Below are 43,640 nucleotides of genomic sequence, written 5' to 3'. Positions count from 1 at the left end.
GAAAAACCTCAACAAAAGCGGACCTCACAGGGCAAACCATTGATGCGACAAGCAATATCCGAAAAGGGTATTTGCCAGCACCCCCCCTACCCCGCCGAAGCATGAAAAACGGGCCGGCGAAGCGCCGGCCCGTCATGGCTTGCTATACCTATTTATATAGAAGCGCTCCGGAGAGGTCAGTCCTCGCTACGGCGCTTGCTATTACTCCTGCGCGCCGCCGGCCTGCGTTGACGCGAGGCGGGAGACGCCTCTCCCACCGGCGACTTGCCGGCAAGCGATTGACCCGCTGGAGGCGTGGCAGCCTCGGACGCAGGCGTCGCTGTCGTAGGTGCCGGCTTGGCCGCCGCAGGCGTAGCACTTACAGTTTTGGGAGCCGCCGGTTTGCTTGCTGCCGGTTTGCTCGCTGCTGGCTTGCTCGCTGCTGGCTTGCTTGCTACTGGCTTGCTTGCTACTGGCTTGCTTGCTACTGGCTTGCTCGCTACTGGCTTGCTCTCCGCCGGCGCGCTCGCGGCGGACGGACTCGCCACAGGCTTGTTGACCGCAGGCTTCGACACCGGCGATTGAGCCCCCCCTCTGCTTCGCCCCTTGGGCGCCGCTGGCAATGCCGGCGGCTTTGCCTCTACAGGCTTAGGCTCGGCAGCCCGGCGCGAACCGCCCTGGCGCGCGCCGGCGCTGCGCGCGGGCACTGGCCTGGCGGTTTGCAGGTCGCCTTCCTTGACCAGAGCGAAGTCGACTTGAGCGCTTTCCAGATTGGCGCTCATCACCTTCACGGTCAGCGTATCGCCCAAGCGGTATTGCATGCCGCTCTTCTCTCCGACAATCGCCTGGACGTCCTTTTTGAAGTGGAAGTAGTCCTTGCCCAGTTCGGAGATATGCACCAGGCCTTCGACATACACCTCATCCAGCAATACGAATACGCCGAAGCTGGTCACCGCGCAGATCTTGCCCTTGAAGATCTCGCCTACCTTGTCCCGCATATAGTAGGTTTTCAGCCAGGACTCGACGTCGCGGCTGGCGTCGTCCGCCCGGCGCTCGGTCATAGAGCAGTGCACGCCCAGTTGCGCCCATTTGCCCGGCTTGTATTTGCCGCCTTTGAGCACCGCCTTGATCGAACGGTGCACCAGCAAGTCCGGGTAACGGCGAATCGGCGAAGTGAAGTGCGCGTAAGCCTCGTAAGCCAAGCCGAAGTGGCCGTTATTGTCCGGGGTATAAACCGCTTGCTGCATGGAACGCAGCAACATGGTCTGCAACACCGGCGCATCGGGCCGCCCATGAATCTGTTCCGCCAGTTTGGCGTAGTCCTTGGCCGTGGGCTTTTCCCCGCCGCCCAGACTCAAGCCGACCAGGCGCAGGTAGTTGCGCAGATTCTCCAGCTTCTCCTCGGTCGGGCCTTCATGCACCCGATACAAAGCCTTGTGCCCGTTCTGCTCCAGGAAATCTGCCGCGCAGACGTTGGCCGCCAGCATGCATTCCTCAATCAGGCGATGGGCATCGTTGCGCACCACCGGCACGATGCGCTCGATCTTGCCCGCGTCGTTGAAGATCATCTGAGTCTCCACCGAGTCGAACTCGATCGCCCCGCGCTGACTACGCGCGGCCAGCAGCACTTTGAACAAGGAATACAGGGTATGGATCTGCGGCAACAGCGGGCTGTCGCTGCCTTTCTGGATCCAGTCCCAAACCTGGGTATAGGTCAGCCTGGCCTTGGACAGCATCACCGCCGGATAGAACTGGTAGCGCTTGACCACGCCCTTGGCGTTGATCTGCATATCGCAGACCATGCACATACGCTCCACATCCGGGTTCAAAGAGCAAATGCCGTTGGACAAGGCTTCCGGCAGCATGGGAATGACACGGCGCGGGAAGTAGACCGAAGTGCCCCGATTGAGCGCCTCCTGATCCAAGGCGTCGCCCGGCTCCACATAGAAGCTGACGTCGGCAATCGCCACCACCAAGCGGAAGCCCTTGCCCTGCTTCTCCGCATACACGGCGTCATCGAAGTCGCGCGCGGTTTCGCCGTCTATCGTCACCAGGGGCAAATCGCGCAGGTCGACGCGATCCTTGGTCCAGTCTTTCTTGCGAACCTTCTTCGGCGTCGCCTTGGCCTGAGCCAGCACCGCCTCCGGGAATTGGTGAGGCAGGTCGTGCTTGCGCAGCGCGATCTCGATCTCCATGCCGGGGTCGGCATAGTTGCCCAGCACTTCCACCACCTGGCCGACAGGCTGACGATAGGCGTCCGGGTGTTGGAGGATTTCCACCATCACCACCTGACCATCCTTGGCTCCCGCCTCGCCGCCCGGCTCAATCAGTATGTCGTGATTGATGCGACGGTCTTCCGCCGTCACCACCCACACGCCCCGGACCCGGTTGATGCGGCCAACCAGCCGCGTCACCACATGGTCCAGCACCTCAACGATCTTGCCTTCCTGGCGGCCTCGACGATCGACGCCGGACGGACGGACCATCACCCGATCGCCATGCATCGCTTTTTTCATTTCCCGCTCAGGCAGGAAAATATCGCCGCCCTGGCCTTCGCCTTCATCCGGAATGGCAAAACCGTAGCCATCGCGATGACCGGATACTTTGCACTTGATCAGATCCAGCTTTTGGGCAACGCAAACCGCGCCTTTGCGATTGATGATGATTTCGCCGTCACGTTCCATTGCCCGCAATCGACGCTCGAAATAAATAGATTCGGCCCGCGCAATCGACAACATGCGCGCTAATTCGTCAGGAAACAGCGGCACCCCCTGCTCGGCCAGAATTTTTAAAACGAACTCACGGCTCGGCAAGGGATTGGAATATTTAAGTTTTTCCCGTTCCAGGAAGGGGTCCTGTTCGCGGAGGGACAGGGTCTTTTGTTTTTTTTGTGTTCTAGCCATTGACACCCTCAAGAATATGTCTATAATTCGCATCTCGTTGCAGAGATGCAGCGAAATAATACAGCAAAGCGAAGCCCAGGTGGCGGAATTGGTAGACGCACTAGGTTCAGGTCCTAGCGCCCGCAAGGGTGTGGAAGTTCGAGTCTTCTCTTGGGCACCACTGATTTACTCTATTGTAATCGTGTTGTTCGCTCTGTATAGTAACAATCTGGTTGGCCCAGGTGGCGGAATTGGTAGACGCACTAGGTTCAGGTCCTAGCGCCCGCAAGGGTGTGGAAGTTCGAGTCTTCTCTTGGGCACCAACAGTTTCAACGGTTCCGATGATGTTTATATCGTAGTCGAGCAGCAAAACAATTTAAGTTTTATGCCCAGGTGGCGGAATTGGTAGACGCACTAGGTTCAGGTCCTAGCGCCCGCAAGGGTGTGGAAGTTCGAGTCTTCTCTTGGGCACCAATAAACCCCCGTTGATTTATGATCAACGGGGGTTTTGCATTTCCTCCCCTTCTCAGCGCGAAGCCATCTCTTCGCCAGCGCGCGGATCCAGCGAGGCGAACATCAGGCTGGACAACATGGTCAAGGCGCCCATGATGGCGAAAGCCCAGGCGAAATCGACCACGGTCAAGCGCGCATGTCCCTGCAACAGACTCACCCCCTGCACGACGAAGGCCCCAACCGTCACCCCCAAACCCGCCGCCAGTTGCTGCGCCACCCCGGAAAGACTTGTGGCATGACTCATGCCGGCCGGCTCAACCTCGGCAAAAGAGATCGCGTTCAGGCTGGTGAACTGCAAGGAGCGAAGACAGCCGCCCAGCACGAAGACCAGCAACATCCAGACATAGCTCGGCGCCTCGTAGAACAACGCGTATGCGGCGATGGAAAGACCCGCGAGCACGCTATTGGCCATCAAGACCCGGCGAAAACCGTAGCGCCGCAAGATGCGCATCACCAAGGTCTTCATGAAGATGGCGCCCACCGCGGTGGAACAGGTCAACAAGCCGGAGACAAAGGGATTGAGGCCCAGACCCAATTGCAGCATCAGCGGCAGCAAAAAAGGCGTGGCGCCAATGCCGACGCGGAACACGAAACCGCCCACCACGCCGGCATGAAAGGTCGACAGCCGCAGCAAGGACAAATCCAGCAAGGGATGAGCCGTGCGACGGTAATGCAGCAGATAAAGCCACAGCAAGCCCACGCCTGTCGCCGCTAGCACGACGGACCATTGCGCCGAGACCAAATGCTTGCCCTCGGAGGCCAGGCCAAGCATCAGCAAGGACAGGCCCACGCCGCTCAGGGCAAAGCCCAGCCAGTCCAGCGGCGGCACCTGCTCATCCTTCAAGTCTTCGATATGACGCCTTGCCAGCACCCAGCCGAGCACACCGATCGGGATATTGATCAAGAATATCCAGCGCCAATGCAGATAGGTGCTGATGAAACCGCCCAAGGGCGGTCCAATCACCGGCCCCAGCAAGGCGGGCACCGTCAGATAGCTTAGCGCCCGCACCAAGTCCGCTTTCGCGGTGGTCCGCAGAATCACCAAGCGCCCCACCGGCACCATCATCGCTCCGCCTATGCCCTGCACAAAGCGCGCCAACACAAAGCCGCCCAATGTATTGCTGAGCGCGCACAATACGGAACCCGCGACGAAAACGGCGATGGCGGCGCGAAAAATACGCCGCGAGCCGAAACGGTCCGCCATCCAACCGCTGATAGGAATGAACACGGCCAGACTGACCAGATAAGACGTCAGCGCCAATTTCAAGCCAATTGGATCCACCAATAGATCGCGCGCGATCTCCGGCAAAGAGGTGGAAATCACGGTGGCGTCCATGTTCTCCATGAACAAGGCGGTGGCCACGATCAACGGGGTCACCATGCCGGCGGCGAGCTTGAGCTGCATGACGATCAAACTTCTGGAAATGGAAACAGCAGTGTAGCACCCGCCGCCGCCGGAACGACGGACCTGGGCCGCGCAAATGATGTCGAAAGGTGAAGCGGACTCGCTCAAGCCTCCGGCAGGCAAAACAGACGCCGTCCCTCCCGCGCGCTCTTCTCCCCCAACTCCAGCAAGGCCATCACCTGACACGCCTCCCGCGCCGTCACCGGGTTGGCGCCCAAGCCCCGCGCGGCAAGCGCCACCGCCCGGTAATAATCTCGATAATCACCCGAAGGGGACGGCCGAGTTTCGTTGAGGGCTTCATCGTCCCGCTGGCGGCACAAGACGCCGGGCGCAAGGTCCGCGCCCCAGCCCGCCTCGCCGGGGCGGCCGCCCCGCTTCAAGCACTCCTCCTGGCCGTCCAGGCCGAACTTGACGTAGCTGGCGAGCCCGCCGTGCAGACTAAAGCGCGGAGCGCCGCCGCTGACCAGGCAAGAGGCATGCAAGACCGCCTGACACTCTCCATATCCCAGCTGAACGTGAAAGTAATCCGTCGCCTGCGCGCCGACCCTTTGTTTGGACAAGCTCGCATAAATCGTCTGCGGCCAGCCCAGCAACTGCAGAACCTGATCCAGCAGATGCGGCCCCAGGTCGTACCACAGCCCCGCACCCGGCTGGTCCTGTTCGCGCCAGCGCGCGCGCACCTGCGGCCGGTAACGATCGAAGTGGGACTCGAAATGGCTGAGCGGCCCCAACTCGCCGCTGGCCAGCAAGGCCTTGAGCGCCAGAAAGTCCGCGTCCCAGCGCCGATTGTGGAATACCGACAACAGCGGGCCGCCCGGCCGCTCCGCCATCAGGCACAACTCCCTCGCCTCCGCCTGCGTCACCGTGAACGGCTTGTCCACCACCACGTGCTTGCCGGCCTTCAAGCTCGCGCGCGCCTGCGGATAATGCAATTGGTTGGGACTGGCGATAACGAGCATATCGATAGCCGGATCGGCCAAAGCCCGCTCCAAATCGGCCAGTACCGGCACTTGCGGCCAATCGGCCCGCACCGCGTCCGGCCGGCTGCTGACCACGGCCGCCAGCCGCAACTCGGGCACCGCGGCGATCAAGGGCGCGTGAAAAGTCTTGCCGGCGTAGCCGTAGCCCACCAAGGCGACATTCAATGGCTGCATTTATATTGCCTTCGGAAACTAGAATCCAAACAGTCTACGCCCGCCGCGGGCATGAAAAAACCCGCCTTGCAGGCGGGTTTCCGTCGATGGGTCGAATCGGGCTTACAGACCGAAAGGATGACGCATCACGATGGTTTCTTCGCGGTCCGGACCGGTGGAGATAATGTCCACCGGCGCGCCGCACACTTCGGCGATACGGGTCAGATAAGCCTGAGCGTTGGCCGGCAGGTCTTCCCAGCGCTTGGCGCCGAACGTGCTTTCGGTCCAGCCCGGCATGGTTTCATAAACCGGCACGCACTGGCTGACCGCGTCGGAACCAAACGGCAGAATGTCCACTTTCTCGCCGTCCAGGGTATAGCCCACGCACAGCTTGATCTCTTCCAGGCCGTCCATCACGTCCAGTTTAGTCACGCACAGACCGGACACGCCGTTGATCTGGATAGAGCGCTTGAGCGCGGCGGCGTCGAACCAGCCACAGCGACGCGGACGGCCGGTCACCGAGCCGAACTCGTTGCCGCGCTTGGCCAGGAACATGCCGATCTCGTTTTCCTGCTCGGTCGGGAACGGACCGGAACCCACGCGGGTGGTGTAGCCCTTAACGATGCCCAGCACATAGTTGAGCATTTGCGGAGCCACGCCGGCGCCCGGCGCCGCGGCGCCGGCCACGCAGTTGGACGACGTCACGTACGGATAAGTGCCGTGGTCGATGTCCAGCAGCGTGCCTTGCGCGCCTTCGAACAGCAGCGGAATGCCCGCCTGGTTCATGTCGTACAGGGTGCGGGACACATCGGCCACCATGGGCTTGATGCGCTCGGCCAGTTTCAGGGTGTCGGCCAGGATGACGTCGAAACTCACCGGCTCGGCCTGGAACAGCTGGGTCAGCATGAAGTTGTAGTATTCGACGTTTTCCTTCAGCTTCTCGGCAAAGCGGGCGGTATCGAACAAGTCGATCACCTTCAAGGCGCGGCGCGCCACCTTGTCTTCATAGCAGGGGCCGATGCCGCGGCCGGTGGTGCCGATCTTGCCTGCGCCCTTGGCGGCTTCGCGCGCCTGGTCCAGAGCGACGTGGTAAGGCAGGATCAGCGGGCAGCCTTCGGAAATCTTCAGGCGGGCGGCGACATTCACGCCGGCGGTTTCCAGCTCGTCGATCTCTTTGAGCAAGGCTTCCGGAGACAACACCACGCCATTGCCGATGAAGCACTCGACATCGTCGCGCAGAATGCCGGACGGAATCAGGCGCAGCACGGTTTTCTTGCCGCCCACCACCAGAGTGTGGCCCGCGTTGTGGCCGCCCTGGAAGCGAACCACGGCACGCGCGTGGTCGGTCAGCCAGTCAACGATCTTGCCCTTGCCTTCATCACCCCACTGGGTACCGATCACGACAACATTCTTGGACATTGGAAAAAACCTCTTCTTCAGTCAGATTCAAAAATCAGTTAAATGAAACCACATGCCAATCCGAGCCGTCCGAAGTCAGCTCGCGATCGCAATTCAAGGCCTGGGCGGACTCGCCCAGGTAATCAATCACCACCATTTCGCCCGCTGCGCGCAGACGGGCCACTTCAGCCCGCGCCTGCGGCCAGTGCCTGGCGGCCAGGCGGATGCCCCTGACCGAGCCTTGCTCCGGCAGGATGCGGATCAGGTCGCGCAAATCCAGGCTGAAGCCGGTGGCCGGCCGGGCGCGGCCGAAACGACGACCCACATTGTCGTAGCGGCCGCCGCGCGCCAGCTCTTCGGCCCAGCCCTCAGCATAGGCGGCGAACAGCAGGCCGTTGTGATACTGCGTGCCGCGCAGTTCGGTCAGGTCGAAGCTCAGGGCCACCCTGCCCTCCAGCGCCTTGGCCACAGCGGACAGCTGCATCAGGCCCAGCTCCACCTCGGGCAAGGACGGCAGACGGGAACGCGCCCGGTCCAGCTCCTCGATCGGACCATAGAGCTCCGGCAAAGCCAGAAAAGCGCTGCGGTACGGTTCGGCCACATCGCGGACCAACTCGTGGATGCTGGCCACGTCCTTGCTCTGCAACTTGGCGAACAACGCCCGGCTGGCCTCCGCCGACAAACCGGCGGCGGAAGCGATACCGCGATAAATCGCCATATGGCCGATGTCCAGCCGCAGACCGGACACTCCGGCGCGCTCCAAGGCGCCCAGCATCAACTCAATGATTTCCAGGTCGGCCTCGATGCCGGCGTAGCCGTACAGCTCCGCCCCCACTTGCAGCGGCTCGCGGGAGCCGGCCAGGCCGTCCGGCCGGGTATGCACCACGCTGCCGGCGTAGCACAGCCGGGTCACGCCGGTGCGCTCGCCGAGCAAGTGCGCGTCTATGCGCGACACTTGGGGCGTGATGTCGGCGCGCAAGCCCATTTGCCGGCCGGACAACTGATCGTCCAGCTTGAAGGTCTTGAGCTCGAGCGAAGCGTCTTCCTCGCTGACCAGCGAATCGATGTACTCGATCAGCGGCGGCAGCACCAACTCGTAGCCCGCCACGCGAAAGCCTTCCAGCATCGCCGCCTTGGCGGACTCTACCTGGCGCGCGGTGGCGGGCAGAATATCCGCGATGTATTCCGGTAACAGCCAATTACGCATGATTCTTTTCAACAGAATAAAAGGCGGGAAGCGTCCCGCCTTGTTATCAGCAAACTGGCCAGGTCGCCCCGGCCAGTGTTCCATACTCGATTGTCTTGCGCGGCGTCTTCCGCCTGCCTTGGCCGCTTACTTGGCCTTGGCCGCTCCCGACTGCGGGTTCTTGAAGTACTTGAAGAACTCGCTGCTCGGCTCCAGCACCAGGACGTCGCTCTTGTTCTTGAACGACTCCTTGTACGCGTCCATGCTGCGCCAGAAAGCGTAGAAGTCCGGGTTCTTGCCGTAAGCCTCGGCGTAAATTGCCGCCGCCTTCGCGTCGCCCTTGCCCTTCAGCTCCTGAGCCTGACGATACGCTTCGGCCAGCACCACTTCGCGCTGCTTGTCCGCTTCGGCGCGGATGCGTTCAGCGTCCGCGGCGCCCTCGCTGCGCAACTGGCTGGCGACGGTGCGGCGCTCGGACTGCATGCGATCGAAGACCGAACTGCTTATTTTATCCGGAAAATCGACTCGTTTTAAGCGCACGTCGAGAATTTGTACGCCTATTTTACGCGCATCCGCGTCCGCGCGCTTGCGAACCGTATCCATCACCTGATCGCGCTTGCCGGAAATGACGTCGGCAACCATCTTTTGGCCGAATTCCGCGCGCAACCCGTCATTGATGGTCTGTTTCAAACGCGCCACAGCGGCGGCCTCGGAACCCACGCTCTTGTAAAACTGCTCAACGTCCACCACGCGCCATTTGACGAAGCTGTCCACCAACACGTTCTTTTTCTCGCGGGTGTTGAACAGTTCCGGCGCCTCGGCGTCGATGGTCTGCACGCGGCGGTCGAAGTAACGCACGTTCTGCAGCAGCGGCACCTTGAACTGAATGCCCGGCTCCTTAATGATGCGCACCACTTCGCCAAACTGGAAAACCAGCGCGTATTGGCGCTGATCCACGGTGAACAGCGACAGGCTGGCAACAAATAGCACACCGGCTATGGCAACTACAGTCGGAATCAGTCTATCCATTGCTTATCGCTCCGCCCCAAAAAAATCACGCCCGCGGGTCACGTCCCGCCCCCCTTTGGCATTGCCGGCCTGAGCGGCCGGCGCAGCCGGCTCCGGAACCGCGCTGGCGGCGGGCGCCGCCGCGCCGGAAGCGCCCGGATTACTCTGCTGGATCAGCTTGTCCAAAGGCAGGTACAAGAGATTGTTGCCGCCCTTCTGGTCCACCACCACCTTGGTGGTGCTGCTCATGATCTGCTGCATCATGTCCAGATACAGACGATCGCGCATGACCTTGGGCGCTTTGTTGTATTCAGACAACACTTGCTTGAAGCGCGAAGCGTCGCCTTCCGCGCGGGAAACGACTTTCTGCTCGTAGGCTTCGGCCTCCTGCTGCAGGCGCGCGGCCAGGCCCTGGGCCTTGGGCAGCACCTCGTTGGCGTAAGCCAGGCCTTCGTTGCGCAGCTTGTCCTTGTCCTGACCGGCCTTCACCGCGTCGTCGAAGGCCGCCAGCACTTGCTCGGGCGGCTGCACCGCGTTGATGTTGACCTTGGCGATGCGCACGCCCAGTGAATAACGATCCAGCACTTCCTGAATCAGTTTCTGGGTTTCCACCGCGATCTGCGTCCGCCCTTCGTTCAACACGAAGTCGACCTTGTTGCGGCCCACCACTTCGCGAATCGCGGTTTCGGTCGCCTGCTTGACGATGTCCTTGGCGTCCCGCTCGCGCGAGGCGTTGTTGAACAGGAAGGCGCGCGCGTCCTTGATGTCGTATTGCACCGACAATTGGACGTCGATGATGTTCTGGTCCGAAGTCAGCATCAGCGACTCTTCCGCCACTCGCGTCTGGGCGGTGTTGCGGTAGCCCACTTCCACGCTGCGCACTTCGGTCAGGTTGACGATCTCCACCTTTTCAATCGGGAACGGCGCGTGCCATTGCAGGCCCGGCTCGGTCACCCGGTTGAAGCTGCCCAGGCGCAGCACCACGCCTTGCTCGCGCGCGTCCACCACGTAGAAACCGCTGGCCAGCCACAAGGCCGCCAATACGCCCACCACGGCGATGGCGCCGCCCTTGAACGGCGGTTTGACGCCGGACGCGGGACTGCCGCCGGCGCCGCTGCCTTTGGCGCCCAGCAGCCGCGACAGCTTCTGATTTAGGTTGCGGAATACTTCATCGAGGTCCGGCGGCCCTTCATTGCCTCGGCGGCCTCGGTTAGGGTCATTCTGCGACATGCTCGTAATAGTCTTTATGGTTGTTTTGGGAAGGATGCACGCATTCGGCAATCGCCGCGCGCAAGAGTTCCAGGCCGGCCCCGGTCAGGGCCGAAACCCGCACCGAAACCGGACGGCCCGCCGCGTCGCGCTCGATCTCCGGCTCCATCTCGCGCAGATCGCATTTGTTCCAGACCAGCAGCTGCGGAATGCCGTCCGCGCCGATCTCGGCCAACACCTTGTTGACCTCCTCGATCTGCACATCGCGCATATCGCTGGAGCCATCCACCACGTGCAGCAGGAGATCCGCGCGCACGGTTTCCTCCAGTGTGGCGCGGAACGCCGCCACCAGGGTGTGCGGCAGATCGCGGATAAAGCCCACAGTATCCGAAATCACGATGGATGTCTGGTGATTGAGGAACAGCTTGCGGCTGGTGGTGTCCAGCGTGGCGAACAATTGGTCCGCCGCGTAGATGCGCGCCTTGGTCAGCGCGTTGAACAAGGTGGACTTGCCCGCGTTGGTGTAACCGACGATGGACACCGAGGCGATGCCGGCCCGGCCGCGCCCCTTGCGCTGGGTATTCCGCTGCTTTTGCACCTGGGCCAGCCGCTCTTTCAGCGCCTTGACGCGGATGCCGAGCAGCCGGCGGTCGGTTTCGAGCTGGGTTTCGCCGGGGCCGCGCAAGCCTATGCCGCCCTTCTGGCGCTCCAAGTGGGTCCAGCCCCGCACCAGGCGGGTGGACATATGCGACAGCTGGGCCAGTTCGACTTGCAGCTTGCCTTCGTGACTGCGCGCGCGCTGGGCGAAGATGTCCAGAATCAGGCTGTTGCGGTCGATGACGCGACACTGCAGCGCCCGCTCCAGATTACGCTCCTGGCCAGGCGCCAAAGCATGGTTGAATATCACTACATTGGCATCGGTGGCGCGCACCAGCAGGCCGATTTCCTCGACCTTGCCCTTGCCCGCGAACAGCGCGGCGTCCGGGCGCTGCCGCTTGCCCTGCACCACGCCCATCACCTCTACGCCGGCGCTCTTGACCAGCTCGGCGCACTCGGCGATGTTTTCCTGGTAATCGGCATCTCCAAAATCCAGACAGACCAGAACCGCCTGGTCGCCTAAGTCGGGACGATCAAACACTATTCGGAAACCATAGTTGGGGCGCAAAAGATAAAAGGCCGACAAGCCGCGCCGGTTTGGCGCGGCCGATCGGCCCGGTCACAAGCACAGCAACGCTTTAGGCGTCTTGCTGCTCCTGCTTTTGCACCGGGTGTTCATGGGGAAGATTGACCGGACGGGCGGGCACGACGGTGGAAATGGCGTGTTTGTACACCATCTGTGTCACCGTGTTTTTCAACAGCACCACGTACTGGTCAAAGGATTCTACCTGACCCTGAAGTTTAATACCGTTGACCAGGTAGATGGACACCGGCACATGTTCCTTACGCAGGATGTTCAGGAACGGGTCTTGTAACATTTGCCCTTTAGAGCTCATTCGTTATTCTCCGAATCGTTGATTGTTGTATTAACTGAACCTTACAGCCCGGTTGTCTGCTTATTATTAGCAGAAAACATCCCGGCGTACTATTTTTTACTGCTGCTGCCCTTGCCGCTCTTGCCGTAACGCACTTCTTTTTCGCGTCCGCGCATCTTGGACATCGGCTTGGGCTTGGCTCGGGACTTCTCCTTGCCGTCGTCGGTGTCGAACGGATTCTCCGAAGACTTGTACTGTACGCGCAGCGGCGTGCCCTGCAGCTTGAACACTTTCCGGAAGGTATGTTCCAGATAGCGGGTATAACTGTTCGGCACCGCATCCAGCGCATTGCCGTGCACCACGATGATGGGCGGGTTCTGGCCGCCTTGGTGCGCATAGCGCATTTTCGGGCGGATCAAACCGGAGCGCGGCGGCTGCTGGCGCTCCAGCGCCACTTGCAGCACCCGGGTCAGCTTGGGCGTGGCCAGCTTGGCCATGGCCGCCCGGTAGGCCTCGTCGATGGACTTGAACAAGTCTGCCACGCCGCGGCCTTCAATGGCGGAGATGTAATGGAACTTTGCAAAATCCAGGAAGTTCAGCTTGCGCGCGATCTCGCGGCGCACCGTTTCCTTTTGCTCCCCGTCCAGGTTGTCCCACTTGTTCACCGCCACCACCAGCGCCCGGCCCGCTTCCAACGCGAAACCCGCGATGGTGGCATCTTGCTCGGAAATGTCCAGTTGAGCGTCCAGCACCAGCACCGCCACGTTGGCGTCTTCGATCGCCTTCATGGTCTTGATCACCGAGAACTTCTCAAGCATCTCGCTGACCTTGGCCCGGCGACGCACGCCCGCGGTGTCAATGATGGTGTAGGTATGGCCATCTCGCTCAAAATCAATATATATGCTGTCGCGAGTGGTGCCGGCCTGGTCGAAGGCGATGACGCGCTCCTCGCCCAGGATGGCGTTGACCAGGGTGGACTTGCCGACGTTGGGCCGGCCGATCACCGCGAACTTGGGATGGCGCGAGGCTTCTTCTTCCACTTCTTCCGGGAAGTCCGCCAGCACCAGTTCCATCAATTCGCGCACGCCGTCGCCATGGGCGGCGGAGATCACCAGCGGCTCGCCCAGCGCGAGTTCGTGGAACTCGGCGCCGGCGATGGCGTGCCGCATGCCTTCCGCCTTGTTGACGGCGAGGAAGACCGGGCGCTGCAGCTGGCGCAGACGGTTGGCGATGATTTTGTCTTGCGGCGTCAGGCCGTTGCGGCCGTCCACCAGGAACACCACGGCATCGGCTTCGTCCACGGCCTGCAGCGTCTGCTTGGCCATTTCGAACAGAATGCCTTCGTCCACCACCGGCTCGAAACCGCCGGTATCGACCACAAGATACGGCTTTTCGCCCACGCGGCCATGGCCATAGTGGCGATCGCGCGTCAGGCCGGGCTGGTCGGCGACCAGGGCGTCGCGGCTGCGGGTCAGCCGGTTGAATAAGGTCGACTTGCCCACATTGGGGCGGCCGACCAGAGCTACGGTAGGTTTCATGAGTACTGCTTTATTATCCCAAAGTCAGCATCGCCAGACGGCCGTCCTTGCCTTGCATCAAGGCGGACGAACCCAGCGACACCGGTTGATTGGTCAGGGCGGGCCCGACCTTGACTCGGCCCACGATGCTGCCGCTCTCATTGGATAGCAGATGGGCGTAACCTTCGCCATCTCCTACCAGCACAAAGCGGCCCAACAGAGCGGGGCCGGTGACGTCCCGATATTTCAGGTCGTCGGTTTTCCAAATATTGCGGCCGGTGCCGCGATCAAACGCCCAGACCGAACCGTCTTCCGCGCTGACGTAGACATTGCGGCCGTCCACGGCCAGGCCGCGGCTGGACGAGATTTCGCGCGCCCACAACAGATTGCCGGAACGCGCTTCGAAGCAGGCCACGCGCCCCTGATAGGCGACCGCGCACACCTGACCGGCGTCGAAGACCGGCCGCGAAGTCACGTCGGTCATCCGTTCCAGTTCGGTGGCGCCGCGAGGGTTGGCCACCGCGCCCTGCCACAAAGCGTTGCCGGTTTGCGGGTTGACGATGTCCAGGCGGCCGCCGGCCTGCCCCACCATCACCGCCTCCTTGCCCACCGCCTGCATCGAGCCGTTGTTGCGCACGGTCAGCTGCGGCAGCACATTGCCGCTGGACCACAGCTGCTTGCCGCCTTCGCTCAGAGAGAAGCCGGTCAGACGCGCGTCGTTGGTGCGCACCAGCACCATATCGCCGGCCACTTGCGGCGCCTCCAGCATCAGGCTGGTCAGCGGCTGCTGCCACAGCACTTTGCCGCTGGCGCGCTCCACCGCCAGCAACTTGGCGTCCTGGGTGCCCACCAGCACCATGTCGCCGGCTACGGCGACGCCGGCGCTCAGCTTGCGCTTCAGATCCACGTCCGCGCTGACGCGGCCGCTGAGGGCGTCGATGCTGCGCACGCGGCCGTCGGCGTCGGCGCTCACCACCAGGCCGTTGGCGTAGACCGGCAGGAAGCCGGCGGCCGGCGCGGCCTGTCCCGTCGTCCATTTGACCTCCAGCCCTTGCAAGGGCTTGATCGCGACGAGCGGGGTGGGCTTGAACTGGGTATTGCTTTCAAACCAGCTGGCGCAGCCGGCCAGCAAGGAGGAGGACAGCACAGCGGTCAGCAACAATTGGCGGCGCATGCGATCAGCCTCCCAGCGCGTCGAGTTTGGTCTGGATGAACTGGCGATTCGGGGAATCGCCCACCAGTTTGGCCAAAGCGGATTTATAGGCGTCGCGCGCGGCGGCGGCGTCGCCCTTGGCGACCAGCACGTCGCCCTTCAAATCCAGGAACAGCGCGTCGAAGCCGGCCGGATGCGCCTTGTTCAGTTCGGCGATCGCCGCATCGTAGGTTTTCTGGTCCAGCAACAGGGAGGCCAGACGCAGTCGGGCGATGGCGCTTACCGATTCGTCCTTGCTATTGGCCAGCACCCATTCCAGCTGGCTCTTGGCCAGCGCGAGCTCGTTCTTGTCGAAGGCGGCCTTGGCCAGAATCAGCGAGCCGCGGGTGGCGTAGGCCGAAGAGCCGAAGTCGTTCTGCAACAGCGTCACCGCGGACTTCAGCTTGGCGATGTCCTTGGACGCCACCGCCGCGTCGATGTTCTCGTAAGCGGCCGCGGCTTTCTGCGCCTGCTGCTCCTGGTAATAGCGGTAGCCCTTGAAGCCCAGATAGGCAATGGCGGACGCCGCCAGCACGCCGGCGATCAGCTTGCCCCACTGCTGCCAGAAGGCTTTGATCGAATCAATCTGTTCCTGTTCCTGCAAGTCGAACGCCATTGCGCCCCTCTCCCTTAAGCTTTCAGTGAGATCAGCGTGGCGGCCACCGCTTCCGCCGCCACAGTGTGTTGGTCCATCTCGGCGCGCAGCGCCTTGATCACCGCCTGACCCGTTTTTATTTCATCTTCGCCGACGATGACGGCGAACTGCGCGCCGCAGCCGTCGGCTTTTTTCATTTGCGACTTGAAGCTGCCTTCGCCCAAGTGCTGCACCACCGACAGGCCGGCGGCGCGCAAAGTCTGCGCCAGCTTCATCGCGTACAGCCCCGCGCCCTCGCCCTGGTTCACCAGGTAGACGTCGACGCTGCGTTGCGCCGGCAAGAGCTGCTTGTCCTGCAACAGCAGCACCACGCGCTCCAGGCCCATGCCGAAGCCGATGCCGGCCGCGGGCTTGCCGCCCAGTTGCTCGATCAGGCCGTCATAGCGGCCGCCGGCGCAAATCGTGCCTTGGGCGCCCAGCTCGCTGGTCACCCATTCGAACACCGACTGGTTGTAGTAGTCGAGCCCGCGCACCAGACGCGGATTCTCCACGAAGTCGACGCCCAGCTCGCGGATCATCGCCTTCCAGCCTTCGTAATGCGCGCGGGACGCCTCGCCCAGGTAGTCGGACAGCTTGGGCGCTTCGTCGGCCATCTGCTGCAGCGCCGGGTTCTTGGTGTCCAGCACCCGCAGCGGATTGCTGTACATCCGGCGCTTGCCGTCTTCGTCCAGGATGTCCACATGCCGTTCCAGATAGGCGATCAGCGCCTGACGGTGCGCGGCGCGCTCTTCCTGGTTGCCCAGAGAATTGATTTCCAGGCGCACATACTGGGACAGGCCCAGGCGACGCCACAGATCGGCGGTCATCGCGATGATTTCGGCGTCGATATCCGGACCGGCGAAGCCCAGCGCTTCCACGCCCATCTGGTGGAACTGACGATAGCGGCCCTTCTGCGGACGCTCATGGCGGAACATCGGCCCCATGTACCACAGTTTCTGGGTGGCATTGTACAGAAGGTTGTGCTCGACCACCGCGCGCAGGGTGCCGGCGGTGCCTTCGGGCCGCAGCGTCAGGCTGTCGCCGTTCAGGCTGTCGATGAAGGTGTACATCTCCTTCTCCACCACGTCGGTGACTTCGCCGATGGCGCGGACGAACAGCGGCGTGGTTTCGACGATGGGGGTGCGGATATTCTGATAGCCGTAGTCGGCCAGCAGTTCGCGCAGCTTGCCTTCAAAGAACTCCCACTGATAGGACTCGGCCGGCAGCACGTCATTCATGCCTTTGACCGCTTGATATTTTTGAGCCATTGCTTGTTTTCTTGTGTATCGCTTGAATCAGTGCCCGGTCATTGCGCCAAACGCGCTCAAACGCCTACCGGACGAATCGGAATGGTGCGGCTCCCGCCCTCGCGGCGCTTGGCGCCGCCTTCGCCGTAACGGCTTTGCACATAGCGATCAACCAAGGCCGTGAACTCGGAGGCGATGTTGTCGCCCTTGAGGGTAACATCCTTTTGACCGTCGACGTAAACCGGCGCCACCGGCACTTCGCCGGTGCCGGGCAGCGAGATGCCGATATCGGCCAGCTTGCTCTCCCCCGGGCCGTTGACCACGCAGCCCATCACCGCCACCTTCATGTCTTCCACGCCCGGGTATTGCAAACGCCATACCGGCATCTGCGTGCGCAGATACGTCTGAATCTGATCCGCCAGCTCCTGGAAGAAGGTGCTGGTGGTGCGGCCGCAGCCCGGACAAGCGGTCACCAGCGGGGTAAAGCTGCGCAGGCCCATGGTCTGCAGCAACTCCTGCGCCACCACCACTTCCTTGGTGCGCGCCTCGCCCGGCTGCGGCGTCAGCGAGATGCGGATGGTGTCGCCTATGCCTTGCTGCAGCAAGATCGCCAACGCGGCGCTGGAGGCGACGATGCCCTTGGAGCCCATGCCGGCCTCGGTCAGGCCCAGGTGCAGCGGGAAATCGCAGCGACTGCCCAGATCTCGGTACACGGTGATCAGGTCCTGCACATTGCTGACCTTGCAGGACAGCAGGATCTGCTCGGCCGGCAGCCCCAGTTCCATCGCCTTGTCGGCGGACTCCAGCGCGGAAACGATCAAGGCTTCGCGCATCAGCCGCTCCAAGGGCAGCGGCTGGGCGACGCGGTTGTTGGCGTCCATCATTCTGGCCAGCAAAGCCTGATCCAGGCTGCCCCAGTTGACGCCGATGCGCACCGGCTTGCCGTATTCGATGGCGGTGCGGATCATGAAGGCGAATTTGTCGTCGCCCTTGGCGCCCTTGCCCACATTGCCCGGATTGATCCGGTATTTGGCCAGCGCGCGCGCGCAATCGGGATATTCCTTCAGCAGGCGATCGCCGTTGAAATGGAAATCGCCGACCAAGGGAACGGCACAGCCGGCATCGTCCAGCCGTTGGCGGATTTCCGCCACCTTGGCCGCCGCCTCCGGCGAGTTGACGGTGATGCGCACCAGCTCCGAGCCGGCTTCCGCCAGCTCCAGCACTTGCCGCACCGTGGCCGCCGCGTCCGCGGTGTCGGTGTTGGTCATGGACTGCACCACCACCGGAGCGTCCGATCCTACAATGACATGCCCCACCCTAGCCTGCAGGGTGGGGCGTCGCGCGATGTTCACGCTATCCATTCGCTACCTTGAATTACTTGAGTTCCAGCTTTGCCGTGGTGCCGCGGATCTTGTCCGTGAGGTCCACCGCTTGGCCATTGAAATTCACCGCCACTTGCGAGGCGTTGCCGATCACCAGTTTGAACGGCGGCGTGCCGACCGCTTCCTGGGTGCTGCCCGGCTGCAAGGTCTGGAACACCAGCTTCTTGCCGGTGGCGTCCACCACCGACACCCAGGCTTCCGCCTCCTTGACCGTCAACACCAGCTTGCCGCTGGCCGCCGCCACGGCGGCGCTGGCCTGCGGTTTGGCGAGCGGCGGCGCCGACAGGACCGGGGCGCTGGCCACGCTGGCGGCCTTGACCGGCTGCGGCGCGGAGGCCGGAGCGGGCGCAGGGGCGACAGCCGGCGCCGAGGCGGGCGTCTCCGCGACGAAGGCGGCGGGAGCGGAAGCCTCGCCCGTCGGCGCCGAAGACAGTTCGGTCGCCATGGCTGCGGACGCGTCCGCGGCCGCCCGGCCTTCGCCGCCACGGCTGCTGGCCAGCCACGCCACGCCGCCGCCCAGCGCCGCCACCACCAGCAAGCCTACGATCCATTTGCCGGAAGATCCGCCCTCGTCCGACGCAGGCGTCTCGCCGGAATGCCCGGGCGCCTCGTGCGCGCCGTCGCGCACCAGATTGGCCACGTCGTTGACCGCGGAAGGAAACTGCCTGTCCAGCGCATGCATCAACGGTTCGGGGTCAATCTGCAAAAAGCGGGCGTAATTACGGACAAAGCCGCGCACGAAGGTCGCGCCCGGCAAGATTGTGAAATCGTCGCGTTCTATCGCCTCCAGCTGCCGCATCGACAGTTTCAGCCTATCCGCGACTTCCCCCAAGCCCATGCCTGCCGCCTCTCGGGCGGCTTTCAGCCGGGCGCCGACGCTGGAACCCGTCGGTTGTCCCTGTTGTTCGAATTGTTGCTCCATCCTCAGCTTCCACTCAACAGCAGTTGTGTTTCTTTGGAATCCGGATAGCGGTTCTTGAGCGCGACGGAACATTCGCTCTCCAACGCCCTGTTGCCGCTTTTGCGCCCGATCTGCACGCCAAGCCACAGGTCGTCGGCTTGCAGCGCCGCGCCCTTGCCCATCCGTTCGAAATAGAAAGCAGCCAATTTGGCATTACCCAGCCCAAGATGCAACTGTGCTAATTCCCGCAACGCGGGCGCGAAATTGGGCGCGGCGCGCAGCGCCGCCAGCAAGTAATCATTGGCCTGCTCTTGATTGCCGGCCTTGGCGCTGCAATGCCCCAGGTTCAAATAAGCCGTCTGAGGCGAATCATACAGCGGGTTGGCCAGCGCTTTCTGAAAATAGGACAAAGAATCCTGCAGCCGGTTTCGGTCGCACAGAAACAAACCGTAATTATTGTTCGCTTCCGGGTTGTTTGGATCCAGTTGCAGGGCTTTGCGGTAATTGGCTTCGGCGGGCCCTTCTTCGCGCAGCTGGGTCAAAACATAGGCGCGGGACACATAGGCCGGGACATAGGCCGGGTCCGCGGCGACGGCCAGATCCGCCGTTTCCAGCGCCACTTTGTAGTTGCCGATCTTGGCGTATTCGATCGCCAGCTGGCTGCGTATCGTCGCCAGCTCGCGCGACGTTTCAGGATCGGCGGCAAATGCGGTTGAACTCACAGCCATCCATAAGCAGGCCATCAACCCCATTTGCCGTATCGTCATTGCTTATTGTCCTCTACGAGCTGCATCCATTTGGCTTGACGGCGAGTTTTGTCCATCACCTGGCCGGCCAGCTGGCCACAGGCGGCGTCGATGTCGTCGCCGCGCGTTTTCCGCACCGTCACCACGTAACCGCGCTCCTGCAGAATTTCGCGGAACGCTCGAATCGCATTATTGCTGGAACGCTCGTAACCCGAGTTCGGGAACGGATTGAACGGTATCAGATTGAACTTGCACGGCACGTCCCGCACCAGTTCCAGCAGTTGGCGAGCATGTTCCGGCCTATCGTTGACACCGTCAAGCATCACGTACTCGAAAGTGATGAAGTCGCGCGGCGCCTTTTCCAGATAGCGCTGACAGGCCGCCATCAGCTGCGCCAGCGGGTATTTCTTGTTTATAGGCACAATCACGTCGCGAATGGCGTCATTGGGCGCGTGCAGCGACACCGCCAGCGCCACCGGGCATTCTTCGCGCAGTCTGTCCATCTGCGGCACCAGGCCGGAAGTGGACAGGGTCACGCGCCTGCGGGACAGGCCGTAACCGTGGTCGTCCAGCATGATCTGCATCGCGCTGACCACATTGTCGAAGTTGGCCAGCGGCTCGCCCATGCCCATCATCACCACATTGGACACCACGCGTTCGTTCTTGGGCGTGACGCCCATCGCCTTATTGGCCCACCACAGCTGACCGATGATTTCCGCGGTGGACAGATTGCGGTTGAAGCCTTGGCGGCCGGTGGAGCAGAACGTGCACTCCAGCGCACAGCCTACCTGGGATGACACGCACAAGGTGCCGCGTTCATCCTCGGGGATGAAGACGGTTTCGACGCCGTTGCCGGTGCCTACGTCGAGCAGCCACTTGCGGGTGCCATCACTGGACGCCTGCCCGGTCATCAGCGAGGGGACCTTCACTTCGGCGCGCTCATGCAGCTTGGCGCGCAGGCTCTTGGCCAGATCGGTCATCGCGTCGAAGTCGGCTTCCGCCATCTGGTGCATCCAGCGCATCACTTGCTTGGCGCGAAACGGTTTCTCGCCCATTTCGGCGAAATGCCGGGTCAGCTGGTCCAGATTGAAGTCGAGCAGGTTGGTTTTCATGCATTCCTCGGGATAAAGCAAAGGCGGTGTGGACGACCGCCTTTTAGACGGAGCCCGTCCATGACGACGGGCTCCGCAAACAACGGAGTACTCTTTAGAGATTAGCGGGCGCTGATCTCGGATGCAGCAAAGAAATAAGCCACTTCGATCGCGGCGTTTTCCGCGCTGTCGGAACCATGAACGGCGTTGGCGTCGATGGAGTCGGCGAAATCGGCGCGGATGGTGCCGGCTTCAGCCTTCTTCGGATCGGTCGCGCCCATCAGTTCGCGGTTTTTCAGCACGGCGTTCTCGCCTTCCAGCGCCTGGATCATCACCGGGCCGGACACCATGAAGTCAACCAGGTCCTTGAAGAACGGACGTTCTTTGTGCACGGCGTAGAAGCCTTCGGCTTCGGCGCGGGACAGTTGCTTCATCTTGGCGGCCACGATTTTCAGGCCGGCGGATTCGAAACGATCGTAGATTTTGCCGATGACGTTTTTACCAACGGCGTCCGGCTTAACGATGGACAAGGTGCGTTCAATTGCCATATAAATTCTCCCAAACATCAAGACAAGTGGCTAAACTTGAGTATTATGCAGCCACTCGGGTTACCCAATTTTGACGAACCCGATATTTTAGCAGTGTTTTCAACCATGTGCTGCACATTTCTCAAGTCTCACGGACCATGCGCGAACAAAATCAACAAGACCCCGACAAGACCGGCGGCGAGGCCGAACTCAACAGCAAACTGAAAAAGCGTTTGCTGATCGCCGGCGGCCTGGTCGCCGTGGCGCTGGCCGCCATTCCGCTGACCGACAGTTTCAACAAACCCAAGGTGGAAATGACCGCCAGCAGCCAGAGCCCCAGCTCCGGCAAGATCATCAAGCCCGCCTCCGCCCCGGCGGAAGCGCCGCCGGCGCCCGCGCCCGCCAGCGCGCCGACGGCGGAAAGCAGCGCGCCCGCGACGGAGCCCGCCGGCGCGCCGCAAGCGCCCAGCGTAGCCAGCCCGGCCAGCCCGGACCTGGACAAGACTCCGGCCGTGGTCAACAACCGCCCGCCGGTCCATGCCGCCGCGCCGGCACCGGCGCACGAGCGCGCGGCGGCGAAAACGCCTCCCGCGCCAAGCGCCGCAGCGGCTCCACCGCAGACGGCAGCCGCCAAAGCCGCGCCGGCCGAAGCCGTCAAAGCCGCCCCGCCCGCCGCCGCCATCGCGGCGGACAAGCCCGTCGCGCCGGTCAAGGAGGCCCCGGTCAAGGCCAAGCCGGCCGGCAGCTCCATCGGCTATCAAGTCCAGCTGGGCCTGTTCTCCAGCATCGGCAACGCCGAAAAGCTGGTGAAGGAGCTGAAACAGCACGGCATCCCGGCCCACACCGTCACCCGCGTGCAGGTCGGCCCGTTCAAGAGCCGCGCCGAAGCCGACGAAACCATGGAGAAGTTGCGCGGCCTGGGTTATGCGCCCTTGCTGGCGCCCGCCGGACAATAAGACGAAATAAAAAAAGCCCTCTCCGCAATGCGGAGAGGGCAAGCTCTGAACTCACTCAAACAATCGGAACGAAACGCACCGCCGCGTGCGGCGCGGCCCAAGCCGCGAAGACCGGCCTGCGGCCCTCCGACCCATCCCTTTTGTCAGCGCATTCTCGCCGCCCGCCCCCAAAGACTCAAACAATCTCAAAGCAGGCTCAAGCCGCGCCCCCATGTGAAAAACCCTCTTCGCCGGCGAAGAGGGTTGATGCGTCCAGTCCTTTCCGGCCGTCAACTCCAGTCCAGAATCACCTTGCCGCTCTGGCCGGACAACATGGCGTCAAAGCCCTGCTGGAACTCCGCCACTGGGAAGTGGTGGGTGATGATGGGGGTGATGTCCAGACCGGACTGGATCAGGGCCACCATCTTGTACCAGGTCTCGAACATTTCGCGGCCGTAGATGCCCTTGATTTCCAGGCCCTTGAAGATGACGTGGTTCCAATCGATGGCGGTGTCGGCCGGGGGAATCCCCAGCAAGGCCACTTTGCCGCCGTGGTTCATGGTGTCCAGCATCTGACGGAAGGCCTGCGGATTGCCGGACATTTCCAGGCCGACGTCGAAGCCCTCGCTCATGTGCAATTCGGCCATCACTTGCTTGAGGTCCTGCTTGGCCACGTTCACCGCGCGGGTCGCGCCCATTTTGCGCGCCAGTTCCAAGCGGTATTCGTTGACGTCGGTGATCACCACGTGGCGCGCGCCGACATGGCGCGCAATCGCCACCGCCATGATGCCGATCGGACCCGCGCCGGTGATCAACACGTCCTCGCCCACCAGGTTGAAGCTGAGCGCGGTGTGCACCGCATTGCCGAAGGGGTCGAAGATGGACGCCAGATCGTCGGAAATGTCGTCCGGAATCGGGAAGGCGTTGAAGGCCGGAATCACCAGATACTCGGCGAACGCGCCCTCGCGATTGACGCCCACGCCGAAGGTGTTGCGGCACAGATGGCGGCGGCCGGCGCGACAGTTGCGGCAATGGCCACAGGTGATGTGTCCTTCGCCCGACACGCGCTGGCCAATGCTGAAGCCCTGCACTTCCGAGCCGATGTCCTCGATCACGCCGACGTATTCATGCCCGACGTGCATCGGCACCGGGATGGTTTTTTGCGCCCAGTCGTCCCAGTTCCAGATATGAATGTCCGTTCCGCAGATCGCGGTCTTGCGAATACGGATCAATAGATCGTTGTGGCCGATTTCCGGCTTGGCCACATCGGTCATCCACAGGCCGCGCTCGGCCTTCAGTTTGGATAATGCTTTCATTGCTGTTCCTATCCGCCGCGGCGCCCTCTTGGGCGCGCGGCGCTACGCCTCAGATCACGCCGAGCTCGCGGCCCACTTTGATGAAAGCCGCCACCGCCAGCCTAACCTGTTCTTCGCTGTGACGCGCCGACATCTGGGTGCGGATGCGCGCCTTGCCCTTGGGCACCACCGGGAAGGAGAAGCCGATCACGTACACGCCCTCTTCCAACAGCTTGGCCGCCATCTCGCCCGCCAGCCGCGCATCGCCCAGCATCACCGGCACGATGGGATGCTGGCCCGGCACCAGGGTGAAGCCGGCCGCGCTCATTTCCTGGCGGAACACTTCGGCGTTGCGGCGCACCTTGGCGCGCAGCTCCGCGCCTTCCCCGCCCTTGAGGATGTTCAGCACTTCCAGGCTGGCGGCGGCGATGGCCGGGGCCAGGGTGTTGGAGAACAGATACGGACGCGAACGCTGACGCAGCAGATCGATGACGGCTTTGCGGCCGGACACATAGCCGCCGGACGCGCCGCCCAGGGCCTTGCCCAGGGTGCCGGTGTAGATGTCGATGCGATCGGCCACGCCGCACAGCTCCGGCGTGCCGGCGCCGCTGTCGCCGATGAAGCCGACGGCGTGGGAATCGTCCACCATCACCAGCGCGCCGTGGCGTTCGGCCACTTCGCACAGGGTTTTCAGATCGGCGATGATGCCGTCCATGGAGAACACGCCGTCGGTGACGATCAGCTTGAAGCGCGCGCCGGCCTGCTCGGCGGCGACCAGCTGCGCCTCCAGATCGGCCATGTCGTTGTTCTTGTAACGGAAGCGCTTGGCCTTGGACAGGCGCACGCCGTCGATGATGGACGCGTGATTGAGCTCATCGGAAATCACCGCGTCTTCTTCGCCCAGCAGGGTTTCGAACACGCCGCCGTTGGCGTCGAAGCAGCTGGAGTACAGAATGGTGTCGTCGGTGCCCAGAAAGCCGGAAATCGCCTGCTCCAGGTCCTTGTGCACTTGCTGGGTGCCGCAGATGAAGCGGACCGAGGCGCAGCCGTAGCCGAAGTCGTCCATGCCCTTCTTCGCCGCCTCGATCAGGCGCGGGTCGTCGGCCAGGCCCAGGTAGTTGTTAGCGCAGAAATTCAGCACATTGCTGCCGTTGCTCAAGGCGATGTCCGCGCGCTGCGGCGTGGCGATCACGCGCTCGGGCTTTTCAAAACCGTCGGCGCGAATCTGCGCCAGCGTGGCTTCTAGGTGGGCTAAGTAGGTTCGGTTCATGACTGTCCTTGTCCAGGGATGACAAAAGAATCACCATTGCGCCGCCGGATCCGCGGCGACTCAAAAACTGGCACCATTCTAGCCCAGCCATTTCACAGCCATCAGTGACAGTTCAATGCGTTTTTCCAAGATACTGTAACCTTGATAAATTAATACGAACCAACACTGTCACCATAAAATACCGCACGACAACTATCGTCACTTCAAATATTTGGCGATGATTTTTTCCAGCTTCCCGCTTTCGCGCAATTGCTGAAACGCCCTGCTCAGCCTCAGCGCGGTCGCATCCGACATTTTCGGACTGCAGGCCAGATAAATGCTGGTGGTTTGCACCTGCAAGGCCTCGCGGATGCTGTCCGTCGGCGTGCCCACCTGTTTGATGGTGTAGTTGGCCACCACGTCATGCACCGCCCAGATGTCCGCCACGCCCGCCGCCAGTTCGCGCTCGGCCTCCTCCGGCGTAGGTCTGACCGAATACCCTATATTGTTTTTTTTCAGATACTCCGCCAACGAGGAGCCCAGCAGCACCACGACGCGCTTGCCCTTGGCGTCGTCCAGCGAGTTCAAGACCACGGGATGATGCGTATTGATGAACAAGGATTGCTTGCTTTCCATCACCAGCCCCACCCAGCGATACATTTTCTCTCTCTCCGGGGAGCGGGTAAAAGGCGTCAGACAACTGTCCGCGTCTTGCTGCACCTGCATTTGGGCGCGCTTCCAGGGGATCTCCGGCATGCGCGCACTCAAGCCGGCCAATTGCAGCGCCTGGGCCACCGCCTCCGTGGCGATGCCGCTCAATTTGCCGCCCTCTCCTTTCAACACCAGCGGCGGATACTCCACGCTGTAGACGGAGAGCGTCGACGGCTCCGCCGCCAACGCCGCCATGCACCACAAGCCGCTTATCGCCCACCCCAGTTTCATCCCGCACCTCCGCCCGATGCCCATGCCCGTCACAGTCCTTAACATGATTTTTAGTCCAGCCGCCGGCGTTTGCGCACAGAAACCGCGCAGCCGCGGGCTGCGATGCTAAAATCGGCGCCATGTCCTTGCGCGTCCGCCTTATTTCCAGCTCCCTGTCCCTGCTGCTTGCCGCCTGCGCCAGCACCTCGCAACCCGCCGCGGTGGAGTCCGCCGGCTTTTACCGCGTCAAACCGGGAGACACCCTGTTTCGCATTGCCCAGAACCACCGGGTCAGCGTGGCGAACCTGGTGCGCTGGAACGGGCTGAAAGACCCGGGCAGCATCAATGCCGGGCAATTGCTGCGCGTATCGCCCCCCGGCGGCTCCGCGCAAGCCTCCGCCAAGCCCGGCCGTCCGCAGCCCAGCCGGCCCGCGGCCAAGCCTTCCGCCTCCGAGCCCAGCAAGCCCGCGCCTCGGCCGACGGCCAATATCAAGCTGGTCTGGCCGGCCAAGGGCCCCGTCATTGCCAAGTTCAACGGCCAGGGCAGCAAGGGCATCGACATCGCCGGCGAGGCGGGCGCCCCCATCCGCGCGGCGGCCGGCGGCAAGGTCACCTACTCCGGCAAAGGCATCCGCAGTTACGGCAATCTATTGATCATCCAGCATGACAATGCCCACCTCACCGTCTATGCTCACAATCAGTCCTTGCTGGTCAAGGAAGGGCAAGCGGTCAAGGCCGGCGACACCATCGCCACCATGGGCAGTTCCGGCACCACCCGGGTCAAGCTGCACTTTGAACTGCGCGTCCGCTCTTCGGCGGTCGATCCCCTGCCCTATCTGACGGACTGAGCCGCACGGCGGCGGAGCGCTTGTCAGCGCCGGCGGCGTACGCGCAAAATACATTCCTTATCTGATGCGCAACCTATCGCCCGGACAGCACGGTTTCCACTGCGCGGGCCCGAAGCGAGGAAGTCGAGAAGGCAAGCCGATGGGGAGATTACTGTTACTTGGCAGCTTGCTGCTGGCCCTCGCCGCCAACGCCCACGCCGCCAAGATCGTCAAGGTGGCCTTTGGCGAATCGCTGGAGCCCTATGTGATGGAGGGCGGCAAGAGCGGGCTTGAAGTGGAGATCGTGCGCGCCGCCTTGCAAGAGCGCGGCTACCGGATAGAACCGGTTTTCTTTTCCCAACCCCGGCTGCCGATGGCGCTGAAGAACAAGGACATCGACGCGGTGGCCACCGTGGGCGAGCAGGCCGGATTGCAAGCCGAGTATTCCGACGTCTACATCAGCTACGAGGATGTGGCCATCACCCTCAGCAGCCGCCGCATCCAGCTGCACCAAGCCAAGGAGTTGGGCGCCTATCGGGTGCTGGCCTTTTCCCTGGCCAGGCAATACCTGGGCGAAGCCTTCAAGGACATGGCCCGAAGCAATCCCAACTACGCGGAAACCGCCAATCAGGTGGATCAAAACCGGCTGCTGTACCGCGGCTCCGTGGACGTGGTGGTGGCCGACCGCAACATCTTCGCCTGGATGAACCACAAGCTCGCCACCCAGTTCAAGGAAAAAACCGCGCCGGTGGACATTCACCGGCTGTTCGCCCCCACCGTGTACCGGATGGCCTTCCGCAGCGCCCCCCTGAAGGACGAGTTCAACCTGGGCTTGCGCGCGATACAAAAAAGCGGCGCCTACAAGCAAATCGTGAATCGTTACCAGAACCTCTGAGCGCGATTGCCGATGACAGCAAGATAGCCTAACCTTCACGGTTTGATTCCGCACCGTCCCGCGCACCGTGAAACCGTCCCGTTTGCTGTTTGCCCTTTTGCCCGCGCTGCTGAGCGCCTGCGCCACCGTCAGTCCGCCGGCCCCGGTCGCCGCTCCCGTCGTCGTCGCGCCCGTCCCCCCCGAGCCGGAGGCTCCTGCGCCGGCGGTCGAAGCGCCGCCCTCGCCTCCGCCGGTGAGCGCGCCGCCGCTCAGGCCCGCCTACAACGATCCGCAGGCCGGGCGCCTGTTGCTCAACCGCCTGCTGCCGGCCAAGATCCGAGACCGCCAGGGCTGGAGCAACGACATGCTCTCGGCCTTCACCCACCTGAAGATCCCCTACACCGCGGAGAATTTCTGCGCGCTGGCGGCGGTGATCGAACAGGAGTCCAGCTGGCAGGCCGATCCCACCGTGCCCAATCTGCCCGCCATCGTCTGGGACAAGATCGCCGAGCGGGCCCACGGCTATCTGATCCCGCTGCCGGTGGTCAAAGCCGCGCTGATGAAGACATCGCCCAACGGCAAAAGCTATAAGGCGCGCATCGACAGCCTGCGCACCGAAAGGGAAATGAACGATCTGTTCGAAGACATGGCGCGCGAAGCCAGCAAGCTGGGCCTGCCGATGAGCATGAAGAACCCGATCCGCACCGGCGGGCCGATGCAGGTCAGCGTCGAGTTCGCCGAAGGCCACGTCAGAGTCTGGCCCTATCCCTATCCGCGCAGCGGCAGCGTGCGCCAGGAAGTGTTCACCCGCCGCGGCGGCGTCTACTTCGGCGCGGCCATCCTGCTGCAATACCCTGCGCCTTACAGCCAGATGCTGTACCGCTTCGCCGACTTCAACGCCGGCCGCTACAGCAGCCGCAACGCGGCCTTCCAAGCCGTGATGGAGAAACTCAGCGGCAAGGACCTGACGCTGGACGGCGACCTGCTCAGCTACAAGGACGGCAAGGTCTACCCCAGCACCACCCAGAGCGCGGTCATCAGCCAGGGCGGCAAACTGGGCATGGGCCAGGGCGAGATTCTGCGCGACCTGAAACTGGAAAAAAGCGCCGCCTTCGGCCAAAGCGAGCTCTACCGCAAAACCTACGCGCTGGCGGACCAGCGCTTCGGCAAGCCCGCGGCGCGCGAACAACTGCCGCAGATCGATCTGAAAAGCCCAAAGATCACCCGCAAGCTGACCACCGAGTGGTTCGCCAAGCGCGTGGACGGCCGCTATCAGAGCTGCCTGGCCCGCGCGCGTTGACCTCAAAACCGCCGCGATTATAATCCCACGTCATCACCCGCCGGCGCCGCTCCCGACGCCGGCGCCGGGCGGGCCTGGCTCGTCCGGCACAACAAGGCGAATTCATTCATGCGCACCACGCTCTCCTACTTCACCGGCTCGCTGCTGTTCAGCGTCGTCGTGCTGGCCGCCGCCGGCTGGTACGGCTTCCAGCTGGGCGGCCCCGCCATGGCCAGCTCTTTCCTGGTCACCGCCCTGGTGCTGGCGATTCTGGAAACCAGCGTTTCCTTCGACAACGCGGTCGTCAACGCCAGCGTGCTGCAGGCGATGAGCTCCTTGTGGCGCAAACTCTTCATGACGGTGGGCATCGCCGTCGCCGTGTTCGGCATGCGCATCCTGTTTCCGCTGCTCATCGTCGCCGTCGCCGGCGACACGCCCTTGCTCGAGGCCTTCTCCATCGCCACCCGCGAACCGCTGCGCTACCAGCAGATCATGCACGACTCGCATCTGATGATCATGGGCTTCGGCGCCACCTTCCTGCTGATGGTGGTGGTGGAATACTTCGTCAAAAAGGAAAAGGACGAACACTGGCTGCCGGCCGTCGAGCCGCTGCTGGCCCGATTGGGCTCGGTTGAAAACGCGCAGTCGATGATCGCCATCCTGTTGATCGCGCTGGTGGCCGCCGCCATTCCCGCCGGACAGAAGATGGAGTTTCTCAGCAGCTGTTTCTGGGGCTATGTGGTGTTCATGGCGCTGCATGTGTTCAAGCAGCTGTTCGGCGGCATGGACATTCAGACCGCCGCGGCCAAGAACGGCCTGATCGGCTTCGTCTATCTGGAAACGCTGGACGCCAGCTTCTCCATGGACGGCGTGATCGCCGCCTTCGCCATCACCAATAATTTCTGGCTGATCGCCGCCGGGCTCGGCATAGGCGCGATGTTCGTGCGTTCGATGACCATTCTGCTGGTGGAGCGCAACATCATCGGCCAGTTCAAATACCTGGAGACGTCCGCGTTCTGGGCCATCGGCGCCCTGGTCGCCATCATGTTCGCCGCCGCGCTCCACGTAGAGCTGGGCGAAGTGCTCACCGGCCTGATCAGCGTCGCCATCATCGGTCTGGGCATCGTCACCAGCCTGCCGGGGCGCAAGCGCCGGCGCGACTGAAACGCCCGCGCCGTAATGCGAACAGGCCTGGAATCCAGGCCTGTTCGTTATAGAGCGGCGACGGCCTTGCGCCGGCGCGCCTTGCTTCAGCCGTGAAACCGACTTTTGTTAGCCGCTCTTATCCGTCAAAGCCGATAACTGGCTCCCGTCATCAGCTTGGCGGACAGCTTCATCGCCCCCTTGACCGGAGCCGGCAATGGGGCCGCGCCCAGATCGTGGGCCATGTCCGCATGCTTCAATTCGTCGTCGCGCATCTGCTCGACGATGGCGCGGCTCTTGGCGTCCGCCTCCGGCAACAGCTTCAGATGGCTGTCCAGATGCGCGCCCACCTGTTGCTCGGTTTCCTCCAGAAAGCCCAGATTCCACTTATCGCCCAACACCCCGGCGGCCACACCTATCGCCAGCGAACCGGTGTACCACAGCGGGTTGAACACGCTGGGCCGGCCGCCCAGCTCGCGAATGCGCCGCTCGGTCCAGGCCAGATGCTCCACCTCCTCCTGCGCCGCTTGGCGCAAGGCTTCGCGCGCCTGCGGCGTGCGCGCCGTCAGCGCCTGCCCCTGGTATAAAGCCTGGGCGCACACCTCGCCGCAATGGTTCACCCGCATCAGGCCCAAAGCGTGCCGCTTCTCCTCCTCAGCCAGCTCCGCCTCGCCCAGCGCCGCGTCAGGATGCGGCCGCAGGCTTTGCGCGGAAGCAAACAGGGTGCGCAGCCCCTTGTCGAACTCGACGATCCATTTGTCCAGCATCAATCGCTCTTTCTCGCGCTCACTCAATCGCCGGCGATTATACCCGCCCGATACGCGACGCGGCAGCTACTGCTATAATTGCGCGGTTTATCGAAACATTGTGTTCAACACGCTCAACAAGGATTCCCTGATGGATCTCGCTAGCATCGGCCCGGGCAAAGACATGCCGGGCGACTTCAACGTCGTCATCGAAATCTCCGCCAACGCCGCCCCGATCAAGTACGAATTCGACAAAGACTGGAACGCGCTGGTGGTTGACCGCTTCATGGGTACTTCCATGATGTATCCGGCCAACTACGGTTTCGTGCCGCAAACCCTCGCCGGCGACGGCGATCCGGTTGACGTGCTGGTGGTGACCCCCTTCCCGCTGCCTCCGGGCGTGGTGGTGCGCTGTCGCGCGCTGGGCCTGATCAAGATGGAAGACGAGTCCGGCGTTGACGCCAAGCTGGTGGCCGTGCCGGTGGAAAAACTGTGCCCGATGTACAAGTCCATCCAGAAACTGGAAGACCTGCCGGAACTGCTGCGCAACCAGATGGTGCACTTCTTCGAACACTACAAAGACCTGGAAAAAGGCAAGTGGGTCAAAGTGCAAGGCTGGGGCACGCTGGACGACGCCAAGACCGAACTGGTCGACGGCATCGCCAACTTCGAAAAATAAGCGCTCGGCGCTTATCCCAAGACAACCGGCGCGCGGCGCCGGTTTTTTCACGCCCGGCGTTTGCCTCCGCACATTCGCCAACGCTGATATTGCAACGCAATATGCCATCATTATTTGCTACAATCGCTGAGGCTTGGACGCCGCGGCCGCCCGCAGTTAGAAAAGCAAGTGATTGTTACTAAATACCATAAATAATTCTTTTACCCGTCGCCGCATTGCAGGTATCGTTCCATTAGAGCCTGCGACGGCCCCGCGGGCTAAAGTAAAACAAGGCCTTGCGGCTGAAAAAGCGGAATGCGCATACGGCAGATAGGCGCTTCGAAGGGGTTCTCAAAGACCGTACGCCGGCGCGCGGCGGATCGTGAACCGCTTCCGGGAGCCCGCCCGCGTTCAGGACCGCAATGCCCCGAACATGGCCCCATGCCCCGCCGCCTGTCGTCGCCATGGCGTCGGGCAGCCCAACCGGAACCACAGTGACCTATATCGCCCAAGGCTCAGCACCGCAACTCCACTGGCTCCAGCAGCGCCTGGCCAGCCGGGGTTTGCCCGCGTCCGCCGGCGCGAGCGGTCCGCCGTCCTGGCTGCCTGGCGATTGGCAAGGCTTTTACCTGTCTTCCGGCTGCTGGATCAATATCGACCCCCTGCATCAAGCTCCGCTGCCTCCCCGCCTGCGGCTCTGCCGCAAGCACGAGGTCCAGTTGCTGGAGCTGGACGGCGCCTGGCAGGCGCTGGGCTCGGACTTCGGCTTCATGCTGTTGCTGGGCGCCGACCGCGCGCCGACCGCCGACGCCTTGGCCTTGCTGGACGCGCTGGCGCCGCTGCCGGCCGCCTGGCTGCGCTGCGGCCCGACGGGCAGCGCGCGCTACACCCGCCAGGTCTGGGAAGCGCTGCTGTTCATGCTGAGACGGCAGACGCCGCCCAGCCCGGCCACGCAAACCGCGCCGGACTGGGAAACCGGGCTGCGCGGGCAATGGCGGCTGTGGGAACAACTGGTGCGCCTGTCGCAACGCTATCTGCGGGAACGCAAGCTGCCCGAGGACAATCCGACGGCGCGGCGGGACTTCGCCGAACCGCCGCGGGAGCAAGAACACTACGCCGCCAGCCTGGCCGGGCTGATCGTGCAGGCGGACGGCTGCCAGCAGGCCTGGCGGCAATTATGGGACGACTTCGCCGCCCAAGCTCCGCTGAGCCCCAAAAACTAAAAAGCCCGCGAGAACGCGGGCTTTTTTTCACGACAAGGCCGGAATCAGGCGGCGCTGGTCGCCTTCTTGCCGCGGGCGACGGCGGCGCTGGCGGCCTTGGCGGAGTTGGTGGCGGCTTCCACGCTGGCTTCGGCGATTTCCGCGCTGACTTTCTTGGCGGTCTTGGACACGCTTTCGAAAGCGGCGTTGGAGGTGTTCACCAGGCTTTTCAGAGCGGACACCGCGGCGTCGGAGCCGGCCGGCGCGTTCTTGGACAGACGGTCCAGATTGCTCAGCAGGGTCTGATTGCCTTCGGCGATCTGCTCTTCAACAAAAGCGGCCAGTTCATTCTGGGTGGTCAGCGCGGCGTCGTAGACATTGCGCGCCACGGAGAAAGCCTGATCGATGGACGGCTGAGCCAGGCTGCTCTGCACTTCGGCGAAGGCCTTGGGATCCTTGGCTTCGCTCAGCGCCTTGATCGCCTGGGCGTTGTCGGCCAACAGCTTGCGCGACAGGTCCAGTTGCAGCGCGGCCAGACGCTCGGCGCCGGCCAGCACGATGGAGGAGAAACGCACGGCCTTGTCGAACTGCGACTGGCCGAGAGCGGAGAATTCTTGAGTAGTGGTAAACATGACGACTCCTAAAAAATATCCAAAATTGACAGCTCAGCAACGACAGCGAACTTAACCTGCGCCCTTGATGTTGCATCGCAACAATTGCCATTCTGGCGGGTCGGCTCTCTCGAGTCAAGAAAATGTTGCAATGCACAAGCGGCTAAACCGCTATTTTTCATGAATTTTTGCAACACAAACATTCCAAAGACATTACAGAAACGCGCTTCCTTTCTTCTCCGCGCGACAATTCCCTCAATTGCAACACTTGCCTGCGTCCAAGCCCGCCGCCTCGGCCGATTTCGGCCTTTTGGCCCCAAGCCGAGCAACGCCATTGAAAGCCTGTCAGCAACCCAGTACACTCGCCCCATAGAATAAATCTATCTACATGAAGCCAAGTACAATGAGCCCTGCGGCCAACGCATTCGACATAAAATCCGCCAGCCTGGATCTGCTGGCGCTCTTGCTGCGCACCGACGACCTGGACGAACTGAGCCAGGCGCTGGACGCGCGTTTCGGCACCGGCCACGACGCGCCGGCGGAAGCCTTCGTCCTCGACGTGGAAGCCTTGCCCGCCCCGGCCGAGCTGGATTACGGCCGCCTGCTGCCCATGCTCAGCCGCCGCGGCATCCGCGCGGTGGCCCTGCGCCACCCCAGCACCGCGCTGGCCGGCGTCGCCAGCCAGTTCGGCCTGGCCTACACCAGCAGCGCCACGCCGGCGCGCTCGGCGCAAAGCGCGCCGGAACCCGCCGACAAGCCCGCCGCGCCGGAACCGGCTCCGGCCACCGGCGCCATGATCGTCGACCGTCCGGTGCGCGCCGGCCAGCAAATCTACGCCAAGGGCTGCGATCTGATCGTGCTGGCCATGGTCAGCGCCGGCGCGGAAGTGATCGCCGACGGCAATATCCATATCTACGCGCCCTTGCGCGGCCGCGCTCTCGCCGGCGCGCGCGGCAACGCCGGCGCCCGCATTTTCGCCCGCAGCATGGAGGCCGAACTGGTGTCCATCGCCGGAGTCTATCGAACTATCGAACAAGCCTTGCCCGACAGCATTCTGGGCAAGCCAACTCAAATCTATCTCGAGAACGAGCGCCTGGTCATGACCGCGCTCGGCGAGTAACAAGCCATTATTCAAAGGGATCGACTGTGGCAAAAATCATCGTTGTGACGTCCGGCAAGGGTGGCGTCGGTAAAACCACTACCAGTGCCAGCTTCTCCTCCGGCCTGGCGTTGCGCGGTCACAAAACCGTCGTCATCGACTTCGACGTCGGTTTGCGCAACCTGGACCTGATCATGGGTTGCGAACGCCGCGTGGTCTATGACCTGATCAATGTCGTCAACGGCGAAGCCAGCCTGAACCAGGCGCTGATCAAGGACAAGAACTGCGACAACCTCTACATCATCCCCGCCTCGCAAACCCGCGACAAAGACGCCTTGACGCTGGACGGCGTGGAGAAGGTGTTGAACGACCTGGCCGAAGCCGGCTTCGAATACATTGTCTGCGACTCGCCGGCCGGCATTGAAAAAGGCGCGCTGATGGCGCTGTACTTCGCCGACGAAGCGCTGATCGTCACCAATCCGGAAGTCTCCTCGGTGCGCGATTCCGACCGCATCCTGGGCATTCTGTCCTCCAAGTCCAAGCGCGCGGAAGAAAGCCGCGAGCCGGTCAAGGAACACCTGCTGATCACCCGCTACTCCGCCGGCCGCGTCGACAAGGGCGAAATGCTGTCGGTGGACGATGTGAAGGAGATTCTGCGCGTGCCGCTGCTGGGCGTGATTCCGGAGTCGCAGACCGTTCTGCAAGCCTCCAACTCCGGCACCCCGGCCATCCACCTGAAAGGCTCGGACGTCGCCGACGCCTATTCCGACGTGGTGGCCCGTTTCCTGGGCGAAGAGCGCCCGATGCGTTTCCTCGATGCCCCCAAAGTGGGCATTCTGAAGCGCCTCTTTGGAGGTTAAGTCATGTCCCTGATCGAAATGATCTTTGGCAAGCGCCAGAAAACCGCGGCCATTGCCAGAGAACGCCTGCAAATCATCCTGGCCCACGAACGCAACGGCCGCAGCGCGCCCGACTATCTGCCGGCGCTGCAGCGCGAATTGATGGAAGTGATCTCCAAATACGTCGCGGTCAATCTGGACGACATCAAGGTGCAAGTGGAGCGCCAGGACGACTTCGAAGTGCTGGAAGTCAATATCGTGCTGCCGGAGCACCAGCGCTGAGCCATGACGCTGACCGAACTTCGCTATATCGTCGCGGTGGCGCGGGAGCGCCACTTCGGCCGCGCCGCGCAAAGCTGCTTCGTCAGCCAGCCGACGCTGTCCATCGCCATCAAGAAGCTGGAGGACGAACTGGGCGTCACGCTGTTTGAGCGCGGCGGCCAGGAAGTCAGCGTCACCGAGATCGGCGAACGCATCATCGAGCAATCGCAACGCGTGCTGGAGGAGGCCGAAACCGTCAAACGCCTGGCCGGCGAACATCAGAACGAACTGGTGGGCCCGCTGAAGCTGGGGGTGATTTTCACCATCAGCCCCTATCTGCTGCCGCGGCTGATCCCGGCCTTGCGCATCCTGGCGCCGGACATGCCCTTGATCCTGGAGGAGAACTACACCTCCCGGCTTTCGGAAATGCTCAAGCGCGGCGAAGTGGACGCCATCATCGTGGCCGACCCCTTCGACGAGGCCGGCACCGTGGCGAGCCCGCTGTACGACGAGCCCTTCGTCGTCGCCACGCCCAAGGGCCATCCCTGGGAAAAGCTGGGCGCCATCGCCGCCAATCAACTGGCCGACGAAAGCGTCCTGCTGCTGACCCAGGGCAATTGCTTCCGCGATCAGGTGCTGCAGGCCTGCAGCGATCTGGCCAGCCGGCAGAGCCACGGCGGCACGCTGGCCGCCAATCTGCAGGGCAGCTCGCTCAACACCATCCGCCACATGGTGGCCAGCGGCATGGGCGTCACCGTGATGCCGTCCACCTCGATAGGCCCCACCGACGAATCCTTATTGTCGGTGGTGCCGTTCAAGACGCCGGCGCCGCAGCGCCGCGTGCTGTTGGTGACGCGCAAGCAGTTCTTCCGCAAGAAGGCGATAGACACCCTGCAACAGGCGGTCTTCCGCTCCGGGCTGGAAGGTGTCGCCATGCTGGAAGGCGAAGCGCCGGCGCAATAAGCCGGCTCCCGCCCCCAAACGAGACAACCGCTGCGCGCCCTGCCGCAGCGGTTTTTTTCCGCCCCACCACCGCAAGGAGTTTCCCCGTGTCTCAATTGCGCAGCATTGAAATCAAAGCCTTCGTGCCCGCCCGCGACTACGCGCTGTCGCAGCGCTTTTACGCCGATCTGGGCTTCGAGCAAAAGTCGGACAGCCACGGCGTCAGCTATTTCGTCCATGGCCAGTGCAGCTTCCTGCTGCAGGACTTCTATCATCCGCAATTGGCGGAAAACCTGGTCTTGCACTTGCTGGTCGACGATGTCGACGCCTGGCACCGCCAATGGCTGGCCCAGGGCGTCGCCGAGCGCTATCCGGCCAAGATAGGCCCGCTCGTGGACCAGCCCTGGGGCATGCGCGACTTCTGCCTGCATGATCCCTCCGGCGTGCTGTGGCGCGTCGGCCAGAACCTGTAAGCCGCCGCGGGCCGGGCCCTCACACCGCGCGGCCAAGCTCCTCCTTCAGTATCGCGAACAGGCTTTCCGGTCTCCCGTTGAGGAAGAAGTGATCGCCGCGCAGGATCTCGCTGCGAAAACCGCCGGTGGCATAGCCCTGCCAGGAAGCCGCCGCCTCGACGCCGCCCTCTTCTTCGCTGCCGCCCAGGGCGACGATGCGGCAGCTCAAAGGGGGACGCGGCGCGGGACGGTAAGTCTCTATCGCCTCGAAGTCGGCGTGCAGCACCGGCAGGATGACCTGGACCAGTTCCGGATGGGCCAGCACTTCCGCCGGCGTGCCGTTCATGCGCATCACCTCGTCCAGAAACTCATCGTCCGGCAAGCCGTGTATCGGCCGCCCTCTCGGCGGCAGATGCGGCGCGGCGCGCCCGGACACGATCAGGCAGCAGGGCGCCGGCAGGCCGCGCGCCCGCGTCCGCTGGGCCACCTCGAAAGCCAGGCTCGCCCCCATGCTGTGCCCGAACAGGGCGTAAGGCCGGTCCAGCAGCGGCGCGATCGCGTCCGTCGCCTCCTCGGCCTGCTGATCCAGCCGGTAGCGCAGCGGATCGTGAAAGCGCCGCCCCCGCCCCGGCGGATGCATGGGCAGCACATCGACCGCGGCCGGCAAGCGCTCCGCCCAGCCGCGGTACACCGCCGCGCTGCCGCCGGCGTAAGGGAAGCAGAACAGGCGCAAGGCCGCGGCTTGGCCGGCCGGCGCGGCGTCCACCCAGCCGCGGTTCACGGCGCCACCTTGCGGATGAAGCCGCCGGCTTCTTTGATCGCCGCCCTCGCTTCCGGCAGCATCGGCGTCAGGGTGGCCCAGGCGTGCGGCAGCCGCCGCCACACCTTGAAATCCACGCCGACGCCGGCCGCGCTCGCCTTGCTGGCCACGCGTGCGGCGTCGTCCAGCAGCACCTCGCTGTCGCTGGCCTGGATGAACAGGTCCGGCAGGCCCGCGTACTCGCCGTAGAGCGGCGAGGCGATGGGATGATCGGCGGCGGCGTCGCCAAGGTAGTAGCGCGAGAAATTCCTCACCGCCACCGCGCTCAGCATCACGTCGGACGCGTCGTTCGCTTCCAGCGAGGCCCCGGTCGCCGCCAGATCCGTCCACGGCGAGAACAAGACCGCGCCGGCCGGCATCGGCGCGCCCGCGTCGCGCAGCGACAGCAGCAGCGCCAGCGCCAGCCCGCCGCCGGAGGAATCGCCGGCGACCACGATGCGCTCAGGCGCCACGCCCTCGTCCAACAGCCCCCGATACGCCGCCAGCGCGTCGTCGACGGCGGCCGGGAACGGATGTTCCGGCGCCAGCCGGTAAGCCAGCGAAAACGCGCGCGCGTCCGCCTCCCGCGCCAGCGCGGCGGCCACGCCCCGGTGCGTCAGCGGCGAGCAGAAGCAATAGCCGCCGCCATGCAAATACAGGATCACCCGCCCGCTCGCCTCGCGCCGCGCGGAGGCTTCAGGCTCTATCCACTCGCCGCGCAGCGCCTCCGCGTCCAGCTTGCGCACCCGCCAGCCGCGCGGCGGCTTGATTTCGCCGCGCGCCCATTTCGCGCTGCGCTCGCGCATTTCCTGGGCGGTCAGGCCGGGCTTGCGGGTCAGGGATTTGGCCGTTCTGCGCAACAGCCAGGAGAAACATAGGTTTTGCCAACTCATGAATCGCTTTCCAGTCATGAAGAGAAAGAAGTCTGCCGTCGCGCGCGGCTTATCCGAACACCAGTTTGCGATGCGCGGCGATGCCCGCCAGCGCGCCGTTGCCGATGGCCAGCGCCACGGTGCCGCCCCGCTGCGTGATGTCGCCGCAGGCGAATACGCCCGGCGCCGATGTCTCCATCGCGTCGTCAGTCCGCACATAAGGCCCCAGCGGCCCCTCCTCGATCACGCAGCCCAGCTGCTCCGCCACCGGGCTGGACAGGCGGAAGCGGTTCATCATGAACAGCCCGTCAAAGGCCAGCCGGCGGCCATCGGCCAGCTCGACGGTGGCGCGCTCGACGATGCGCGCGATCCGTTCGCGCACGATGTCGACACCCCGCTGCGCCAGCGCCTCGCGCTGCGCCGCGTCCGGCTCGGAGCCGCCGTCGCTCAGGAAGACGGTCGGGCCCCATTCCGGCATCAGCATCGCCGACAGATAGGACAGGGGGCCGCCGCCGAGCACGCCGATGCGGCCCTGCTTCAGTTCGTAGCCGTGGCAGTAAGGGCAGTGGAACACGCTTTCGCCCCAGCGCTCGCGCAGGCCCTCCAGCTCAGGCAATTCGTCCACCACGCCGAAGGCCAGCACCAGCTGGCGCGCCGCGTAGCTTTGGCCGGAGGCGCAGCGCAGCGCGTAGCCGGCCTCGCCGCTCTCGGCCCGGACCACGGTGTCCGCGCGCCATTGCGCGTTGGGATAGGCCAGCAATTGCGCCTTGCCGTCCGCGGCGATCGCGTCGGGCGAGCGCCCGTCCAGGCCGATCACGCCGTGGGATTGGGCGGCGAAGCGATTGCGGCGCGCGCCGGCGTCGATCACCAGCACGCGGCGGCGCGCGCGCGCGATCTGCAAGGCGGCGGATTGTCCGGCGTGACTGCCGCCGATCACGATGACGTCGAATACAGTCGTGGAAGTTTCGGTATTCATGATGGGATGTCCTTATCGGGATGAATCGGAGGGCGCGCGGACGGCCGTCACAGCCGGCCGCCGCCGCAGGCTTCCGCCGCGCGGTCCAGCAGCCAGCGCACGATCAGCTTGGCGCGCGGCACGCGCTGCCCTTCGTCGCGGCGCCGCAGCGCCAGTTGTTGCGTGATCACCGCCAGCCGCAGCAGGCCGTAGGCGTACCAGTAGGCGGGTTCCGTCACCTCGCGTCCGGCCGCGGCGGCGTACAGGTCCACCAGCGCCGCGCGCGTCGGCGCGCCCGGCGCGCAGCTCGGCCCGGGCGCGTCCAGCCGCAGCAGCGACGAATCCCGGCCCTCTATCCAGTAAGCGAGCGCGGCGCCGAGATCCGCCAGCGGATGGCCGACCGCGGCCAATTCCCAATCGACGACGCCCACCAGCCGCGCCGGATCGCCCGGGTCGACGAGGATGTTGTCCAGCTTGTAGTCGTTGTGCAGCCAGGCGGAGGGCGCGGTCTGCGGCATCCGCTCGCTCAGCCAGTCGGCCACCGCCCGGAAGTCGGCGTCGGCCGCCGCGCCCGCCTCCTCCGCGTTCCAGCGCCGCCGCCATTCGCTCAGGATGCGGCGCAGATAGTCGGGGGGCCGGTCGGCCGGCGCGACCTCCAGCGCATGCAGGCTCGCCAGCGTCTCGATGAAGTTTTCCGCGAGCCGGCGCACGGTGTCAGGGCCGAGCGCTCCGCAGGCGGCCGGCGCGACGCCGTCCAGCTTTTCAACCAGCAGCAGCGCGGCGTCGCCGTCCTCGTCCACCGCCAGCGGCCTGGGCGCCAGCCGGAACTGGCCGGACAGCCGCTCCAGCAGCGCGTAGCGGCGCCTCGCCTCGCGCGCGCCGCCCTCCGGCAGCCAGTAGGCGATGAGTTCGCTGTCGCCGCCCTGCACCAGGAACACTTCGCTGGCCCGGCCGCCGCCCACCCGCGTCGCGCGCGCGCCGACGCGGGGGCGGCCCAGCGCCGCCATCGCGCGCTCCGCGATCCGCGCGCTCATGCCAGCTCCCGCCGGAAACCGGCCAGCGCATGGCGCGCCACCAGGCTCTTGTGCACCTCGTCCGGGCCGTCGTAAATCCGCCCCGCGCGTTCGTGCCGCCACAGCACATTGAGAATCGTGTCGCCGCTGACGCCCAATGCGCCCTGCACCTGCAACGCGTGATCGAGCACGGTCTGCGTCACGCCGGCCACGAAGAACTTCGCGATCGAGATGTCGATCTGCGCGCGCTCGTGGCGGTTCTGCAGCCGCGTGGCCGCCTGGGTCACCAGCAGGCGCGCGGCGTCTATCGACGCGCGGCTCTCGGCGATCCAGTTCTGCACCGTCTGGCGCGAGGACAGCAGCTCGCCCGCGGCCAGCTCCCGGCGGCAGGCGCGCCGGCACATGATGGCGAAGGCGCGCTCGCACACGCCTATCCAGCGCGCGCAATGGTGCAGCCGTCCGGTGGCCAGCCTGGCCTGCAGCACGACGAAGCCCTCGCCGGGCTTGCCCAGCATCGCGTCCTCGCCCACCCGGCAATCGTCCAGCACCAGTTCGCCGTGGCTGGCCCAGCCGCAGCCCTCGTCCCCCATCACCCGCAGATTGCGGACGTGGCGGAAGCCGGGCGCGTCGGTGGGCACGATGAAGGTGCTGGTGCGCGCGTGCAGCGGCGCGGCCTCGTCGGTGACGGCCAGCACGATGGCGAAGCCCGCGCCGTCGGCGCCGGACGCGAACCATTTGCGGCCGTTCAGATGCCAGGCGCCGTCCCTGTACACCGCCGTCGTTTTCAGCGAGGAGGGATTCGATCCGGCGGACTCCGGCTCCGTCGCCGCGAAGCAGCTGCGCAGTTCGCCGCGCAATAGCGGCTCCAGCCAGCGCCGGCGCTGCGCGGGAGTCGCGTACTCCAGCAGCACGTCGATATTGCCGGCGTCGGGCGCCTGGTAGTTGACCGCGTAATGGCCCAGCGGCGAGGCGCCCAGCAGCTCGCCCACCTCCACCAGCTCAAGCAGGTTCAGGCCCAGGCCGCCGTCGGCGCGCGGCACCTGCGGCAGCCACAGGCCATGCGCCCGGTTGGCCGCGCGGATGCCGCTCATCAATTGTTCCACGGTTTCGAAATCGCCGTTGGCGAGCGCCGCCTCCGGTTCCGCCAGCGCCGCCTCGACGGCGGCGAATGCCTTGACTCTGGTGTTCATTGTTCTTCCTCGGTTTCCATGTCCGAAACGGCCCGCCGCGCGGCGGCCTCCACGGCGCGCAAGGCGCCGGCCAGCCCGCTGACGAAGGGGGGGCGCATGATGCCGACGTGATCGCCGGGTAGGCGCAGCGGCGTCGCCGCGGCCGGCGCCGCCGCGCGCCAGCCGTCGATGAGCGCGGCGGCGTCGGGCGCGTCCGCCTCGTCGTCCCTGTCCGCGGCCACAATCAAATGCAGCGCGCCGGCATAAGGCGTCGCCGGCGCGTAATCCGTCAGCGAATGCGCGATGAAGGCGCGCACGCGCGCCGCGAATTCGGGCAGGCCAAGCTCCTCCGGCAGCACGCCCGCCGCTATCAAGCGCTCGCGCAAACGTTCCACTCTCCGCGCATCGTCCAGCGCGTCGAATTCGTCGGCGTCGAATAGCGGCTTGGCGTCGGCCAGACGCGCGAAGCTGTTGCCGATCTCCGCCATCCAGCGGCTGTCCCGCCAGTCCCGCTTGTGCTGCCGCGCCGCCGACCCCGGCGGCAGGCTGTCCACGATGGAGACCCAAGCCACCGCCTCGCCCTGGCCGGCCAGTTGCCGCGCAATCTCAAGCGCGACCCAGCCGCCGAAAGAATGGCCGCCCAGGCGATAAGGCCCGTAAGGCCGCACCCGCCGGATGTCGGCGATCAGCGCCGTCGCGATGGCTTCGACGCCGGCCGCGTCGGCCTCGCCGGGCCCGGGCAGCTCCATGCCCCATACCGAGAAGTCCTTGGACAGCTCGGCCGCGAGCGCGCGCAGATACGGCACATGCCCGCCCGCGCCCGGCGCGAAGAACAGCGGCGGCGCGTCGCCCGGCGCGGACAGCGCGACGAGCGCGCCGACCCGGACGCCGTCCGCGCCCGCCCCCTCGGTCTCGATGATCCGGGCCTGCTCGGCCACGGTCTGCGCCGTCAACAGACGGGCCACCACCGCCGCGTCCAGGCCAAAGGCCCGGCCGGCGCGGGAGCAGATCCGCAGCATCAGCAAAGAATCTCCGCCCAGCGCGCTGAAATCGCTGTCCTCCGACGGCGGTTCGCGCTTGAGCACGGCCGTCCACAAGGCGCTCAGCTCGCGTCGCAACGCCGCGCCGCTGGGCCGCGCGGCGGCGGGCGCCTGGCCGCCGCCGGCGTGGCGGCCGCCGAGGCCAGGCTCCGGCGCTCGCCGCCGTCCGCCCTGATCGCGCCGCCGGCGGCCGCGTCCCCAGCCGTGGTTTCCCCGAGCAGCGCGCGCAAGGCCGCCGCGTACTCCGCGACGAAGCGGAGCACGGTCTCCGTCGAGAAATGCCCGCGCGACGGCACCAGGGTGATCCGCAATACGCCTTGCCGGCCGTCGAAGCTGCTTTGCACCACCAGCGGCACATTGGTCGTGTCGCTCGCGTAGCCGTCGGACACCTCGATATCGCGCACCGCGTCCTCCAGCGCGCGGAAGTGCGTGAAGTTGAACAGCGCGTCGAACACCGTGCCCACCTGCCGATGCAGTTCGATCAGCGGATAGCGCCGGCGGCTGAACACCTCCAGCTCGGCCGCCTGCACCGCGCGCACCAGCGCGACCGCGTCGAAGACGCCGGCCGGGAAATCGAAGCCGAGCGGCAGACTGTTCAGGAACAGGCCCAGCACCCGGTCGCCGTCCGCGCCCTCGCTGCGGCCGTTGAACACCACGCCGCTCGTCACCGCCGGCCTGCCGCAGATGCGCGACAAGGCGAGCAGATGCGCCGTCAGCAGCACGCTCTTCACCGAGGCGCCCGCGCGCGCGGCGAGCGCTTCCAGGCCGGCGGACTCAGCGGCCGAAATCGGCACCTCCGCCGGCGCCGCGTCGCCGTCCAGCTCCCGCGCCAGCCGCGTGGCCGGCAAGGATTGCAGCCGCGCGCGCCACCAGTCGCGCAGCGCGTCCGAACGCGCCGCCTCGCGCTCGCGCTCGACGAAGTCGCGGTAGCGGCTGGCCGGCGCCGTCAGCGCCAGCGGCCGGCCGGCCAGCCGCGCCGAATAGTCCGAGATCAGCTCGGAGAGCAGCAGGTTGAAGCTCCAGCCGTCCAGAATCGC

Annotated in this window: 43 protein-coding genes and 3 tRNA genes (1 of these 46 only partly in view); 15 read left to right on the top strand and 31 right to left on the bottom strand. The window is 64.3% G+C overall.

The genetic code is table 11. The features are described from left to right. Positions 1 to 176 precede the first annotated feature (176 nt). Positions 177 to 2,882 (bottom strand): ribonuclease R, encoded by a 2,706-nt coding sequence (gene rnr / locus DB032_RS05420; RefSeq protein WP_107798566.1) that lies wholly within the window; start codon positions 2,880 to 2,882, stop codon positions 177 to 179. A 73-nt stretch (positions 2,883 to 2,955) separates the two neighbouring features. Between rnr and DB032_RS05415 the strand changes: the two genes are divergently transcribed. From DB032_RS05415 to DB032_RS05405, 3 genes are all read left to right on the top strand, one after another. After that, a tRNA-Leu gene (locus tag DB032_RS05415) sits at positions 2,956 to 3,042 on the top strand. Positions 3,043 to 3,097: 55 nt separating this feature from the next. Continuing rightward, positions 3,098 to 3,184: transfer RNA gene (locus DB032_RS05410), tRNA-Leu, on the top strand. Between the two features lie 64 nt (positions 3,185 to 3,248). Beyond that, a tRNA-Leu gene (locus tag DB032_RS05405) sits at positions 3,249 to 3,335 on the top strand. Between the two features lie 52 nt (positions 3,336 to 3,387). Here the strand turns inward: DB032_RS05405 and DB032_RS05400 are convergent. The 17 genes from DB032_RS05400 to ndk all read right to left on the bottom strand — a co-directional run bounded on the left by DB032_RS05400 (position 3,388) and on the right by ndk (position 21,443). After that, positions 3,388 to 4,779, bottom strand: a complete 1,392-nt coding sequence (locus DB032_RS05400) for an MFS transporter (protein WP_233246653.1) — start codon at positions 4,777 to 4,779, stop codon at positions 3,388 to 3,390. A 104-nt stretch (positions 4,780 to 4,883) separates the two neighbouring features. After that, positions 4,884 to 5,933 (bottom strand): oxidoreductase, encoded by a 1,050-nt coding sequence (locus DB032_RS05395; RefSeq protein WP_107798565.1) that lies wholly within the window; start codon positions 5,931 to 5,933, stop codon positions 4,884 to 4,886. 102 nt (positions 5,934 to 6,035) lie between these two features. Beyond that, positions 6,036 to 7,331, bottom strand: coding sequence for an adenylosuccinate synthase (locus DB032_RS05390; protein WP_107798564.1), 1,296 nt, complete (start codon positions 7,329 to 7,331; stop codon positions 6,036 to 6,038). A gap of 34 nt (positions 7,332 to 7,365) precedes the next feature. After that, positions 7,366 to 8,517: an ATP phosphoribosyltransferase regulatory subunit gene (locus tag DB032_RS05385; protein ID WP_107798563.1), complete on the bottom strand. Its 1,152-nt coding sequence runs from the start codon at positions 8,515 to 8,517 to the stop codon at positions 7,366 to 7,368. A 126-nt stretch (positions 8,518 to 8,643) separates the two neighbouring features. Further along, positions 8,644 to 9,525, bottom strand: a complete 882-nt coding sequence (gene hflC, locus DB032_RS05380) for a protease modulator HflC (RefSeq protein WP_081547400.1) — start codon at positions 9,523 to 9,525, stop codon at positions 8,644 to 8,646. Positions 9,526 to 9,528: 3 nt separating this feature from the next. Then, positions 9,529 to 10,734 carry an FtsH protease activity modulator HflK gene (hflK, locus tag DB032_RS05375; protein WP_107798562.1) on the bottom strand — a complete coding sequence of 402 codons (1,206 nt, stop codon included), beginning with the start codon at positions 10,732 to 10,734 and terminating at the stop codon, positions 9,529 to 9,531. Next, positions 10,721 to 11,851 carry a ribosome rescue GTPase HflX gene (hflX, locus tag DB032_RS05370; RefSeq protein WP_107798561.1) on the bottom strand — a complete coding sequence of 377 codons (1,131 nt, stop codon included), beginning with the start codon at positions 11,849 to 11,851 and terminating at the stop codon, positions 10,721 to 10,723. The genes hflK and hflX overlap by 14 nt, the downstream gene beginning before the upstream one ends. Positions 11,852 to 11,948: 97 nt before the next feature. Continuing rightward, positions 11,949 to 12,206, bottom strand: a complete 258-nt coding sequence (hfq, locus tag DB032_RS05365) for an RNA chaperone Hfq (RefSeq protein WP_039756760.1) — start codon at positions 12,204 to 12,206, stop codon at positions 11,949 to 11,951. A gap of 89 nt (positions 12,207 to 12,295) precedes the next feature. Next, a complete protein-coding gene (der, locus tag DB032_RS05360; RefSeq protein ID WP_107798560.1) occupies positions 12,296 to 13,723 on the bottom strand; it encodes a ribosome biogenesis GTPase Der in 1,428 nt (475 codons plus the stop codon). Positions 13,724 to 13,736: 13 nt separating this feature from the next. After that, positions 13,737 to 14,876 carry an outer membrane protein assembly factor BamB gene (bamB, locus tag DB032_RS05355; RefSeq protein ID WP_107798559.1) on the bottom strand — a complete coding sequence of 380 codons (1,140 nt, stop codon included), beginning with the start codon at positions 14,874 to 14,876 and terminating at the stop codon, positions 13,737 to 13,739. A gap of 4 nt (positions 14,877 to 14,880) precedes the next feature. Beyond that, positions 14,881 to 15,510, bottom strand: coding sequence for a tetratricopeptide repeat protein (locus DB032_RS05350; protein ID WP_107798558.1), 630 nt, complete (start codon positions 15,508 to 15,510; stop codon positions 14,881 to 14,883). 14 nt (positions 15,511 to 15,524) lie between these two features. Then, on the bottom strand, positions 15,525 to 16,796 hold the full coding sequence (hisS, locus tag DB032_RS05345; protein WP_107798557.1) for a histidine--tRNA ligase: 1,272 nt from the start codon (positions 16,794 to 16,796) through the stop codon (positions 15,525 to 15,527). A 56-nt stretch (positions 16,797 to 16,852) separates the two neighbouring features. After that, positions 16,853 to 18,136 carry a flavodoxin-dependent (E)-4-hydroxy-3-methylbut-2-enyl-diphosphate synthase gene (gene ispG / locus DB032_RS05340; RefSeq protein WP_107798556.1) on the bottom strand — a complete coding sequence of 428 codons (1,284 nt, stop codon included), beginning with the start codon at positions 18,134 to 18,136 and terminating at the stop codon, positions 16,853 to 16,855. 13 nt (positions 18,137 to 18,149) lie between these two features. Beyond that, positions 18,150 to 19,079, bottom strand: coding sequence for a helix-turn-helix domain-containing protein (locus tag DB032_RS05335; RefSeq protein ID WP_107798555.1), 930 nt, complete (start codon positions 19,077 to 19,079; stop codon positions 18,150 to 18,152). Between the two features lie 2 nt (positions 19,080 to 19,081). Next, a complete protein-coding gene (gene pilW, locus DB032_RS05330; RefSeq protein ID WP_227104368.1) occupies positions 19,082 to 19,825 on the bottom strand; it encodes a type IV pilus biogenesis/stability protein PilW in 744 nt (247 codons plus the stop codon). Next, on the bottom strand, positions 19,822 to 20,916 hold the full coding sequence (gene rlmN, locus DB032_RS05325) for a 23S rRNA (adenine(2503)-C(2))-methyltransferase RlmN (protein ID WP_019104100.1): 1,095 nt from the start codon (positions 20,914 to 20,916) through the stop codon (positions 19,822 to 19,824). Before rlmN ends, pilW begins: the two co-directional genes overlap by 4 nt. 101 nt (positions 20,917 to 21,017) lie before the next feature. Continuing rightward, a complete protein-coding gene (gene ndk, locus DB032_RS05320; protein WP_107798554.1) occupies positions 21,018 to 21,443 on the bottom strand; it encodes a nucleoside-diphosphate kinase in 426 nt (141 codons plus the stop codon). Positions 21,444 to 21,580: 137 nt separating this feature from the next. Between ndk and DB032_RS05315 the strand changes: the two genes are divergently transcribed. Beyond that, complete coding sequence (locus DB032_RS05315; protein WP_107798553.1) at positions 21,581 to 22,378, top strand: SPOR domain-containing protein; 798 nt, start codon at positions 21,581 to 21,583, stop codon at positions 22,376 to 22,378. Positions 22,379 to 22,647: 269 nt separating this feature from the next. Here the strand turns inward: DB032_RS05315 and tdh are convergent, their stop codons facing one another. The 3 genes from tdh to DB032_RS05300 all read right to left on the bottom strand — a co-directional run bounded on the left by tdh (position 22,648) and on the right by DB032_RS05300 (position 25,843). Beyond that, the gene (tdh, locus tag DB032_RS05310; protein ID WP_107798552.1) at positions 22,648 to 23,673 is read right to left on the bottom strand and encodes an L-threonine 3-dehydrogenase; all 1,026 of its coding nucleotides are present in this window, start codon (positions 23,671 to 23,673) and stop codon (positions 22,648 to 22,650) included. A gap of 49 nt (positions 23,674 to 23,722) precedes the next feature. Next, positions 23,723 to 24,922, bottom strand: coding sequence for a glycine C-acetyltransferase (locus DB032_RS05305; protein ID WP_107798551.1), 1,200 nt, complete (start codon positions 24,920 to 24,922; stop codon positions 23,723 to 23,725). A gap of 198 nt (positions 24,923 to 25,120) precedes the next feature. Continuing rightward, the gene (locus DB032_RS05300) at positions 25,121 to 25,843 is read right to left on the bottom strand and encodes an ABC transporter substrate-binding protein (protein WP_158274245.1); all 723 of its coding nucleotides are present in this window, start codon (positions 25,841 to 25,843) and stop codon (positions 25,121 to 25,123) included. 119 nt (positions 25,844 to 25,962) lie between these two features. Here DB032_RS05300 and DB032_RS05295 point away from each other — a divergent pair, with 119 nt between their 5' ends. From DB032_RS05295 to DB032_RS05280, 4 genes are all read left to right on the top strand, one after another. Next, positions 25,963 to 26,670 carry a peptidoglycan DD-metalloendopeptidase family protein gene (locus DB032_RS05295; protein ID WP_107798549.1) on the top strand — a complete coding sequence of 236 codons (708 nt, stop codon included), beginning with the start codon at positions 25,963 to 25,965 and terminating at the stop codon, positions 26,668 to 26,670. A gap of 139 nt (positions 26,671 to 26,809) precedes the next feature. Further along, on the top strand, positions 26,810 to 27,544 hold the full coding sequence (locus DB032_RS05290; protein ID WP_158274244.1) for an ABC transporter substrate-binding protein: 735 nt from the start codon (positions 26,810 to 26,812) through the stop codon (positions 27,542 to 27,544). Positions 27,545 to 27,626: 82 nt separating this feature from the next. Beyond that, positions 27,627 to 28,823, top strand: coding sequence for a DUF1615 domain-containing protein (locus tag DB032_RS05285; RefSeq protein WP_227104376.1), 1,197 nt, complete (start codon positions 27,627 to 27,629; stop codon positions 28,821 to 28,823). Between the two features lie 108 nt (positions 28,824 to 28,931). Then, positions 28,932 to 29,966, top strand: coding sequence for a DUF475 domain-containing protein (locus DB032_RS05280; RefSeq protein ID WP_107798546.1), 1,035 nt, complete (start codon positions 28,932 to 28,934; stop codon positions 29,964 to 29,966). Between the two features lie 125 nt (positions 29,967 to 30,091). Here the strand turns inward: DB032_RS05280 and coq7 are convergent, their stop codons facing one another. Further along, positions 30,092 to 30,712, bottom strand: coding sequence for a 2-polyprenyl-3-methyl-6-methoxy-1,4-benzoquinone monooxygenase (coq7, locus tag DB032_RS05275; protein WP_107798545.1), 621 nt, complete (start codon positions 30,710 to 30,712; stop codon positions 30,092 to 30,094). A gap of 130 nt (positions 30,713 to 30,842) precedes the next feature. Here coq7 and ppa point away from each other — a divergent pair, with 130 nt between their 5' ends. Further along, entirely contained in the window at positions 30,843 to 31,370 is a 528-nt protein-coding gene (gene ppa / locus DB032_RS05270; RefSeq protein ID WP_107798544.1) for an inorganic diphosphatase, read from the top strand. Between the two features lie 473 nt (positions 31,371 to 31,843). After that, the gene (locus tag DB032_RS05265) at positions 31,844 to 32,572 is read left to right on the top strand and encodes a hypothetical protein (protein ID WP_107798543.1); all 729 of its coding nucleotides are present in this window, start codon (positions 31,844 to 31,846) and stop codon (positions 32,570 to 32,572) included. Positions 32,573 to 32,616: 44 nt separating this feature from the next. Here DB032_RS05265 and DB032_RS05260 read toward each other — a convergent pair whose 3' ends face one another. Next, positions 32,617 to 33,183 (bottom strand): phasin family protein, encoded by a 567-nt coding sequence (locus tag DB032_RS05260; RefSeq protein ID WP_107798542.1) that lies wholly within the window; start codon positions 33,181 to 33,183, stop codon positions 32,617 to 32,619. A gap of 382 nt (positions 33,184 to 33,565) precedes the next feature. Between DB032_RS05260 and minC the strand changes: the two genes are divergently transcribed. The 5 genes from minC (at position 33,566) to DB032_RS05235 (ending at position 36,776) form a co-directional block, all read left to right on the top strand. Then, a complete protein-coding gene (gene minC / locus DB032_RS05255; RefSeq protein WP_107798541.1) occupies positions 33,566 to 34,282 on the top strand; it encodes a septum site-determining protein MinC in 717 nt (238 codons plus the stop codon). A 26-nt stretch (positions 34,283 to 34,308) separates the two neighbouring features. Next, on the top strand, positions 34,309 to 35,121 hold the full coding sequence (gene minD, locus DB032_RS05250) for a septum site-determining protein MinD (RefSeq protein ID WP_048409059.1): 813 nt from the start codon (positions 34,309 to 34,311) through the stop codon (positions 35,119 to 35,121). A 3-nt stretch (positions 35,122 to 35,124) separates the two neighbouring features. Continuing rightward, positions 35,125 to 35,382, top strand: a complete 258-nt coding sequence (minE, locus tag DB032_RS05245) for a cell division topological specificity factor MinE (protein WP_019104116.1) — start codon at positions 35,125 to 35,127, stop codon at positions 35,380 to 35,382. 3 nt (positions 35,383 to 35,385) lie between these two features. After that, positions 35,386 to 36,324 carry a LysR substrate-binding domain-containing protein gene (locus DB032_RS05240; protein WP_107798540.1) on the top strand — a complete coding sequence of 313 codons (939 nt, stop codon included), beginning with the start codon at positions 35,386 to 35,388 and terminating at the stop codon, positions 36,322 to 36,324. Positions 36,325 to 36,410: 86 nt separating this feature from the next. Further along, positions 36,411 to 36,776, top strand: a complete 366-nt coding sequence (locus DB032_RS05235) for a VOC family protein (protein WP_081547350.1) — start codon at positions 36,411 to 36,413, stop codon at positions 36,774 to 36,776. A gap of 19 nt (positions 36,777 to 36,795) precedes the next feature. Here the strand turns inward: DB032_RS05235 and DB032_RS05230 are convergent, their stop codons facing one another. The 8 genes in view from DB032_RS05230 to DB032_RS24545 are tightly spaced (at most 49 nt apart) and all read right to left on the bottom strand, a layout consistent with a single transcriptional unit that may run on beyond the window. Further along, positions 36,796 to 37,536, bottom strand: coding sequence for a thioesterase II family protein (locus DB032_RS05230; RefSeq protein ID WP_199225824.1), 741 nt, complete (start codon positions 37,534 to 37,536; stop codon positions 36,796 to 36,798). Beyond that, entirely contained in the window at positions 37,533 to 38,447 is a 915-nt protein-coding gene (locus DB032_RS05225) for an alpha/beta hydrolase (protein WP_158274243.1), read from the bottom strand. The genes DB032_RS05230 and DB032_RS05225 overlap by 4 nt, the downstream gene beginning before the upstream one ends. Positions 38,448 to 38,496: 49 nt before the next feature. Beyond that, positions 38,497 to 39,402, bottom strand: a complete 906-nt coding sequence (locus DB032_RS05220) for an NAD(P)/FAD-dependent oxidoreductase (RefSeq protein ID WP_107798539.1) — start codon at positions 39,400 to 39,402, stop codon at positions 38,497 to 38,499. Between the two features lie 47 nt (positions 39,403 to 39,449). After that, positions 39,450 to 40,415: a phosphotransferase family protein gene (locus DB032_RS05215; RefSeq protein ID WP_107798538.1), complete on the bottom strand. Its 966-nt coding sequence runs from the start codon at positions 40,413 to 40,415 to the stop codon at positions 39,450 to 39,452. Beyond that, positions 40,412 to 41,584, bottom strand: a complete 1,173-nt coding sequence (locus tag DB032_RS05210; protein WP_107798537.1) for an acyl-CoA dehydrogenase family protein — start codon at positions 41,582 to 41,584, stop codon at positions 40,412 to 40,414. The genes DB032_RS05215 and DB032_RS05210 overlap by 4 nt, the downstream gene beginning before the upstream one ends. Then, positions 41,581 to 42,681, bottom strand: coding sequence for a thioesterase domain-containing protein (locus tag DB032_RS24370; protein WP_199225823.1), 1,101 nt, complete (start codon positions 42,679 to 42,681; stop codon positions 41,581 to 41,583). Before DB032_RS24370 ends, DB032_RS05210 begins: the two co-directional genes overlap by 4 nt. Beyond that, the gene (locus DB032_RS24730) at positions 42,666 to 43,595 is read right to left on the bottom strand and encodes a condensation domain-containing protein (protein ID WP_255411670.1); all 930 of its coding nucleotides are present in this window, start codon (positions 43,593 to 43,595) and stop codon (positions 42,666 to 42,668) included. The genes DB032_RS24370 and DB032_RS24730 overlap by 16 nt, the downstream gene beginning before the upstream one ends. Continuing rightward, a protein-coding gene (locus DB032_RS24545) for a non-ribosomal peptide synthetase (RefSeq protein WP_233246652.1) crosses the window boundary here: on the bottom strand, positions 43,595 to 43,640 show its 3' portion. Its footprint extends 3,686 nt past the window's final position; 46 of the gene's 3,732 nt are visible here — the last part of the coding sequence; the start codon falls outside the window, past its right edge; it ends in the stop codon at positions 43,595 to 43,597. Before DB032_RS24545 ends, DB032_RS24730 begins: the two co-directional genes overlap by 1 nt.

The organism is Chromobacterium sp. Panama (assembly GCF_003052555.1).
GTDB lineage: Bacteria > Pseudomonadota > Gammaproteobacteria > Burkholderiales > Chromobacteriaceae > Chromobacterium.
Note: the sequence above shows the minus strand (reverse complement) of the source record. Positions and strands in the feature narration are given on the sequence as shown.

What these genes read in the sequence shown, in the direction of transcription:
- bamB (WP_107798559.1), bottom strand. Translation starts at nt 14,876, where the DNA reads ATGCGCCGCCAATTGTTGCTGACCGCTGTGCTGTCCTCCTCCTTGCTG.
- DB032_RS05315 (WP_107798553.1), top strand. Translation starts at nt 21,581, where the DNA reads ATGCGCGAACAAAATCAACAAGACCCCGACAAGACCGGCGGCGAGGCC.
- der (WP_107798560.1), bottom strand. Translation starts at nt 13,723, where the DNA reads ATGAAACCTACCGTAGCTCTGGTCGGCCGCCCCAATGTGGGCAAGTCG.
- DB032_RS05295 (WP_107798549.1), top strand. Translation starts at nt 25,963, where the DNA reads ATGTCCTTGCGCGTCCGCCTTATTTCCAGCTCCCTGTCCCTGCTGCTT.
- ispG (WP_107798556.1), bottom strand. Translation starts at nt 18,136, where the DNA reads ATGGATAGCGTGAACATCGCGCGACGCCCCACCCTGCAGGCTAGGGTG.
- coq7 (WP_107798545.1), bottom strand. Translation starts at nt 30,712, where the DNA reads ATGCTGGACAAATGGATCGTCGAGTTCGACAAGGGGCTGCGCACCCTG.
- DB032_RS05300 (WP_158274245.1), bottom strand. Translation starts at nt 25,843, where the DNA reads ATGAAACTGGGGTGGGCGATAAGCGGCTTGTGGTGCATGGCGGCGTTG.
- hflC (WP_081547400.1), bottom strand. Translation starts at nt 9,525, where the DNA reads ATGGATAGACTGATTCCGACTGTAGTTGCCATAGCCGGTGTGCTATTT.
- DB032_RS05280 (WP_107798546.1), top strand. Translation starts at nt 28,932, where the DNA reads ATGCGCACCACGCTCTCCTACTTCACCGGCTCGCTGCTGTTCAGCGTC.
- DB032_RS05385 (WP_107798563.1), bottom strand. Translation starts at nt 8,517, where the DNA reads ATGCGTAATTGGCTGTTACCGGAATACATCGCGGATATTCTGCCCGCC.
- DB032_RS05305 (WP_107798551.1), bottom strand. Translation starts at nt 24,922, where the DNA reads ATGAACCGAACCTACTTAGCCCACCTAGAAGCCACGCTGGCGCAGATT.
- DB032_RS05260 (WP_107798542.1), bottom strand. Translation starts at nt 33,183, where the DNA reads ATGTTTACCACTACTCAAGAATTCTCCGCTCTCGGCCAGTCGCAGTTC.
- DB032_RS05240 (WP_107798540.1), top strand. Translation starts at nt 35,386, where the DNA reads ATGACGCTGACCGAACTTCGCTATATCGTCGCGGTGGCGCGGGAGCGC.
- minE (WP_019104116.1), top strand. Translation starts at nt 35,125, where the DNA reads ATGTCCCTGATCGAAATGATCTTTGGCAAGCGCCAGAAAACCGCGGCC.
- DB032_RS05225 (WP_158274243.1), bottom strand. Translation starts at nt 38,447, where the DNA reads ATGAGTTGGCAAAACCTATGTTTCTCCTGGCTGTTGCGCAGAACGGCC.
- ppa (WP_107798544.1), top strand. Translation starts at nt 30,843, where the DNA reads ATGGATCTCGCTAGCATCGGCCCGGGCAAAGACATGCCGGGCGACTTC.
- minC (WP_107798541.1), top strand. Translation starts at nt 33,566, where the DNA reads ATGAGCCCTGCGGCCAACGCATTCGACATAAAATCCGCCAGCCTGGAT.
- pilW (WP_227104368.1), bottom strand. Translation starts at nt 19,825, where the DNA reads ATGACGATACGGCAAATGGGGTTGATGGCCTGCTTATGGATGGCTGTG.
- DB032_RS05290 (WP_158274244.1), top strand. Translation starts at nt 26,810, where the DNA reads ATGGGGAGATTACTGTTACTTGGCAGCTTGCTGCTGGCCCTCGCCGCC.
- DB032_RS05350 (WP_107798558.1), bottom strand. Translation starts at nt 15,510, where the DNA reads ATGGCGTTCGACTTGCAGGAACAGGAACAGATTGATTCGATCAAAGCC.
- DB032_RS05390 (WP_107798564.1), bottom strand. Translation starts at nt 7,331, where the DNA reads ATGTCCAAGAATGTTGTCGTGATCGGTACCCAGTGGGGTGATGAAGGC.
- DB032_RS05215 (WP_107798538.1), bottom strand. Translation starts at nt 40,415, where the DNA reads ATGAGCGCGCGGATCGCGGAGCGCGCGATGGCGGCGCTGGGCCGCCCC.
- hisS (WP_107798557.1), bottom strand. Translation starts at nt 16,796, where the DNA reads ATGGCTCAAAAATATCAAGCGGTCAAAGGCATGAATGACGTGCTGCCG.
- DB032_RS05400 (WP_233246653.1), bottom strand. Translation starts at nt 4,779, where the DNA reads ATGCAGCTCAAGCTCGCCGCCGGCATGGTGACCCCGTTGATCGTGGCC.
- tdh (WP_107798552.1), bottom strand. Translation starts at nt 23,673, where the DNA reads ATGAAAGCATTATCCAAACTGAAGGCCGAGCGCGGCCTGTGGATGACC.
- DB032_RS05220 (WP_107798539.1), bottom strand. Translation starts at nt 39,402, where the DNA reads ATGAATACCGAAACTTCCACGACTGTATTCGACGTCATCGTGATCGGC.
- rlmN (WP_019104100.1), bottom strand. Translation starts at nt 20,916, where the DNA reads ATGAAAACCAACCTGCTCGACTTCAATCTGGACCAGCTGACCCGGCAT.
- DB032_RS05210 (WP_107798537.1), bottom strand. Translation starts at nt 41,584, where the DNA reads ATGAACACCAGAGTCAAGGCATTCGCCGCCGTCGAGGCGGCGCTGGCG.
- DB032_RS05395 (WP_107798565.1), bottom strand. Translation starts at nt 5,933, where the DNA reads ATGCAGCCATTGAATGTCGCCTTGGTGGGCTACGGCTACGCCGGCAAG.
- DB032_RS05335 (WP_107798555.1), bottom strand. Translation starts at nt 19,079, where the DNA reads ATGGAGCAACAATTCGAACAACAGGGACAACCGACGGGTTCCAGCGTC.
- rnr (WP_107798566.1), bottom strand. Translation starts at nt 2,882, where the DNA reads ATGGCTAGAACACAAAAAAAACAAAAGACCCTGTCCCTCCGCGAACAG.
- ndk (WP_107798554.1), bottom strand. Translation starts at nt 21,443, where the DNA reads ATGGCAATTGAACGCACCTTGTCCATCGTTAAGCCGGACGCCGTTGGT.
- hfq (WP_039756760.1), bottom strand. Translation starts at nt 12,206, where the DNA reads ATGAGCTCTAAAGGGCAAATGTTACAAGACCCGTTCCTGAACATCCTG.
- hflK (WP_107798562.1), bottom strand. Translation starts at nt 10,734, where the DNA reads ATGTCGCAGAATGACCCTAACCGAGGCCGCCGAGGCAATGAAGGGCCG.